We start from the raw sequence: 57,671 nt of genomic DNA, 5'->3' as shown, positions 1-57,671 counted from the left end.
CAGTATTAATAATAGATCTAGGAGATTAGTATCAGTAGTTACACCTACCCCTAAGCTTTATAAAGCAAAGACTATAAAAACAAACAAGCCCTAAAAATGGGGCTTGTTTTTTCTTTAGGGTGATATGTTTAAATTGCAATTTTAATAGATAAAAAGTTTATAAGAAACTTAAAAAAATGTAACGTATATGTTATAATTGAATTAAAAATTTTAATTTATTAAAGAATAATAAAAAAATGTAAGGTAATAATTTTAACAATACATAAGATTAAACATTTTGTAAAAATATAAAATTCCCAGACATATTATATTAAAAATATGTCTAGTTGTCTTACAGGTAAAAATAAATCTATAAAGTATAAAAGAGAAAAAAACTCACAGTAAGGACATAAAAAAGTCGCCAAAAAAATGGTTAATATTAAATCATATATACAAAAAGAACCAATACGAAACTAAAAAGAATTGAGGATCCATAAATGGACAAACTAGACATGCACACAAAAAACCTAGCGGATAAGAAATATCAAGCCCTAAAAGACCTATTTCCAAACGCTATCACAGAAACAAAAGATGAAAATGGCGAACTAGTAAGGGCCATAGATAAAGATATCCTCATGCAAGAAGTCTCTACTCACGTAGTAGAGGGTAAGGATGAAAGATACCAATTTACCTGGCCAGATAAGAAAAAGGCCATCCTAAATGCCAATGCCCCTATCAACAAAACTCTCAGACCAGCTAGGGAAGAAAGTGTTAACTTTGATGAGACTGAAAACCTATATATAGAAGGTGATAACCTAGAGGTACTTAAGCTTTTACAAGAGACTTATCTTGGAAAGATTAGGATGATTTATATAGATCCACCTTATAACACTGGGAAGGATTTTGTTTATAATGATGACTTTAAAGAAAGTGTAGATGAGTACTTGGAAAATGGTGATCAATATGATGAGGAAGGAAATAGATTAGAAGCTAATAGAGAAACTGATGGTAGATATCACACTAACTGGCTAAATATGATGTACCCTAGGTTAAAGTTAGCTAGAGACCTACTATCTGATGATGGAGTGATATTTATATCCATTGATGATAATGAAAAGGATAATTTAAAAAAGATATGTGATGATATTTTTGGAGAATCAAACTTTCTTGCCGAATTTATTTGGAATAATAAATATACTGTTTCTAATGACACATATATATCCAACCAACATGAAACAATTTTTTTATATAGCAAATCGGGAGACTTTAACATAAACTTATTACCAAGAAGTGAGAAGCAAAATAAAGATTATAGAAACAGGGATAATGATCCCAAAGGACCTTGGAAACCTACACCTATTCATGCCAGAAGTGGTAGTTTAAGTGGTAAATATGAGATTACATTTGGTAATGGTGTCACTTGGACTGCTCCTGATGGTAGATACCCTAGATATTCTAGAAAAAAGTTAAAGCAGTTGTATGAGAATAATGAACTGTATTTTAATAAGAACGGTGGAGTTGACAAAAAAACATATTTATCAGAAGTAAGGCAAGGTATGACTATAGGAACGTTATGGAGATATGAAGATGTGGGGCATTCACACGGTAATAATGAGGAACTATCATCGTTATTAGGGAAAGGTATTTTTAATGATCCTAAAGGTACTAAACTAATAAAAAGAATATTACAAATTGCATCAGAAAAAGACTCAATCATCCTCGATTTCTTTTCCGGATCTGCAACTACAGCACATGCTACTATGCAACTAAATGCCAAAGATGGAGGCAATCGTAAGTTTATTATGGTCCAACTACCAGAAGCTACTAATAAAAAGTCTGTGGCTTATAAAGCAGGATATAAGACCATAGCAGAAATAGGAAAAGAAAGAATAAGAAGAGCTGGTAAAAAGATACTTGATGAAAATAAAGACAAAGAAGGAATAGAAAATCTTGATATAGGGTTTAGGGTGCTTAAGACTGACTCATCAAATATGAAAGATGTATACTATTCTCCTGCAGATACTGAACAAAGTTTCCTAGATGATTTGGCAGATAATATCAAAGAAGATAGGACTAGTGAAGATTTACTCTTCCAAGCTATGCTAGACCTTGGTATATCTTTATCATCAAAGATAGAAAGTCAAATAATAGATGGTAAGGAAGTATTTGCAGTCGAAGATGGATTTTTAATAGCTTGCTTTGATAAGGATGTCACAGAAGATACTGTAAAAGAAATAGCAAAAAAAGAGCCTTACTATGCAGTATTTAGAGATAAGTCTATGGCAAGTGATAGTGTTGCAGCAAACTTTGACCAAATATTTGCTAGCATCAGTCCAGAAACCATAAGAAGGGTAATCTAATATGAAGTTTAATTTTAAAATTCAAGACTACCAGACTGATGCTGTGGAGGCAGTAGTAGATGCTTTTGAAGGTCAGGTATATTCTAATGGTGTTTCTTATAGTAGAGACCTTGGAAATCTATTAACTACTAGAGGTATCCAAGCCACAGTAACTATGGATGAAAAAGGAAAATCTTACTTGGATGAAGACTTGTATGATACTGGATTTAAGAATGAGAAAATCACCGTATCACCAGACAATCTCTTATCAAATATCAAGAAAGTCCAACAATATAATAACCTTAAGCTATCCAATAATCTTTTAGGTAATAATGGAGCTTGTACTTTGGATATAGAGATGGAAACAGGTACTGGTAAGACCTATGTCTATACCAAGACCATGTATGAGCTTAACCAAAAGTATGGTTGGTCAAAGTTTATCATAGTGGTCCCATCTATTGCTATCCGTGAGGGGGTCAAGAAGTCTCTAGAGATGACCGAAGACCACTTCATGGAACAATATAACAAGAAGATAAGATACTTTATCTATGATTCAAAAAACCTCCACCAGCTAGATGCCTTCTCTAGTAACTCTGGAATCAATGTAATGATTATAAATATGCAAGCCTTTAATACTTCCCTAAAAGAAGGTGGAAGAAGCAAGGATGCTAGAATTATTTATTCAAAACGTGATGAGTTTGGATCAAGGTGCCCTATAGATGTAATAGCTGCCAACAATCCAATCCTAATCCTCGATGAACCACAAAAGATGGAAGGTAAGGCGACACAAGAGGCTCTACAGAACTTCAACCCTCTCTTTGCCCTAAACTATTCAGCAACCCACAAGACTAAACATAACCTAGTATATGCCCTAGATGCTGTGGATGCTTATAACCAAAAATTGGTTAAAAAGATTGAAGTCAAGGGAATAAAGGTCAAAAATCTAAGAGGGACCGACAGTTATTTATACTTAGATGATATAATTTTATCACCAAAAGAGCCACCAAAAGCTAGGATAGAAATAGAAATAGGACATAAGGGATTTATAAAAAGAGAAAGCAGAATACTATCAGTAGATGACAATTTATACGAAATATCCAAAAATATGGATCAATACCAAGGATATAGGATATCGGAAATCAATCCAAGAGAATCTACAGTAAGCTTTACAAACGGAGTTACTATAGAAAAAGGTGAAGTTCTAGGGGATATATCCGAAAAAGACATAAGAAGAATTCAAATTAGAGAAACTATAAAGTCTCATTTTGAAAAGGAAGAAGAATTATTCAACCAAGGTATCAAGACACTATCCTTATTTTTCATAGATGAGGTTGCAAAATATAGACAATATGATGAAGATGGCAACCCTAGCCTAGGTGAGTATGGAAAGATGTTTAACGAGGAGTACCAACTTGTATTAAATGAATATAAAACATTTTTGGATATACCTTACCAAAAATATCTAGAATCTATAGATGTGGAGGATACTCATAAAGGATATTTCTCTATTGATAAAAATGGAAATTTAGTAGATGGTAAGATTAAAAAATCTACTGGTATGTCTGATGATATATCTGCCTATGACCTTATACTTAAAAACAAGGAAAGACTCCTAAGTTTTGATGAACCTACTAGATTTATATTCTCTCACTCTGCTCTTAGAGAAGGATGGGATAATCCGAATGTATTTCAAATTTGTACCTTAAAGCAAGGTCAATCTACAACTATGAAACGCCAGGAAGTAGGTCGTGGGCTTCGCCTAGCTGTAGATAGAGAAGGTACTCGTATGGATGCTAAAACTCTTGGTGAGTCCCAAGTACACAAGTTAAACAAACTAACAGTTGTAGCTAGCGAAAGCTACAAGGATTTCGTTAAAGATTTACAAAAGGAAATCAAAGAAAACTTAACTGAAAGGCCAAGAAGTGCATCAGCAGAATACTTTGAAGGTAAGACTATAAAAGTTAATGACCAGAACCATGAGATAACAAAAGAAGAATCCAAAATCATCTATATATATCTAGCTAGCAATGGTTATATAACTAATGATGGTAAGGATAAGATTACAGATAAGTACCATCAAGATGGGCAAAATAATCAGTTAGCTCCGCTTCCTGAAAATCTAAAGGATGGAAGTGAGGGAATACAAAAACTAATCCAAAGTGTCTTCGATGATAAAGTTTTAGAAGATATGCTCGATAATGCTAACAAAGCTAAAATTTTAAAGAATAAGCTTAATGATAATTTTTATAAAAAAGAATTCCAAAGCTTATGGTCAAAGATTAATCACAAATATACCTACACAGTATCATTTGACAGTGATGAATTGGTAGAAAAAGCAGTAGAAGCAATAGATGATAATCTTTTTGTATCGAAACTCCAATATTCTCTAAGCGTATCCGAACAAAAAGAAGATATTACAAGAGAAGAAATAGCAGGTAGAAATTCATTTAGTCCAGTAACTACAAGTGTAAAGAATGTAGAATACAGCCATAGAAGCCAGATTAAATATGACATGGTAGGAAAGATTGCTGAAAATACTAACTTAACTCGTAGGACGGTAGTTAAAATTTTAAAGGGAATCAGAGCCGAAAAATTCTCTATGTATAAGAATAATCCAGAAGAATTCTTTAGAGAAATATCTAGAATTATTAGAGAGCAAAAGGCTACTATGATAGTAGAGCATATTTATTATGACAAGCTAGAAGGCGAGTACGATACGTCCATATTTACAGCGGAAAAGTATACCCCAATAGATAGGGCCTACAAAGCTCAAAAACATATCCAACCATATGTGTTTACAGATGGTAGTGCAGAAAATTCTATAGAAAGAACATTCGCAAAAGACCTAGACTCCCATGGAGAAGTATGTGTATACGCCAAACTCCCAAGAGGATTTGCTATCCCAACCCCAGTAGGAAACTACAGCCCAGACTGGGCCATAGCCTTTAACGAAGGAAGCGTAAAGCATATATACTTCATAGCAGAAACAAAGGGAAGCATGAGCAGTATGGATCTTAGAGCAGTAGAAAAGGCAAAGATAGACTGTGCGAAGAAGCTATTTAACGAGATATCTACTGAGGATGTCGTTTATCATGAAGTGGATAGTTATGAGAGTTTGATGGATTTAATGCCTACATTATAGAAAGGAATAAATGTCAGTTAATCAGAATATTAGAGATATTAAAAATATAAAAAGAAGAATATCAAGATTGGAAAAATCTAAAGTAGATGCAGAAACAAGAGCCGCTAAGTGTGATGTAGAAGCTGCTAAAATAGAATTTAAGAGCAGTGATTCTAGTTCGAGGATTAGAAGTAAGCAAAGACAAATGGATAGGCTAAAGAGTGATGCATCAGACTATAGGAAAAAGTCTGCAAAGTACTCTAAAGATATAGCAAAAGAAAATAAAAAGTTATTTGAGACGACTAACAAACTAGAAGACGAACGTCAGAAAGAGTCAAAAAAGCAAGAAAAAGCATTAAAAGATTTCCAAAACTTATATAAATCCAGAGTAAAAGATATGGAAGAAAATATGATTACAGAAGATAATTTAAACAATGATGTATCAAATGATGAGTTTGACTTTTTCATATCTCATGCATATGAAGATAAGAAGAGCTTTGTAGATGAGTTTGTGAGAGAATTAAAAGAACTAGATTTAAAAGTATGGTATGACGACAATATTATACCTTGGGGTGGATCTTTAAGAGAAGAAATAGATAAAGGACTGAAAAATTCTAAGTATGGAATAGTAATATTATCACCTAGCTATATTGAAGAAGGAAAGTATTGGACGAAAAAAGAACTAAATGGTTTATTCCAAAAAGAAAGTATAGAAAAAGGAAAAATTGTACCTATATGGTACGACTTAAACAAAGCAGATGTATTAAATTACAGTCCAATGATAGCGGATATGAAAGCAATGACCTCAGCTAGTCTTACACCAAAAGAGATGGCTTTAGAATTTAGAGAAATAATGAATTCAACTGATTAACAATTGTCTAATTTTAAAATCAGATTTTTTATTGGTAACTTGGGATAATTGAATACATGAATATTAGTTAAAAAATACTCGCGGCCCTCAGGGAATGCGAGTATTTTTTATATCATAAGTCACTTTACAAATTACTATCTATGGTGGCAAATTTATTATCCAAACCAACCCCAAAGAAAATCAATCAAAAATCTCTTTCAAAAGTTTATAAGATTCTATCCTATTATCCACATCAAAGATTGGTGAGAATGATAGTATTTCGTCTATTTGGTAGGTTTCTATTTCTTTTTCTAGTATGTCGGCTACTTCTTGCTTATTTCCCTTTATTAGATATCTCATATCATAAGCTTTTTCAAGGATGGCTTGGTCGTTTAGGTTAAAGTGGTGGTCTTTTAAGTCTTCTGGGTCTACTATACCACTGTAATCATTTTTGATTTGTTGGATGTGGTAGTAGTCAAAGGACTTACCTATGTAGTCTAATTTTTCCTTATCTTCACATACTAATATCTTATATGATATTGAAATGTAAGGATCTGATGAAAATGTAGATGGTTTAAAATTTTTCTTATAATCTTCAAATACCTTTGCTGGTGTATCTACTAGGAAAAATTTGGCAAATGAATAAGGAAGTCCCCACTCTGCTGCCCATGGAGCAGTTTTACCTGTAGATCCTAAGATCCATGGGTGTACCATGCTATCAGTATTGGTTGGCACGGCCTTAACATTTGAATAAACTGGGTCTTCTGGTTTGCTATCTTCTAGAAAGGCTAAGATTGTTTCAATTTCTCCATAAAGTTCTGAAGGCTCATTTCTAAACTTATTATTTAAAGCTCTCATTTCGGATACACCACATCCTGGAGCACGGCCCATGCCTAGGTCTATTCTGCCGGGTGCAAGCTGGTTTAAGGTTTTAAATATTTCTGCTATTTTAAGTGGAGAATAGTGCATAATCATAGTTCCTCCAGCTCCGATAGCCATATTTTCTGTCAGTGATAGAAAAAAGCTTGCTAGCACTTCTGGAGCTACTGAAAGTAGGCTCTCGTAGCCGTGGTGTTCTGCAAACCAATATCTATCATATCCAACTTTATCTATTTCTTGTACAAGTTTTTTAGTATCGTTAAAAAATTCGGTGTTCGATTTTCCTTTATCTTTTAACATCAAATCATGGACCCCAAGTCTCATATTTTCCTCCCCAATTGTTTGTTAATTATATAAATTATACCATAAATTTTACTATTTATTTTGAAACATTAGCTAGATGCTCTCTTTTAGTAATATATTGACAATGTCTTAAAACTTAGTGACTTAAAGTATTAAATTTTAATAATTCTTTATTAATACCATAAATTCTACTTTAAGCAAATAAATGCCTCTAATTACTAGTAAAGTCTAGTAAAATTGTTGTATAATAGTTATTATAAAAAGCTAATTGTATGTATATATTTTAGTTTGGATAAATAAATTTAAAATATTGTCCTAAGGATTATTATAGACTAATATTTTTACCTGAATTTTTTTGAAAATATTAGTAAAGGTTTAATTTGAGGTGTTGCTGATGGAAAATAATATATTAGCTGGAGAAACTGTTTTAACAGAAAACATGGAGTTTACATGGATAAAGGATGTTACTAAACACGAGTCAACTCCTATAGAAGAAATAGATTTTGGCAAAGACTATACCCTATCTTTAAAAAAGAGGATATCTTTTTATAAGTATTTTATCAATTATTTGCTTACTGAAAATTATGAAGCATTTGGTATTGATAAGAAAAAGGTCAGTGAGAAATCTTATGCTATATTTGATGCTATAGAAAAAAATGAAGAAAGCCAAGAACTTAATAAACTAGTTGACTTTATAGCAGATGAATTTGAAAAAAGAACTTACAGGAGCAATCAGTTGCCATCTGTTGCTAGTGGGTCTGCTTTAAGTGAAGATTGTGAAATATTATCTATAAGTAAAGAAGAAATCCTTGCTGATTTAAAGGCTGATTTTATAAGCAGAGATAGGATGATAGCCTATGCTTTTGGCCTAGGTATGGATATAGAAGAGCTAGAAACTTTTTTGATGAAGGTCCTTGAAGGAACTGGACTTAATATTTGGGATAAAAAAGAAGGGCTTGCTTACATAGCCTTTAAGTTTTTTCCTAAGGATTCTCTAAATTTTTATATCAGAGCCAATGAATTGTATGATTATACAGGTGATTTTAATAAATTAAAAGATGTAGACCAACTTGCAAGCCTTAATACCGTAGTCTTACAAAATTATATAAATGTCTACCTAAGTACCTTTGTAGATGTAGAAAGGGCTAGCGATGATTTAATTTTGGATATAATTGGCTATTACAAGGAATTAGTTAGCCAAAATACTAGTAGGACTATAAAGACTGAGTTTATTAGTAGCTTTGAAGGTATAGAAAAAAGATTGGCTGATAGGCTAGAGGAAGATATAGCGGATGTTAAATTTTTTGTTAGGGGAAAAGTTGAAATAAGCTATAGCTCTGATAAAGATATAACTTTAGGTCCAGACGATAAATTTATCTGGAGGTCAGACTTAACTCAGGAAACTTTAATCTATCATCCATATAGGGAATATAGGCTTGCTAAAAGCCCAGAAGAAAGAAAGATAAAGCTTAGTCTAGTTAGTAATCTTTATGATAAAAAGGAAGATGCCCTTCTTTTAATTCATAAAGAATCTTACAAAAACTTTGCCTTTGTAAATGACTATGAATTTATAAAAAGTGTAGCCTCTGATGCTTTTTATATAACTGATAGCTACAAGGATGCTATCTTAGCCTACCTATATAAAAAAAGTACACCTACAAAAAAGTCCTATCCTGAAATAAGTGAAGAAAAACTAGCCTTACTGGATGATCTTTTAAAGGATACAAAAATAAGGCTAGAAGATTTAAGTGCTATTATAGAAAATAATGAGCTTGATAAGTTAAGTAGGGACTTATTAATTACTGTATTTTTCCTAGACTTTGTTTTAAATAACGAAGATAAGTGGGATGATTACTTAGAAAATCCTACAAAAAGAAAAAGAAATTATTTAATTTTCATGGACCATCAGCTAAGAAATTGCAAGCTTTATGAATACAACACTTCAAACCCTTATGAGTGTGTATTATTAAAGCTAGTGGTTGATGATGACCCTATTGAGGCATTTAAAGATTTATGGGCCCTATATGTAGCTAACATAGACAAAAAGAGAGATTAAAGATGAAAAATTTTAATTCGCAGGAAGAGTTTATTAACAGGATTAAAAATAAGGTTAATACAAATAGGATCCCCCTAGCAGGAGAAAAATTTAATATCATCAGTATGCTAGGTGAGGTTAAGTATGAGGTTAGAGTAGATAAGCTCATTGGGGCAGGCGGGTCTTCCCTAGTTTATGATGTATGCGTAGATGATAATTATCCACCTGTGAAAAGAATGATTATGAAGGAATTCTACCCTAATTATAATGAAAGCATGATTAAAGCAAGTAGAAATCCAATAAGCCAGCTAGAATTAAATTTTGAATTTTTAGAGCCAGAAGCAGAAGACAGATTTCGTAAGGACCGAGATAAATTCATGGATGCTTATAATAAGCATATCAGAATTTTGGATATGGATACCAACCTTCACGGCAAAATCGTAAGACCCTATAGGCTAGAGATTGACAATTCGTATTTGTATGCCCTCTATGAGGTAGATACTGCTAACAGTGTAGATAAGTATTACAATTTAGATTTGGCAAGGATAATAGAAATAATTAAGCAAACTGCTGATATTTTAATCCACCTGCATAAAAATGATATTATCTACATGGACTTAAAACCGGCCAATATTTTATACAATTATAGCAGCAACAAGGTAAAGTTGTTTGACTTTGATGCGGCCATAGACCTTAGAGAACTTGATTATGTAAACGAATTTTACATGCCTAGCGAAAAAGCCTTTGTCCCACCAGAGCTAAGGTATATAACTGATATTTCCCACAGGAAAGAATTGTTTATATCAGAAGAAGTTGACCTATACATGCTGGGGGTTACTTTTTTCTATCTGCTAATGGGCAGGTATCCAATAGAACGTGAAAATGAGGATATGGATTTTTTAGCTAGGAATGTAAGAGAAGTTTTAAACAAAAAATCTATGAAAATCCTCTTAAATTCTAAGGCTACTGAGAAAATAATAGAGCTAATCCAAGAAAGTATCACAATCCATAGGTTTATAAGTGTAAGTGATTTTAAAAATAAACTAATCGAGATAGAAAACAACCTTAAATTTATTGATGATGTAGAGTTTTATAATATTTTATCCACAGCTCAATTTTTAAATTACCATCCCCTATATAATTATATAAGGCAAGAAGAGGACTCTAAGCATATTGATGTAGCCATTGTAGGTAATAATAATATTTCTAGAACATTTTTTAGCTTTATATTTTCCCTAGTAAATCTTGAAGGTGTAGACCTTAGAATAACTCTTTATGATAAGAACCCCTCCAAGTACTACCAGGATATGCTTATCGAAAATCCCCTCCTAGCTCAAACTACTAATATTTCAGTAAAAGGTAGGGTGAAGAATAAAAAAATAAATAAAAATATCACGGATGGGCCCTACGCCTATATAAACTTTGATTTAGCTACTGATGCCATAGACCAATCATATATACTCATCCTAGATAAGACAGGCTATGAGTACCCTGATCTAGCTAATAACTTATACGAAAAATATAAGGATGATAAGCAAGCTAGGGTAATATTAAACTATTCTATCAACAACCAAGAAGTAGACATTAGAAAAGAAGAAAATATATTATTTTATAATCTAAGTCTTTTAAGTGCAGCATCCTTATCCGATAGAAATTATAGTGAGATGCTCCTAGACCAAGCCTTTGAATATTATAGGATAAATATCATGAATTATCTGGGCGAGAGGGTAGACTTTGATAGTGTTTGGGAGGGATTTTTAAGAGAAGATTTCTACAACTTAAAGGCCTGCTTAAGGGCGGTCCTATCTATAAATTATAAAATTTATATGGCAGGGATTGATGAACATTCTGATGTAGCAGCTATATATTATAATAAGGTTTTAACTAAGGGAAAAGACCTACCTTTTGTAAGCTTAAGAGATATTTTGGCAGACTATGAGCATCACACTTGGAATAGGTTCATGATAGCCCAAGGATACAGGGTGCCAACCACAGAAGAGCTATATTCCTACGCTTACATTGATGAAAAAAATTATGCTGATTACCAAAATAAATTGCATCCTTTTATATGTAATACAGATCTGAATTTGGTAAAAAATGGGCAGATGGATAAATTAGCAGCAGTATCCTATGAAATTGATCAACTAATCAGGGAAAAAACTATCCATAAGGGCCAGCAAATCCAGTATAGGATGCTAAATATCTTGCATAATACCCTGTGGGAAGATAATAAGTATTTAAAGAAGCTAAAACCCTTATGGGAGCAGCTAGTAAGCCTAGCCTATAAAATTATAGAAAATGAATTTTACGCCAATAACTCCCTAAATGTTTTAACTTATGAAATAGAGCAAGTCCTCAATGAAGCAAAGCCTGATTTGAGAGTCTTATCTACTGATTACTATCAGATAAAAAATGACCTAAACTTACTTGTGCAAAGAAATAGGGACATAGCCTTTAGAGATTCAGAATATTTGCTTATTGACTTTATTCCCTTAATAATATCTAAAAAAATAAGAACTATTTATAAGCCTTTTATAGCTGATGATAAGAACCTATGGGCCAATATCATAGCAACTATAAAGTTTTATCCAGATAACCTAATATTTTTAACAGATGAGCCTATAGATCACAATAAGATGTTTAGGATAAAGAGCTTTCTAGAGAATAAAAGACTACAAAAATCAATAAATATCGAAGTAATCAGCTATGACCAGCTTAAGTATTATTCTAGGGAAAATGCCATAGTAGATTTTACCCTAAACAGCCATGCTGATGCCATGAGGCCTGAGTTTAACGACTTGGAATATGTAGAATATAGGGGCTTTAATGATTGGGTAGGCAACTATGAGGCCCTAGACTATTATATATCCAAAAGGTCTCTTACAGTTGAAGAAACTTTCTTTTTAAACAACGCCAAGGTTGTAGATAATAAGTCTTTAACTAATATAAGCAGTCTTATAGACTATTATCCAAGAATATGGGAACTGTATTTAAAGTTAGATTCAAAAGACTGGGAAGATTTTGTAAAAGCCATAGCCTATAACGAGCACTACTATAAGCTAGATCTTGATGATTATAAAAGGTGTGATAAGCACAGCCTAATAGAGGTTGGAAACTTTAAGTTTAGAAAAGATGATTATCAAAAGTATAGAAATTTAAATAAATTATTAGATGATTTGGTCAAAGAAGACTTGATAATTGATTACAAGTTCCCCCTTAATCCAGGTAGGCTTAAAATCCATTCTTATAATGATGAGCTTTCTAGGGATATTGGCACCTATATTTCTGAAAATATGTGGCAGTACAATGAGGATTTTAAATTATTAAAAACAGAAATAGAGGAAAATAACTATGATTATAGTTATGCGATTGTAACTGATAAGTTCTCTTTTTCTTATGATTATGAAGCTCAAAATCCTAATGAGTTTGCAAAAAAGGCCGATCAAATAATGATAGATATTGATAAGGGCTATGCTGATGACTATAGCAGAGTATTTAACCATATAGATGACCTTTCCTATATAAAGGCTATTGATAATAAAAAAATAGTCCTTAACTATGAACTGGGTGGGATTGTCTTTAGAGATTTTTTCGCTAGCCAAGGCAATATCTTAAAGCTTTATACTTATTTTGAGCTTATTAAATATGCAGACTTCTTTGATGAGATAAAAATAAACGTAAATCTAAGGTGGAAGGCCTATGATGATTATAGCGAGGATAGCCTAGCCATAGAAACCCTATTAGATATAGTATGTACCAAAGGATTTTCAACCTTCATTATCTCAACCATAAAGGATAATATAAAGGATGAAGACCTTTATGAGATTAATAACCATATTAAACAATTTGGTATAGATGCAAAACCTATACTAATATCATCAAACTCCAATGATGATACATCAAAAATCAAAAAAATAGCCGCAGCAGCTGGTGTTTATTTTATAGATAGGCAAATGCTTGAAAATAACAAGTTGGTAGACTATATAAAAAATATATCCAGTGGTAAAAAAGACTGGCAAGTTATTTAAAATAAATATTAAAATAACCGGGATTAGACTATTAATTCCGGTTATTTTTTATAAACTTACTTAAGTAGCTTTTTTAGGATTTAACCTAAATTTTTACAAAAAATGTTAATATTTTATCCATTTACCTTAACAAAATCTGAAATAGATACTGACATAGTAAGTGTCGGTGGTGGTAGTGCAGGTCTCACCGCTGCAGTTGAAGCTACTCAAGCTGGTTCATCTTGTTGTAGTTGTTGAGAAAAACGGCTTTGTCGGTGGTAATACTATTCTTTGTGGTGGTATCTACAACGCTCCAGACCCAGAACTTCAAGAACATGCAGGTATAGAAGATAGTGAAGAACTTTTCTATGAGCAAACTTATTAAGCAGGAGATGAAGTTGCTAATCCAGAACTAGTAAAAGTTCTGAAAAGCCAAGTTGATGATGGTCTAGAATGGCTAAAATCTCTTGGTATAGCATTTGATGATGAAATTGGATAAGGAGCAGGATCACTTCATCCAAGAACCCACTTGATGAATTTGGTAGAGAATTATTTACAAATAAAATTCAAGAATGTCCTTGTGTAGCCGTTCCTAGAACACCTGCCCTTCACCACACTATGGGTGGTTTAAAAATAGATGAAGGTGCTCACGTACTAGATAAAGATGGCAACCCAATACCAGGATTATTTGCAGCTGGAGAAGTTACGGGTGGTATCCACGGAGCTAACAGAGTTGGTGGAAACGCAATAGTAGATACAGTTGTATTTGGTAGAATAACTGGTCAAAACGCAGCAGCAGAAGATAAGTAAATATAGGAATATATTAATATACTCAGATATATATTTGCTATATCCTACATGTATCTTGTAAGATTAGTATTTAATAGAGCAAAAACCAGTCACGATATAAAAGTGACTGGTTTTTTATTAGTAAATATTTTAAGATTAGTAATTTTATTTAATTATACAGATAAAATTTCCATTAATTTAAAAAAATAATTGACGTCAACTAAACCACCGGTATCATGACATATAGAGATATTTCTATATGAGGTGGATTATGAGTGTTGATTATGAAAATATATCTAAAAAGCTAAAGGTGATTTCTGATTCTAAGAGGCTTAAGATTATAGATATGTTATCTTGCGATGAGCTTTGTGCTTGTGAGATACTTGAAAAATTTGATATTAGCCAGCCTACCTTATCTCATGATATGAGAAAACTTGAAGAAGTTGGTCTTGTTTCTAGTAGGAGAGAGGGTAAGAATATCTACTACTCTTTAGATAAGGCTAGTTTGGATGAGATTGAGGATAGCCTCGGGCTTATATTCCATATCCAAGATGATTGTATTTGCAAGGAATAAATCCAAAGCAAATATTTTTTTTAACACATAGAAGTATTTAAATATATCTATATGTGTGTTTACATATATTATAATTTTAACTCAATGGAGGATTTTATGAGAAATTTATATATATATGAGAAGGTTGATTGTTGTATGTCAGGAGCTTGTGGTTGTGATTCTTATGAGGAATTAGCTAGAGTTAGTGATATTGTTGATCATCTTAATAATATTGGTGCTAGCATTACTCGCTATAGCCTGGATGATGATAGGGCTAAGTTTGATGAGAATAAGATTGTAGGTAGGTTATTGGCGGAAAATGGCGAAAACGTGCTTCCTATTGTTGTAGTAAACAATGAGCTTGTTATCAGCCGTAGGTATCCTACCAACGAAGAGTTCTATGAGATATTCTTCCCTGCTTCTGATTTAGATGATATGGATGATTTTGCTGATGATGGTTGTGGCTGCGGTGGCAGTTGCAGCTGCTAATATAAGGTTTAAACCAGCTATGAGTAAGATTCATGGCTGGTTTTTTGTATCTGATATTGATACTATTTTTGTCTTGGTCGATTTTCCACTTGACACCCCCAAATCCACCAGTATTATAACATATAGAGATATTTCTATATGAGGTGGATTATGAGTGTTGATTATGAAAATATATCTAAAAAGCTAAAGGTGATTTCTGATCCTAAGAGGCTTAAGATTATAGATATGTTATCTTGCGATGAGCTTTGTGCTTGTGAGATACTTGAGAAATTTGATATTAGCCAACCCACCCTATCTCATGATATGAGAAAGCTTGAAGAGGTCGGGCTTGTTTCTAGCAGAAGAGAGGGTAAGAATACCTACTACTCTTTAAATAAGGATTGTTTAGATGAGATTGAGGATAGTTTAAAGCTTATATTTCATATCCAAGATGATTGTATTTGCAAGGTGTAAAATCCTAGGCAAATATTTTTTCTAAAACATATAGAAATATTTGAATGTGTCTATATGTATTTTTTACATATAGGATGATTTTAAATTAAGGGAGGATTTTATGAAAAAGATGTATATATATGAAGGTGCTATGTGTTGCTCTACAGGTGTATGTGGACCAAGCCCAGATGAAGATTTGATGAGAGTGTCTAGCCTAGTTGATAAGCTTAGAAAAAGTGGGGCTAGCATTGATAGATATAACTTAACTAACAATACTAAAGAGTTTGTGGATAACAAAACTATTAATAAGCTATTGGATGAAAAGGGTGAAGGTGTTCTACCAGTTGTAATTGTAGATGATGAAGTTGTTATGACAGGTAAGTATCCTAGCAATGAAGAGTTTTATGAAATGTTATTTTTAGATAATGATGCCATAGAAGAAACAAACATTGATGGCGGATCTTGCTGCTCTGGCAGTGGATGCTGCTGCTAATAGCAACAAGAGAAAGGAAGTGACTTTAAGTGAAAGAATTTGATATTAAGGAAATTGACTTAACTAAATACTTATTTTTCACAGGAAAGGGAGGAGTTGGTAAGACTTCTACTGCCTGTGCTAGTGCAATAAGCCTAGCTGATATGGGCAATGAAGTCCTATTAATAAGTACTGACCCAGCTTCTAATCTTCAGGATGTCTTTGAAACGGAGCTTAATAATAAAGGTGTGAGGATAGAAGGTGTGGATGGTCTTACTGTTGCAAACCTAGATCCTATAGAAGCTGCTAATGAGTATAAGGAAAGTGTGGTTGGTCCTTACAGAGGACAGTTACCTGCTAGTGTAATAGAAAATATGGAAGAGCAATTATCCGGATCTTGTACTGTTGAGATAGCTGCCTTTAATGAATTTTCTAAGTTTATAACTGATTCAGACCTTAAAGATAAATATGATTATATAATATTTGATACTGCACCAACGGGCCATACCCTAAGGATGCTCCAACTTCCTTCTGCTTGGACGAGCTTTATCAGTGAAAGCACCCACGGAGCTTCATGCCTAGGTCAATTATCAGGTCTAGAAGATGAAAAAGAAACATACAAGTTTGCTGTAGATACCCTAGCTGATGGCAAGCTTACAAGCCTAGTATTAGTTGCAAGACCTGAGGAAACTCCTCTTCTTGAAGCAAATAGAGCCTCCGCTGAACTATCAGAATTAGGTATTAACAATCAAATCCTTATCATAAATGGTCTTTTAAGTGACTATGATGATGAAGTTTCAAAAGCTTTTTATAATAAACAAAAAGAATCCCTCGATGCGATGCCAGAAGGTATTAAGAATCTTGAAACTTACTTTATCCCACTTAGGGGATACAACTTAAATAGTATCGAAAATTTAAAGTCCTTGTTAGTTGAGGATAAGGACTATACTAGTGATGTAGATATTAATATAAATGAAAACGCAAGGCTAAAAGATATAGTAGATGACTTATATAAAAATGAGAAAAAAGTTATCTTTACCATGGGAAAGGGTGGTGTAGGAAAGACCACACTAGCATCTGCCATTGCCAAGGGACTTCGAGATAAGGGGCAAAAGGTCCACCTAACTACAACCGACCCAGCTAACCATTTGACTGGCATGATTGAAGAAGATGACTTATTAACTATAAGCCATATAGATGAAGAACAAGAGCTTAAAAAATACCAAGAAGAAGTTTTAGATAATGCTAAAAAAACAATGTCTGATGATGACTTGGAGTATGTAAAAGAAGACTTAAGATCTCCATGTACTCAAGAGATTGCTGTATTTAGAGCCTTTGCAGATGTGGTGGATAAGGCTGATAGTGAAGTTGTTGTTATAGATACAGCTCCAACAGGTCATACACTTCTTCTACTAGACTCTACAGAATCCTACAACCAAGAGATAGAAAAAAATCAGGGTAATGTTCCAGAGTCAGCAAAAAAACTTCTACCTAGACTAAAAAATAGTGAGGAAACAGAAGTACTTATTGTAACACTTGCTGAACCTACTCCTTTCTATGAGTCCGTAAGACTTGAAGAAGATCTAAAAAGAGCGGGAATTTATAGCAATTGGTGGATTATAAATTCATCTATATATAAGACTGGCTCTACTAATAAGACCCTACAAGCTAAGGCTAATAGTGAGCTAGAATGGATAAATAAAGTTGATAAACGCACAGACGGTAACTATACAATAATCCCATGGTCTAGTGACCAAATTAAGGGATCTAATTTAGATAAATTAATTAAGTAGGTATTATGACAGAGAAAACAAAAGTTGCATTTATATGCGTTCACAATTCTTGCAGGTCTCAGATAGCTGAGGCCCTTGGCAAGAAATTTGCAGGAGAAAGAATAGATTTTTACTCTGCAGGAACTGAGCTAGTAGCTCAGATAAACCAAGATGCAGTAAGGCTTATGAAAGAAATACATGGGATAGATATGGAAAAAGACCAATATTCCAAACTCATAGATGATCTACCTGAAGTAGACTATGTCATCTCTATGGGTTGCAATGTGGTATGCCCAATACTTCCCTTTAAGCACAAAAAGTATGACTGGGGCATAGAAGACCCTACTGGTAAGTCTGATGAGGAATTTATCAAGGTAATAGATGAAATCGAAGGAAAATTAAAGGACTTAATCAGTGAAATAGATGAGGAGTTTGCTAGATGAAAAAACAACAAGATATAAGTTTTTTTGAAAGAAATCTTACATTTTGGGTTTTAATATGCATGGCTATAGGTGTTTTAATCGGACGTTTCCTACCTGCTATTCCGGAGGCTTTGGGAGAGTTTGAGTTTTACAATGTATCTATCCCAACAACCATACTTTTATGGATTATGATTTATCCTATGATGCTAAAGATTGATTTTAAGAGTATAAAAAATATCAAAAACAATCCTAAGGGACTGTTTATAACCTGGATTGCCAACTGGATTATCAAGCCCTTTACTATGTATCTTATAGCTAGGCTATTTTTCTTTGGAGTTTACAAGAATATCATTAGAGAAAATCTAGCATCAGAATACCTAGCAGGAGCAGTTTTATTAGGAGCAGCTCCATGCACAGCCATGGTATTTGTTTGGAGTAAGCTAACAAGAGGAGATAGTGCCTATACCCTAGTTCAAGTAGCTAGTAATGACTTGATTTTGCTATTTGCCTATATACCTATAGTAAGCTTTTTACTAAAGAGGGGAAATATCAATATACCTTGGGGAACCCTACTTTTATCTATCCTACTATTTATAGTAGTGCCACTAATACTTAGTATCATAACTAGGAGATATGTGATAAATAATAAGGGTGAAGATTATTTAAACAATGTATTTATCCCATCATTTGATAAATATACTATGGTAGGACTCTTACTAACTTTAATAATTATATTTTCTTTCCAAGGGATGAATATTATCGACCAACCTCTAGATATTGCTCTTATAGCAGTACCACTTATACTTCAAACCTTTCTTATATTTGCTCTAACTTTTGGCATGGCATATCTTGCAAAATTGCCTTATTCTATAGCTGCTCCATGCGGCATGATAGGAGCATCTAACTTCTTTGAACTAGCTGTAGCTGTTGCTATTTCACTATTTGGCCTATCATCTGGTGCAACCCTTGCGACTGTAGTAGGAGTTTTGGTAGAGGTACCAGTAATGCTACTCTTAGTAAGAATTGCAAACTCAATGGAATATAAATTTAACCGATAATTGTAAAAATATTTTTAAAGATTATCATAAAAAATCAGCCTTAGTTATACTAGGGCTGATTTTTATAATTGCTTATTATCTAGGATTTTTAAAAGTCATATGGTATTATAAATATATAATGATAATCAATTTCAATGGAGGAATTAATGAGAAATTTATATATATATGAACCAAGTGTAAGTAGCATTGATAGCAAGGAACTTGATAGAGTTAATACGATTGTTACGGAACTTACAAATGTAGGTGCTGGTATTACTAGATATAACTTAGATGATGAAAAAGAAAAATTTGATGAGAACAAAATTGTAAGTAGATTTTTAGATAAAAATGGAGAAGACGTACTGCCTATCGTTTTATTAAATGATGAGGTAGTTATAACTCGCAGATATCCAGAAAATTCAGAGTTCTACGAGTACCTATTCCCAGATTCAGACCTTGATGATATGGATGATGAAGGTGGATGTGGTTGTGGTTCTGGTGCAACTTGTGGATGTTAGGATAATTTATAAATAAATATATTAGTATAACCAGTTGCTGATGAGCGACTGGTTTTTTGTTTATATTGGTCTATAGTCTTTTATATAGGCTAAATATAAAGCTATGACAGGATAATAATCTATGGAGGAGGAAGAGCGTGGAAGTATTAATAGTTCGAGCTAGATTGCTACTAGCTGCTTTTTTGAGAGATTTGATAGGATGGGAAAGAGAATCTAGAAATAGAGCAGCAGGTTTTATTGTAAGTGTGTGAGCATTCCTTATCATGCTAATTGTCGTAGATGGTTTTGAAGAGTTTTATGGAAATGAGAAGTGGGATGCTACAAGATTTGCTGGAGAAGTTGTAAGCGAGATAGGATTCCTTAGTGCTGGTACTATACTCCAAAAAAATTATGAAGTATCTGGACTTACCACAGCGGCTACTTTGTGGCTATCTGGAGCTATAGATCTCGCAGTAGGAATTGGATAATTATGAAGGAGCTATAATCGCTATTATTATGTGTCTTATAACCTTGATATCCCTAAAGCCTCTTAGTGATATTATAATAAGAGATTTACCAAATCTTATGTTATGGTTTTTAATACATACAACGTTAACCAGATTAGATTTTTAAACTTTACTGCAAATTAAGGTGCTGAGGTAAGAAAGATAAAGATTATAGATGAAAATAAGGATGATATATCAATGGTTGAGATGACTATATCTTTTAGAAAAAATTATAAGATCAATATGTTTTTAAGAAGCTAGAAGAATATTTCAACTTAAAGTCTGTAGAATATAGTAAGTATGATGAAAAATTGTTCCGATTACCTATATAGTAAATTAATTATAATACATAATAATTATTATTTCCAGTTGTCCGGAAATTCCGAACAACTGAATTTAGACAATAAGTTTTATATAAACAAGAAAGGATAATAAATGGAAAGTTATGACAAAGGTGAAATAATAATCTATCAAACTGAAGATGGAAATACGAAAATAAGTGTGAGGTTAGAAGGTGATACCATTTGGTTAAATCAAAATCAGCTAGTAGAACTTTATAAATCTAGTAAATCTAATGTTAACGATCATATACGCAATATACTAAATGAAGGTGAGCTTAATAAAGATGATGTTACAAGGAAAATTCCAACTGTAGCTTCAGATGGGAAAACTTACGATACAAATTATTATAATCTAGATATGATAATATCCTTAGGGTATAGAATTAAATCAAATATAGCTACTAATTTTAGGATATGGGCCACTGAAAGATTGAAAGAATATATGATTAAAGGATTCACTCTAGATGATGACAGGCTAAAAAACATGGGTGGGGGCACCTACTGGGATGAACTTTTAGATAGAATAAGAGACATAAGATCTTCAGAAAAAATGATGTATAGGCAAGTTCTAGACTTATATGCTACTAGCGTTGATTACAATCCCAAAAGTGATGAATCAATTAAATTTTTCAAAATAGTTCAGAATAAATTACATTATGCAGCTCATGGTCATACAGCGGCTGAAATTATATACGAACGCTCTAATGCGAATGAACCTTTTATGGGTCTTACCACTTTTTCAGGAGAAGTACCTATGAAGAAAGATATCAGAGTAGCAAAAAATTATTTAACTGAAGAAGAACTTAAAATATTAAATAATTTAGTTTCAGGGTATTTTGATTTTGCTGAGATTCAAGCTATAAAAAGAAAACCTATGTATATGCAGGATTACATAGATCACCTTGATGTTATACTCAGTAGCACAGGTGAAGAAGTACTAGATAATGCTGGTAAAATAAGTCAGAAAAAAGCTATAGCCAAAGCAGAGCAAGAGTACAAGAAATATCAAACCGCTGAGGTTTCTAGCGTAGAGAGAGAATATTTAAAATCATTAAAAGCTTTAGAAAAAAAGGCGAAAAAAAATAAGGAATAAAAAAACCGGGAAAATTAAAATCCCGGTTTAGTTTATATTAGTTTCTCATTAGATAGTTAAAGGCACCAAGGGCTGCTGTTGCACCAGATCCTGCTGCTATTACTATTTGTTTAAATAGGCTGTTTGTTGCATCACCTGCCGCATATACTGATTCTAGGCTTGTTGATCCATCTGGGTTTACTATTATTTCTCCCCTATCAGTAAGTTCTACTTCACTTTCTTTTAGCCAGTCTGTGTTTGGTACTAGACCTACTTGGATGAAGCAACCTTCTACATCTATAGCGTGTTCTTCATTTGTTTCACGGTCTAGGTACTCTAGTCTTTGTAGTTTATTTTCACCATATAGGCCTGTTGTTTGAGCATTTTTGATTACTTCTACATTGTCTAGGCTAAATAGTTTGTCTTTTAAAACTTGGTCTGCTTTTAATTCTGGTAAGAATTCTATAACTGTAACGTGCTCTACCATAGCGGCTAGGTCTATGGCAGCTTCGATTCCTGAGTTTCCTCCACCGATTACTGCTACTTTTTTGCCTTTAAATAATGGGCCATCACAGTGGGTACAATAGGCTACACCCTTGTTTTTAAATTCGATTTCGCCAGGGATACCTAAAAGTCTCCATCTTGCACCAGTTGCGATTACTACTGATCTTGCCTCTAGTTTTGCACCGTTATCTAGTTCTACTTCGATTAGGCGGAGGTCTTGGGAAGAGTTTTCACTTTCTTTGATATTTTCCGCAAGGGTTCCTGTCATGATATCTACACCTAAGGCCCTTACTTGATCTTCCATTTGCCCCATAAATGATGGACCTTCTGTATATTTAAATCCTGGTATATTTTCTATACCGAGGGTTTCTATTACTTGTCCACCAAATTCACTTGCAACTAGTCCTGTTGATACACCTTTTCTAGCTGCATAAACTGCTGCAGTTGCTGCTGCTGGGCCTCCACCGATTATTAGAACATCAAAGGCTGCCTTGTCAGCAAAGTCATCTTTTGATTTGCCACCTGCAATTTTATCCAAAAGGCTATCCATGGTTTGCTTACCGCCTTCTAAAAATTCTCCGTCTTTAAAGATAGCTGGTACTGCAAGGACATCACGGCTTTCTGCTATATCTTGGAACATGGATCCTTCTATCATGGTGTGGTTAACATTTGGATTTAAAATTGCCATAATATTTAGGGCTTGAACTACATCTGGGCAGTTGTGGCAAGAAAGTGAAACAATTGTTTCAAAATCGCTAGCCTTTATAGATTCTATTCTTTTTTTAGTAGTCTCATCTACCTTTGGTGCAACCCCACCTGCTTGAAGCATAGCTAGGGCAAAAGAAGCAAATTCATGGCCTAGGGGTACACCTGCAAAGACAATCTTACCGTGGTCAAAGTCACCTTTTACTTCAAATGAAGGTGTGTAGGTTAATTCTTTTTCTTCGACTTTTATTTTATCTGAAAGTTCTGCTACTTCTTTAACAAATTCTCTTACTTTTTTAGAATTTTCATCATTAGTAGCAGAAAGCCCAATAGTGACTTCTGTTTTTAACATGTCAAGATATTGGGCTAACTGTTGCTTTAAATTATTTTCTAGCATCTATTTAGTTTTCCTTTTTATCTTATAGTTTACCTACAAGGTCAAGGCCTGGAGTTAGTACTTCATCTCCTTCTTCTTGCCATTTTGCAGGGCAAGCTTCACCTGGGTGTTCTGCAACGTATTTTGCAGCTTTGATTTTATCAATGTTTACAGCTGCTTTACGACCTATACCATCAGCATTGATTTCTACTGTTTGGATAACATTTTCTGGGTCAATTACAAATGTTGCTCTTAAAGCTTTACCTGAATCATCAAGGATATCTAGTTCTCTTGCTAATTCTTTGTTGCTATCAGCAATCATTGTATATTGAAGTTTACTAATTCTTTCTGAATTATCATGCCAAGCTTTGTGAACAAAGTGTGTATCAACTGACACTGAGTAAACTTCTGCACCTAGGTCTTTTATAGCTTCGTAGTTATCTTGCATATCTTCTAGTTCTGTTGGGCAAACAAATGTAAAGTCTGCAGGATAGAAGATAAGAACTTTCCAGTCTCCTTTAAGATCTTCACTAGAAACTGTTGTAAATTCGTCTTTTGTTGGGTTATAAGCGTCAAGTTCAAATTCTGGTAGGGTTTTACCGATAAATGCCATTATTATATCTCCTTTTATATACTCTTTAGTATTTTTTACTAATGGTTACATGAATATTATAATCATTCTAAACTAAAAGTCAACTTAAAGTATTTAGAGATTATAAGATTAACTTCATTAGTTATAGTACCCAAATACTAGGAAATTATTTTAAACTTTAAAGTATGTCTTAAATGGGATTTTAAAAGGTTGAGAGAGAGTTTTACCCCACTTTACCTCATAAGTTATTAAGGTGTTGTCTTCGTGTGGGGCTTATCATTTTATAAATATTGTGATTTTTACAATATTACTATAAAGCGATATAAATATTTAAAATTTTATGGTAAAATATTACCTAGTGAAACCCTAGGATATACCTAGGGATACTTATATTTAAAAATTATATAAATTAAAATTTGAATGAGGAACTATGAAAAAAGTTAAAAAAACTAATGTCTACGTAAAGGCTTTTGAGCTGGGGACTGGAACAGACCTTGAAAAAGACTTTATTACTAGTGGACAAATTATTAAGCATAAGGATTATTATGAGGTCTACTCGACAGAGACTACTACATCAGGAGAGGTGGCTAAGGTTGGGGACTTTGTAAAAATTGATAATGCTAACAATCCCTACCCTAATGCGCGCGAAAGATTTTTAAAACACCACCGCCACCTAGATGGATATAAGTACGAACAGTTTCCAGTGATTCTTTGTAGCTGGCAGTATGGCGATGAGGATGATGAAGTCATAAGGTATTTGCTAGAAACTGGCAAGCTTTTGATAAATCCTAACTCGGAAAAATATTTTTACCAGGCAGACTTGTGGGGCACTACCCTTAAGGCTAAAAAAAATGATATTATATTAATATATGATGTCAAAAGAGATGGAGACCTTATTGAAAATGTTGATTTTAACTTAATAGACAGGGAAGAGTTTGATCAAACATATGAATATATTAATTAAGGAGCTTGTATGGAAAATGCAATAGTTTCTGGAGAAACTACCGTAATTGAAACTAATGAGTTTGAATGGCAAAAAAATATCAGTTCTGGGGAGTATCTAGATATAGAATCTATAGAAATTGGTGCTAATAACACCATAGCTCTTAGAAAAAAGATACCTTTTTATAAATACATAATTAATTTTTTGCTCCTTAGCCATTATAGGGATCTTGGTTTTGCCCAAGAGGATATAGGTGATAAGGCAGCAGACATATTTAGCTCTATAGAAAAAAGAGAAAAAAATCAAGATTTTGAAAAAATCATAGACCTAGTAGTGGATTTGTTTAGAGAAAAAAATCTCTACCCTCACGGTTCAAAAAGTGAGGTCTATGGATCTTTGGACTATGACAAAGATGACAGGAAAATTTGGAAAAAAACACAAATCAGAAAAGACTTTAAGGCAAGTGTAATAGGCCGTGATAAGATGTTTATATATGGCTTTGGCCTAGGTATGGATCTTGCTGAGCTAGAAGTATTTTTGATGAAAGCATTAGAAGAAACAGGGCTTAACATTTGGGATAAAAAGGAAGCCTTGGTTTATATTGCCCTAAAACACTTTCCAGATAATCCTGTCAATTTTTTTGTAAGGGCAAACTATCTTTATGACCACCAAGATGAACTTTTAGATGTTAGGGTAGAAAAAAAAGATACCAACCTAAATACAACTATCTTACAAAACTCCCTAGATGATTATCTAAATGAGTACCGCAATATGAAGCAGGTGGATGATGCTGTTATTCAAAATATTATAGCCTACCATAAGGATTTAGTTAGTGAAAATACTAATAGGACTATAAAAAGTGAATTTATATCCACCTTCTATGAAGTAGAAGAAAAGCTTGACTATGAAATAGCTGGTTTTTCAAATGTAAAATATGGCAATGATGATGGTTCTACTCAAAATGCCGATTTTTTTTCAAGAGGAAATGTAAAAATATTCTACAAAAATGATGATGATATAATAATTACTCAAGATATGCCCTTTGTTTTTAAATCAGATAAAAGAAGGGATACTAAAACCTATTATCCAGAAAAAAAATATGTACTCGAAAAAAATCCAACAGGAGGTCAAAAAGAAATCAGCCTAAAAAGTGATAACTTTACCTATAAGGATGAAGTACCTATCCTAGGTTCTGGAGAAGAATATAGCGATTATATTTACCAAAATGAGATAGCGGGTATCGAAAGGGTAGAGCAAGACTCAATCTATATATCTGAGAAAAAAATTTCTTCACTATTATCCTATCTTTATAATGAAGATGCCATAATATCAAATGAAGATGTAACTTTGCCAGAAGATCAAATACTAGCCCTAGATGACTTGCTTAAAGATACAAAAATAAAACACGAAAACCTAAATGCTATTATAGAAAAAAATAAGATATCACAAATTACTAGATCAAGGCTAATTACCCTGTATTTTCTATCTTTTGTCCTAGAAAATGAGGATATATGGTTTGATAAACTATCAACCCCAGCCAAAAGAAAGAGAAACTACCTTATATTTATGGATTATAAGCTGAGAAACTCAAGACTTTATGAGTACAATATATCAAACCCATATGAGGAAACTCTATTAAAACTAGTAGTTTATGATGAGCCAATAGATGCCTTTCGCGATCTGTGGGCTAAGTATCTAATAAATATAGGAGAATAAAGACTAGATGAAAAATTTCAAGACACAGGAAGAATTTATCAGCCAAATAAAAGAAATAGACCAAACTAGGTCTTCTTTATCCGGCCAAGAAGTAGAAATCTTGGATGATAGGGGAGAATTAAAATATAAAATAGAAGTGGGAAAGCTTGTTGGTGCTGGTGCTTCTTGCCTAGTCTATGAAGTTAAAGTAGATGACCTTTATCCACCAAAGAAAAATATGATTTTAAAGGAGTTTTTCCCAAATTATAACGAAGAAGATATAGTGGGTATAAGGGATGAAGCTGATCCTATAAAATTACACTTTGATGCCAAAGACCAAGAAAGCTTGCTAACTCTAGTTAAGGACCGCAAAAAATTTATTGATTCCTATGATAAGCACATAAAAGTTGTGGAAATCGATCCAATTCTAGAAGATATGATAGTAAGGCCCTATAAACTAGAAAAATCAGATGACTATCTTTTTGCCTTATATGATACAGATAAAGCCCAAAGTGTAGATAAATACAATAATCTAGACCTAGGTAGTATTATAGATGTTTTAAGGCAAACTTCTAAGATATTACACTTTCTCCACCAAAAAGAAATTATCTACATGGACCTGAAACCTGCTAATATCCTCTATGACTACAAACGCGATAGGGTAAAATTATTTGACTTTGACGCGGCAGTATTTTTGGATGATTTAGATAGTATTACAGAATTTTTCATGCCAAATGAACGTGCCTTTATCCCACCAGAATTGCGTTATGTATCAAATATCAACAAACGCAAGGAAATATTTATCAGTGAAGAGATAGATTTATATATGCTTGGTGTTACATTTTTCTATCTTTTAATGGATAGGTATCCAGAAGATTTAGAAAATGAAGATATGGACTACCTAGACCGCAATCTTAGGGAAGTTTTACTTAAAAAATCAAACAGAATATTTTTAAATAAAGTAACTACTGATAAAATTATTGATTTATTAAAAGAAAGTTTATCTGTCCACAGATACCTTACAGTAAGTGACTTTAGCCAAAGGCTGGATGAGATCCAAGCGGGTCTTAATATAGAGAAAAATGAACAAATAGCAAATATTCTTTCAGCAGCCTTTATCATAGAAAATAGACCCCTTTATAACTATATCCAAAAGGATGAGGAAAAATCTTATATAGACATTGCCATAGTGGGTGATTTAAATAGGGGCCTTGATTTCTTTAGCTTGTTATTTGCATCAGTTGACTTGGATGGAGTAGAAAGTCGCTTTACTTTTTATACCAAAAATCCTAAGCAAACCCATAAAACTCTTATAACTGCTATGCCCCTTTTAAAAGAAACTACAAAAATTAGTATAGAAGGTAAATTAGTAAGTGATACTATAAATCCAGCTATTACAGAAAGTTCCTATGCAAGCATTAATTTTTCAAGGAAAATTTCTGATATAAACGAGCATTATATAATAATTCACCATGAAGATGGGCAAAATTATACAGAATTTGCCAATCAGCTTTATGAAAAATTTAAGGATATAGAGGAAAACCGCCTAATTATCAACTACACCAGATTTGCCAGCGGTATAGAAACACTCGAAAATGATTTTGTTAGTCTTTATAATGTAGATTTACGTAGTGCAGCAACTTTTCGTAACAAAGAATTTAGCGAAAGCATCTTAGAAGAGGCCTACGAAGTTCACAAATATTACACAAGAGAATACGGTGGTGAGAGAGTGGATGATGCTAAAATTTGGCAAGATTTTATAAAAAATGACCTCTATAGCCTAAAATCTTCTGTAAGGACTGCCCTTTCTATGAAATATAGGATTTATATGGCTGGCTCATCCAACCATGAAGATGTTTCAAAACATTTTTATGAAACAGTTGTAAAACCAGGGCGAGAGACTGATGTTTTGTCACTACGTGATATTTTTGCTGATAGGGAACACCACGCTTGGAATAAATTTATGATAACCCAAGGTTACCGCAGGCCAAGTGAAGAAGAATTTAAAAACTATGCCTACACAGGATCTAAAAAACACGTAGATAAGGTAAATAAGCTCCACCCTCTTATAGCTAACACCAATATAAAGAAGTTTAAAGCAGGAGAGGACGATGAGCTAGAGATAGTAAGTCGTAAAATCCAAGAGTTTTTATTTAAGAAAACTGAAAATATAGATATAAAAGTTATGGAACGTATTAGCCATAATTTAAATAATACCAATTGGCATGGCAATGATAGTTTGCGTGAACTTTTCCCTCTTTGGGAGGAGCTTTACAATATTACCGATAGGCTAATTGACAAAGAAGCCTTTGCTATAAATACTGTAAATCAACTACTAAGTATGATTGATGAAAGATTTGAAGAAGATTTTCTAGGTAAGGAAGAGCTAATGGCTGACTATATCCTTATCAAACAAGATATTTCCTTGATGATAGAAAGAGAAAAACCAAAGTCTTTTAGATATTCAGACTACATGGTAATAGATGCTAAGCCCCTTATAAAACATGGGCCTATCAAAACTATATTTGCTCCTTTTGTAGCAGATGATGAGCTGCTTTGGGCAAATGTTCTAGCAGCTATCAAGTTTGATCCTAAAAATTTAATCTTGCTTTCTGAAAATCCAGCAGACCATAAGGAAAAATTTAACAAAATAGTAGAGTTTTTAAAAATTAAAAGACAGCAAAAATCTTTAAATGTTTATATGATTAGCTATGATCAGATGCATTTATATAGCAAGGTTGATGCTGTAGTAGATCTTACCTTAAATACCCACACCGATGCCAAAAGACCTGAAATTATAATTTTACCTTATGTAGAATATTTAGGATCAAATAAGTGGGGTGGGGACTATGATGCCATAGACTATTATATAAACCGCAGAACTTTAACAGTAGAAGAAGCTTTCTTCCTAAATAATGCTAAATTTTATAATGCAGCTAGCGAAAACAACCTAGCAAGGCTAAATAATTATTATGAAAAGCTCTGGCAGGCTTATATAGAATCTGATTCTGATGATTGGGCAGAGTCTACCCAAATATTTAGAGAATCTATGCCAGAATATATTTTAAGCGCATCCTATCAAAAAGAAGTAAATACAAGTATGATAGAAGTGGGAGACTTTATTTTCAAACGAGATGATAAATTAAAATATCAAAAACTTACTTCTTTTTTAAATGATATGAAGGATGAAGGTCTATTAATCGATTATAAATATCCAGTAAATCCCGGCAAATTAAAAATCCAAAGCCACAATGACGAATTTTCCAAAATCTTAGGTACGTTTATAAGTGAAAATCTTTATAAATACTTCGAAGTTTTTGACTTAAGAAAACTTTACTTCCCTCTTTATGATAATGAAGAAGAAAAGAATATCTACTACTATGCTATGAGCAATAATCTAAGCTTTAGCTATAAAATCCAAAGAGAAGATGCCAAAGATTTAGCTAAAAGTTTAAATAAGATGATGAAAAATCTAGATAAAGATATAGATGATGAGCAAGATATAAGAATCTTTAATCCTATAAACGGGCAAGATTTTGTAAAGGCTAATGGCGATACCCTAGTATTTAATTATGAGCTAGGAGATATAGCCTTTAGGGAATTTTTGGAAAAAGGTATAGCCTTACAGATCTATACCTACTTTGAACTTATTAGAAAAAGCTCAGTCTTTGATGAGATAAAAATCGATGTTAGATTAAAGTGGAAGGCCTACGATGATTATGGTCCTATAAGTGAAGGAGTAGAAAATCACATTGATATAGTATGTACCAAAGAATTTTCTACATTTATTATAACAACCATCCAAGATCAACTAAGAAAAGAAGATGTTTATGAAATAAAAACTCAGGCTAAGCAGTTTGGTATAGATACCAAGCCGATTTTAGTAAATACAAATAGTAATGGTATTGATACTTCTATTAGAAAAATAGCAAGGGCCACAGGTGTCTATCTAATAGATCGTGATATGGTTAAAAATAACGGTATCGTAGGATACTTAGAAAATATAGCAAAGGCAGAAAAAAACTGGCAGCTAAAAAAAGATTAGGTGATATTTAGATGAAACAAATATTTGTATCAAGCACATTTAAAGATATGCATATCGAAAGGGATTTGATACAGACAAAACTATCCCCAGACTTAAATGAAAAGGCATATCAAAAAAGAATAGAAGGAATCAAATTTCAAGATTTGCGTTGGGGTATTGATACAGACATCGAAAATGAGGAAGATAAGGATAAAAAAATACTAGAAGTATGCCTAGATGAGATAGAAAATAATAGGCCATACTTTATGGTGCTTGTAGGAGATAGATATGGATGGATACCAGATAATGATTTGGTAAAAGAAACTGGTGTCCGCTATGGTATATATTCTCCAGATGAAAAAATAGAAAAGTCTATAACAAACTTGGAAGTAGACTATGGATTTTTAAAAAATCCCAAATACGCCAAGCATTCCTTTGCCTATATTAGAAATATAGTAGGGGATTTAGAAGGCACCATTTACGAACAGAACCCAGAAGAAAAAGAAAAAATAGAAAAACTAAAAGAAGAAATCAGACAAGTCCTTCCAGCAGAAAATATCCATGAATATGATGTAACTTATAAAAATGGATATTTGGTGGGGGTAGATAAGTTTATTGATGTAGCCAAGGAGGATATGACTAGGGTTCTTTTTGAAAATCAAAGCATTAAAGAAGATTTAACAGAAAACCAAAAAGAAATCCTCTACCACAAGACCCAGGCTGATGAGAAATCTGTAACATCCAATGCTAGAAAATCTATAGAAAATCAAATATTAAAAGAGATTGAAGATAATAATATCATAACCGTAAAGGGAAAAAGTGGAAATGGTAAGTCCACCCTTATGGCCAAAATTTCTGAAAAAATTAATAAAAAATATAATTCTATAATCCTTTTCTCATCTCTAACCCCAAAGACTACAAGTCCTCAAGGGATAATGAGAGTCATCACAGAATATATAAATGAAACTCTTAAAAAAGAGGATGAAGCTATAGACTTTAGCAAAGTTTTAAATGATTTTGAAGAAGAAGATGCGGCTAAGGGTAACAAAAAGGAAGAAAAATCTAAGGATGAGAGATTATACGAAACAGCCCTTAGGGAATATTTTCAAAAAGGTAAAAGAGAGATAGTTATCTTAATAGATGCCATAGACCAGTTAGACAACCCAGCTCGGGTGGCAGAGCTAATTAAACCTTTAAACTTTACCAACGACAGTAAGATTAAATTTATAATTTCCTACCTAGAAGATGAAGATGAAAGGGCAAGTGATACCTATATTTTCCTAAATGATTACCTAAACTTTAAATTAGGTAAGCTAGATGATAATGATAAACTAGAAGTTATAAATTCTTCCCTGTCTGAAAACAACAAAGAATTGCCTTTTGAAATTAAGCAAGAAATTATAGATAAGGAAGGAAGTTCATCCCCTTTATATATATCACTTCTAGTCCAAAGGCTATTAATGATGAATAGTGAAGATTATCTAAGGATATTAAGGGCAGGCGATGGTTATGAGAAAATAACTACCTACCAAAAAGATCTTATCCAAGAAATGCCAAATGACTTAAAGGAGTTAATCCTAGATATAATCTCCCATGCATCCAAAAATCTAAAGACAAATACAGACAATGTTGAAAAAACTATTGCATATATTGCCCTTTCAAGGCGAGGCCTTCGTGAAAGTGATTTAAAAAAGATTTATGAACTTCTAGGAGATAATTACAACTCTCTAGATTTTGCTACTTTAAAGAAATATCTAAGGGCCTTTTTCCTAGAGGATAAGTACTTAAGGATAGACTTTACCCACAAGATTATCCGTCAAGCAATCCTTGAAGCCCTATCAGATGAAAATCAAGCAAGGCTTCACAATGATATTGCCAATGCCTTTATGACTTTACCTATAGAAGATCCAATAAAGCTTCAAGAGCAATATTACTCAGCCTATAAGGCTCATAATATAGAAGCAGTGGTAGATCTTTTAAGAGAAATTGGCAAACACTATAAAAGGTTAAGTTATCATGATATAGACTCTGCCATAGATTCCATTACCAAAATTCACAATATAAGTCTTGATTATAATGATGATGATTGGATAAGAGAAGTATTTATGGAGCTTAGCAAATTTGACTTAGAATCTCAAAAAATTCTATTAACCTATTTTGTTTATAGCTCCTTTGAGGAAAAAACAAGGGAATCACTTATGGCTACCAAGCATAATGGTAAGTCGCTTTTAGAATACTTAGAAATTGTTCTTGATACCCATCCAGATGATAAGGAACTGATGAGCCTATATGCAGACCAATCGGCCTACCTTGGCATGAAATATGATGTGGGATCTAGAAAGGATATGAAGCAAAGCGAAGGCTACTTGATAAATTCCCTTAAAATAAATGAAAAACTTTATAAATTAGATAAAAATTCTTCAAGTAAGGAAAATCTTGCCAATGCCTATAGTAATATAGCAAGATTTTATTTAGATATACGTCCTAGCAGAAAAGATGAATCCAAAAAATATTATCAAAAATCCCTAGATATGTTCGAAGAAATTGCCAATGACGAACCTAGTATGGTCAATAAAGAAAATCTAGCCATGGCCTATAACGATATCGCAAATCTATATTCAACTGGGAATAATGAGGATTTAAAAAATGCTAAGGACTATTACAAAGAGGCTATTATAATTATAAAAAGACTTTTAGATGACCATGAAGATGTTAACCTTAAAAAGACCCTTGCCCTAGCCGATATTAATATAGCCAGCCTATATTTTACAGAAAATAACTTTACCAAGGCTGAAAAGTGGTACTATAGGTCCATTGATGTTATTAGAGAAATCGAACAAGAAGAACCTAGCCTAGAAAATAAAGAAACTCTAGGCAAGGCCTACAATAATATTGCCGACCTTTTTGCAAGCGAGCTAATAGATGATAGGAAAAAAGCGGAAAATTTCTACTTTAGGGCTATGAGAATATTTGAGGGAATATTAAAGCATAAGGCTATAGTATCAGTAAAAAAATCCCTATCAATTACCTATGACAATATAGGAAATTTATATGCCGATTGGAAAATCGAAGATGCCTATCAATACTACAAAAAGGCCATAGCTTTAAAAGAAGATTTATTAACTAATAGCTCAACGAAAGAAAGCATTACAGACCTTGCAACTTCCTACAATAACTTAGGATTCTTGTATGTGGATAACAGGGCAGATGACGATTATGCAATATTTTGCTACCAAAGATCAATAGATCTGATGCATACTATTGAAGAAATTGAAATAGATAAAAGCTATGGGGAAAACCTAGCAACTTGCTATACTAACATTGCTGTCCTATATTTTATGTTAGGTGATACTGACAATAGTGAAAAATATTATAAAAAAGCTATTGCCATCCATAAGAGATTGATAAAAGAATTTGCAGATGATGATAATATAGAAAAACTTTTAATAATCTATAACAACCTAGCTTGTAATCAAACAGACTTAAATTACCCTCTAAGTGCAACAGAAAACTTGTACTTAGAAGTAATAGAGCTGATTAAAATTTTAAAAGACCCATATAAAAAGCGTAAGAAGACAGCCATTACCTACAACAATTTAGGCAATCTCTACTTGATAAAGGATAGAAACTATGCTCTTAGTGAAGAGTGTTATCTAAAATCAATTGACCTTACCAAGTGGGTTATAGATTATCATAAGTCAGTAGAAAACGAAGAAAGATTGATGGTAAATTATAGCAACCTAGCAGAACTTTATACCCTTTGGGGCAAAGAAGAAAAGGCCAAGGCCTACCTAGACCTAGCCATAGCAACTGCCAATGCTATAGATTACAAAAATAACCAAGAAAATATAAATAAATTCATTTATCAACACGAAAATTTTGAATAAAAAATACCGGATAGCCTATCCGGTATTTTTTACTGGGGTATGTATATACAAAAGGAGAAAATATGGATAAGAATAAATTTAAATTAACCGGCCAGCAAATAAAAATTGCCGATTTGGATAGTTATCTGGTAAGTGATGAAAAAGATGAAGATATAGAAAAAGAACTTTATGATAAGCTAGTACCAAAACTTAGAAAGCTTCACGAAAAGTTAAATGCAGAAGGTAAATACGGGATTCTTGTAGTCCTTCAAGCCCTAGATGCAGCGGGAAAAGATGAGATTATAAAATACATTTTCTCAAATTTAATGCCTCAAGGCTTAAAAGAGACATCTTTTGGTAAACCATCTGAAGAAGAAAATGCCCATGATTATTTATGGAGAATGCATAAGGGCTTGCCAGAGAGAGGAGAAATTGGCATATTAAATAGGTCATATTATGAAGATATCATTTCTCCAAAAATATATGACACCCTAGATCACCTACCAGATGAGATAAAAAATGACCCTGACCTATGGAAAAAAAGATATAAGCACATTAATAATTTTGAAGAATATATGAAAGAAAATGGCTTTCCAGTAATGAAATTTTACTTTCATGTATCAAAAGATGAGCAAAAGAAGAGACTTTTAGAAAGACTAGAAAACAAAGATAAGAACCATGAATTTTCTTTTTCAGATATAGAAGATAGAAAAAATTGGGATAGCTACCAAAAGGCTTTTGAAGATATGCTAAATAATACAGCAACTGAGAAAGCGCCTTGGTATGTTTTACCAGCAGATAATCCATGGTTATCTAGAAAAATAGCAACCCTTGCCTTAATAGAAGCCATAGAAAATATAAATCCAAGCTATCCAAGCTTTGATAGTGAAGAAAAAGAAAAAGTAGAAAAAATAATTAAGGACTTAAAAGAAGATAAAATTTAATATAAAATTGTTTATACCAGATTTAGGAAGTTCCTAGGTCTGGTATTTTTTTGTTCAAATTTAACCATTTGACCCTAGCAAAATAGATAAAAATAAAAAGTGGATTTCAAGAAAAACTGAGCTGATAGACCCCCTCTATAATGTAATCAGAATAAAGGTGAGGGCAAAACAAAGCCAAAAGAAAAAAGTGAATTTCAAAAAAAATTGAGCTAAAAACCCCCACCTATAATAAAGACATACTAAAGAACAAGAAAACAAAAAACAAAAACAAAAACAAAAAAACTATTTTAAAGGGGTCTACCATGAAAAAACAACTTAAAGCACTAACATTAGCACTAGCACTATTAACAACAACAGGATGCGGATCAAACCAAGCGCAAGTATCAAACGATACAAAAATAGCTCAAGCACAAACAACAGAAGCTAGAGAAGTAAAAGTAGCAAATATATCTACACCAAAAGCTGATGCTGTAGAAATAGAAAAAGAAGATAACAGAAACTATCTAATCCCACAAACAGTTGAACTAAAAGAAGAAAACAAAAAAGAAGAAGTTAAAGAAGAAGCTATAGTAGCAGAAGAAACAACAACTACTAAAGAAGCTGAAGTAGCTAATGAAGAAGTAAAAGAAGTTGCTTCAAATGAAGTTGAACTAGAAAATATTGATGCAGTATCAGAAACATCTGAATCTCTTTCATTACCAAAAACTTTAGAAGAAAACGTAGCAGCTCCTCAAGAAGCAGTAGTAGAAGAGAACACACTAGTAGAAACAAATGAAGTAACAAATGGACTTACAATTGCTAGCCCATCAGTTGAAGAAGTTAAAGCATACTGGTTAAACTACGAATCAAAAGCAGCTGATCAAAAAGACTTCTACGGACTTAACCTAATCAATCCAGAAAGTGAAGAAGCTTTTGTAAGCACACCAAATGCTGACTTAAATTCTCTAAATCTTGGAGAAGTTTCAAACGCAGCTCAAGAAGATGCACTACACATTGCAAACACAGCAAGATTTGCATCAGGTGTCAAAAACGAACTAGCACTAGGAAATGAACAAACTCAATTTGCATAAGCAGCAACAATGGTAAACAGATTAAACCTACAAGTTAGCCACTACCCAGGACTTCCAACAGGACTTGCTTCTGACTCAGTAGAATATGTAAACGGAGCATACGGTGCAGAAAACTCAAACCTTGCAGCAAGCTTTAACATCCTTGACTCAGTAGTAGAATACCTAAAAGATGACCTAGGAAATGAAAACCAATTAGAAGTAGGACACAGAAGATGGGTACTAAACCCACAAGCAAGCCAAGTTGGATTTGGACAAACAGAAGAATTTAACGCTATGTTTGTAAATAACAACGACTATGCTGGAGAAAATGCTAACACAGTTTACGCTTACCCAGGTGAAACAGCAATCAGCGAATTTCACTCAGAAGGTTCAAGCCTATCACTAATGTTTGGTGAAAACTTTGACCTAACAAATGCAACAGTAGAAGTAACAGACCTAACAACAGGAGAAGTTAACACAGCAGCAAACGTTGATGAAAGCTTTAAAGGAAATGTAAAAGCGATCACATTTGGATACGGAATGAACTATGAAGCTGGTACAAAACTACAAGTAAAAGTAGCAGGCGTTACAAAAAACGGCCAAGACTACCCAGTAGAATATACAGTAAACTACATGTCACTCAGATAAGTATAAAATAAGATTAATAAAAAAGAACCTTTAAGAATAATAAAATGTTTTTGTTTGCCCCATCTTGGGGCTTTTTGTTTGCTTAAAATTCAGTAGGTAGATTAAAATATATCTATATAAACTCAATCTTAAATAATAAAATATGGCTGATTTATATAAGTAAGTTTTGCTTAGTTAGGATAATATTTATACAAACCAGCCTTTAATCTATATTTTTACTTGTCTAAGTCTTTTTTAGAGAAGTAGAAAACAATAGCCATTACAACCAATTGTACTAGGACAGATTTTAAATAATCGTAATTTACTTGCTTATCTCTAATAAAGAAATAAATTAGAATTAATATAGTTACTATTATATAAGCTAAAAAAAACTTTTTTACTTTATTCATAACTATCTCCTTATAGTTTAAATACTAACCATCTATATAGTTAGTTTCGTTAATTAATTGTGTCCTATTTTATCTGAATAGTACTTGGTGTGGTACTTATACTTACCCGCAGGTATACAGTGAGGATATATGGGGCTACAAGTAGATCTTTCAAGATATGCCTATATTGTCATTTGCGTATAAACTAGGGGAATTTTATCTTGAATTATGGCACCAGTTGTATATCTTAGAATTTTTGTAGAACCATAGCTAGTGTATGGGTTTGTACTTATAATTTGTTTTGATTAAATATGTAACATTTTTAATAAATTGAATATAGATATTGATAGCTTTTGTATAATAGTGAGGATGTAATAGCTATCTTTAATTAATAATTACCTCCTTTCTTTTATTTAATGTAATTATATTAAAATCTTTGGGCGATTAAAATACACATTTTTGTGGATACTTATTGATTATGTTTAATACTAAGAAGATATAATGGGTGGTTTTAAGTTTTAAATTAGTATAAAAAAAAGCAGGGGCTTAGCTTAGCCTCTGCATGAATAAATTAATTTCTAATATATAAAGATAATTTTTATTGTAAATCTAATATATCTACAATTTTTTCTTTTAACTTCTTGCTATCTTCAAAGGGATCTTCACTATCCATAATGGCTCTTACAACTGATACTCCTGATGCACCAGAATTTTTTAGGATATCTATATTTTCGTAATTAAGACCACCTATAGCTACTGTTGGGATAGATATATTGTCATTTATTTCTTTTAGGGTTTCTACACTTGTCCTAGTTGTCTTGACATGGGTTTTGGTTTCAAAGATAGCTCCTAAGATCCTTCTTGCATCAGCTACATCCATATCTTCATTTCCTAGGTTGACCCCATCTAGGTCAGCTGCGAGAGCTATATCTACCCTATCATCTACTAGTAGTGGGATATTGTAAGAGTGACAAAGGTCTTTAGGCTTTTCAAGAATTATTATTTCACAAGCGAGATGTTTTATATTAATTTAGATTAAATGTGTTCTACCCGTAATGATATTTCAATCACATCAAAATACTTTAAAAATCATTTATATGAAGCTTGTAGTCTTTCAATAACATTATAACCTATTTATATAAAGCTATGTTAGAATCTAATTTTAACTTAAAAAAGATCATATATGACCGTTAAATATTTATAAATAGTTTACAAAAAAAGAATGTGTGTATAATAAAATTAAAAGATATATAAATCTATTAAAGAAAGGATATTTAATATGTTACAAAAAAAGAATTATAAGATGTACTTTTTTGCTTTAGCTTCTATTTTGATAATAAATATATTTCCAACAAAAAAAGTATATGCAGATTCAGTAGATTTTGATGGTAATTACTTATATGAAGATCTGCCTAATGAAGACATTGAAACTTTTTACGATAAAGATGGTTATTTTATAGTAAGAATTAAATACAATTCTATTAATAAACAAAGTTCATCAGCTGGAATTAATTCAGTGTCTAATAGATCAAAATATTTTAGTGTACCAAAATGGAAGTCTTGGAAAACTAGAATGACAGTAAATAACAATATAGCTGCTAATGCATTGAATCTTGCTATGACCAGTGGATTAACGAGTGGTTTAGGCAATGTATTTAATCTATTCAAATATGTTCCAAAAAAAGTAATAGAAGGGAGATAGCTGTTCTTTCTCCTGACATTGGTGGTGATAGCATGGTTAAAATTTGGGATAAAAATAAGAATGGTAAATTAGAATGGCAGGTCAGAGAAAAGTCTGATATCTATGGCAACATTGCTCAAACAGAATGGAGAGTTATATAGTTTGAGTAATAAAAAAATATTTCAAAGTTTAAAATTCAGATATACTATTGCAGGGTTGCTAGTTTCATTGGTTTACTATGTATTAAGCAAACAAATGCTTCCTATTTTTATAATTTTGCTGCCATTGACAATATTACTCTATATAAAAGAAATTTTAAGTATGAAATACTTAAATAATGATAAGGGTAACAATATAATAATATTTAATTTACTGGCTTACATTTTAATTGGTTTAATTATATTTATATTATTCCAGTTATTTTTACCTAATTTAGATTTTAATTTTATATATTTTGTGGGAGTTATGTTACTGGGAGATATATTCTCTTAATAGTGAAATAATCTAAAGATTGTTATTAGATAAAACATGATCATCAAATAAATAGAGCTGTTGCAAAGTACACAAATCGTTTCAAAATATTTGAATACCATTTCAGAAAGTATCTCTGACTCCATCTCCTACTACGAGCTAGATTTCAAAGCTTCTGAGAATGCGTTCCAATGATATAACGCTGTATATATTAGATTGCAACAGCTACTATTTTAGTTATAAGACATTCATAACTTTTTCTTTTAATTTCTTAGCATCTTCATATGGATCTTTGCTATCCATAATAGCCCTAACTACAGAAATCCCCTTAGCTTTTGAGCCCTTTAGTATGTCTATATTATCATAATTTAGACCTCCTATAGCTACTGTTGGGATAGATATGTTATCATTTATTTCCCTTAATGTTTCTACACTTGTCCTAGTTGTCTTGACGTGGGTTTTGGTTTCAAAAATTGCTCCTACTCCTAGGTAGTCTGCTCCCTTTTTTTCCTCTGCTATTGCCCAATCTAGATTTTTTGCGGTTGATCCTATAATTTTTTCATTACCTAGGATTTTCCTAGCATCCGCCACATCCATATCATCATTTCCTAAATGAACACCATCTAAATCTGCTGCTAGGGCAATATCTACCCTGTCATCTACTAGTAGTGGTACATTATAGGAATGGCAAAGTTCTTTTAATTTTTTAGCAAGTTCTATGACTTCTCGGGCTGGGGCAGTTTTTTCTCTAAGTTGGACTAGGCTTACTCCACCCTTTAAGGACTCTTCTACTGTCTTAAAAAATTCTTCATCGGTTAATTTATCTCTATTTGTAACTAGGTATAGACTTAGGTCAAAGTTTTTCATATATGATTCTCTCCTCAATTGTTTTGCTATCTATAAGGGAAATCTGATCTAGTAGTGATATTTTAAAAGTCGCCATTCCCTTATCTTTTATGGCAAGTTCTGCTCCTATATTTAATATACTTATGGCAAGGGCTATGGCATTTAAATTTTTTTCAAAGGAATAAGCAGCTGCTATGATGCCACCTAGGATGCAACCTGTGCCGGTGACTTTTGGTAAAAGTGGGCTGCCGTTTTTTAAAAGTAAAGTTTCTTTGCCATCTGAAATTATATCTTCCTTACCACTTGCCACTACTATTGTGTTATACATAGTAGCAAGGTCTTGGCAGATTTTTATTATTTCTTCTTTGGCAATATTTTTAGCATCTACTCCGCTAGTTGTTAATTTTTTGTGGTAGATAGAATAGATTTCACTATAATTACCCTTTAAAACCTTGATGGGATAATTTTTAAGATAGTAAAGACTAGTTTCAAGCCTCACTTTTGTAGCAGATGCTCCTACTGGGTCTAGGATGATGGGAATATTATTTTCTTTTGCTGATTTTAACCCCTCCTTGATACCCATAAGCTTGCTTTGATTTAAAGTTCCTAGATTTATAAGTAGGGCGTGGGAGTTTTTAGTTACTTCATAAACTTCCTTATAGTATTCTGCCAAAATAGGGGCTTGGTTTAAGCTTAAAAGCACATTTGCCAAATCATTTGAAGCAAGTGGGCTTACTATGGCATGGATAGTGTGGGTAGATTCTTTTATTTGCTTAAAAATATCATCAAAATTAATCATTTAAAGACTCCTGCATTTTAGCTAGGCTGCCATTTTTTTCTAAAGCCTTTAGGAAAATATAGGCGACAGATGAACCGATTATGGTTGCAATTACAAAGCTTGGTGTAAAGGTAAATAAAGCAACCTTGCTATCTCCAGCTATAAATTTCATAACTGGAAAAGAAACCATGGATCCAATTATCCCTGTACCGATAACTTCTCCTATACAAGCTGCTAAAAAAGTTTTATATCTTTTATATAAAAGTCCTGATAAAAAGGCGCCAAAAACTGCACCAGTTAAAGCTAGGGGAGATATACCCATAAGGCTCATACGAATAAGGCCAATCATAGTAGCACAGGCTAGAGAGTAATATGGACCTAGAAAAACTGAGCAAACCACATTTATAAAATGCTGGGTTGGGGCAAAGCCATGAACCCTTAAGATTGGAGATATAACTACACCAATGGCTACAAGCATAGCTAGTAAAACAAATTTGCGTAAATTTTTAGAATTTTGCATTAGATACTCCTTTTGTATGGAGATAAATAGTGAGAAGAGTCCCTTCGCTAGCATTACCTAGATCAGGTTTTGGGTATAATCTCAGCTACTTAGCACCCCATTATTTATATTAATAAATATACTATAACATAACGGAAAAAAATTGCTAAATAAAAAACCACCACGCCTCGTGATGGTCTTTGATGGGTGAAATCCGTTAAGATTCCATGAGTTAAACAGCGAAAGTATAAACTTTCTTGTTTATTATAACATATGACTATCTTTTGTAAAGCTTTAATTTATGCTATTTTAACCGATTTTAGGGTAATATTTTATAAGGAGTGAGTATATGATAAAAACATTAATAGCAATAGATTCAATAAAAAATTATGAAAACTCAATAGAGATAGGAAACATTTTTAAAGAAGAATTAGGGGATAATGCCGACCTTATTCCATTTTTAGATGGAGGAGAGGGGACAGTAGAAGCTATGAAGGGACTTTTAGATGGCGACTACCATTATGTAAATGTCCACAATCCTAAAAATGAAGTAATAACTGCTAGATATGTTATGAAAGATAATTACGCAGTCATGGAGATGGCCCAATCTTCCGGCCTACGTTTATTATACGAAGAAGACCTTGATGTTATGAATTCTTCATCCCTTGGTTTTGGAGAAATGTTAGTAGATGGACTAGATGCAGGAGCCAATTCATTTTTTATAGGCATAGGAGATACAGCAACTAATGACCTTGGAATGGGTATGCTCTATGCCCTTGGGGCTAGATTTTATGATAATAAAGGAAACGAACTAAATCCTATTGCAAAAAATATGGTAGAAGTAGAAAGAGTAGACCTTTCAAATATGGACCATAGGATTTTTGATAAGTACATAGTCATTGCCACAAGCTCTGATATGACCATTTTTGGTAAAAATTCTTTCTTAGAAAGCAGGGTTTATAGAAAAGGAGCTTCAGAACTAGATATAGCATTTTTATATAAGGGTTCCAAGCACTTTAAAGAAAAAATTGAACAAGCCCTTGGCATTGACCCAGTAGATTTACCATCTTTAGGATCGGGTGGGGGAGTTGCCTGGGCCTTATATACATTTTTCAAAACAAAAATTACCAAGTCTATGGACCTAGTTTTAGAAAGATTAGACTTTGATAAGATGATAAAGAATTATGACACTTTAATCCTTGGAGAAAATGTCGATCAATTTGACGGGCTAAGTTCCATATCTGTAGCAAAATACGCCAAGGCCTACAACAAAGATATAAATATTATATTCCTAGAAGATAAGGATAAAAAACCTATAGGACAAAGGGATAACTTTGATATAATCCATGACTACCAAATATCGGATAAGTTTGATAGAAATGAACTTAAAAATGCAATGAGAGCCTTGGCATCAGAAATAAATGACGTTTTAATCAATAGGTAAATTCTGATGGTTAAGCTTATAGATATATTAAAAAATTATAAAGCTACAGGCCTTATTCTATTAATCAACACCATAATGTTTGCACTAATCATTATAAACGGTGGACCCAACACCCAAACTTTAATTCGCTTTGGGGCAGCCAATTCTGATTTAATTGCTAAGGGAGAATATTATAGGCTTTTTACCCATGCCTTTGTCCATTTAAGCTATATACATTTTATATTTAATATGATAGTCATATATATGATGGCTCCTAGCATAGAGGATAAGTTCGGCCCCTGGGTTGTGATTAGCACTTATTTATTAGTTGCTTTATTTGAGGAGCTCTTTAGTCCTCTTGTATTTAAAAGAGTATCTGCAGGGGGCGGATCCTCGGTGGGATATTTTGGACTTTATGGTTTAGCTATAGGTACCCTATTTTTTTATAAGGATGAGAAAATAAATGGCTGGGCTAGGCAATATATCATACCTATGGTTCTTATTATCCTTGGTTCGGAAGCTTATTTTAGGATTATCCATGGATCTGATTCCTTTTTACTTGAGTATAATATAGGTCATATTTTATCACTACTAGGGGGAATGATTTTATCAGGAGTTTTTAGCCCTAGGGGATATAAACTAAAGCTTAGTAGTAAAATAGCCTTTGCTACTGTATTTGTAAGCTTTTTATCTTTGTTTTTTTACCTAGGATATTACAGGTACTAGTGGCTACTTTAGCAAATAAAAGAAAGAAGTATAATTAGATTATGAATAATTTTAGAAATTTAGGATCAAGCAGAGTAACAAGTGTTTTACTTATAGTAAATGTCATAGTTTTTGCAGTTATGACCTTAGCTGGAGGCAGCCAAAATATTGGAAATCTAGTTAAATTTGGGGCTGTGGTTAAGCAAAGAATTGCTTATGGCGAGTGGTGGAGACTTTTTACTGCTAGCTTTATCCATATAGGATTTATGCATATTTTATTTAATATGTACTTTTTGTATCAAATAGGACCGATTTTTGAAAGGCTATATGGTAGCCGCAACTTCCTTATTATCTACCTTTTAGCAGGAATTATGGGAAATTTATTAAGTTTTGCCTTTGGAAATCCATCCACTGTTAGTGCAGGAGCTTCTACTTCCCTTTACGGACTTTTTGGTCTGGCTTTAGGTATTATGCTAAATTATAGGGGAGACAGTATGCTATCTAGCTTTGGGGCAAGTTTTTTATCTGTAATTGCAATAAATATTATTTATTCATTACTAAGCCCTAGCGTAGGTATGCTTGGCCACCTGGGTGGTTTGCTGGCTGGTGTGATTTTAGCGGGAGTTTTCCCAGTTATCAATCGCAGCCTTGCAACAGGCACTCAAATAATAAGTGTGACTGCCTTTGTAGTTTTGGCTATTCTTTTTGTAAGAATAGGCCTAAAAACTGTGGTATAGGCTATGAAAAAAAAGTTTTTTTTAAGCATGGGTCTTGTTTTGGCCCTCACATCTTGCGAGTTTCAATCTCGTGCTGATTTTGAAAAAGAATTGGCAGCAGAGGAGAAAACGAGTGAAAATGACTTCGTTATGCCAGATATTCGCTATGAAAAAGCAGGTGAAGACTCAGTAGCTACTAATGATGAAAAGTCTGAAGATAAGTTAGATTTAAATAATTTATATGGATCTGGCAAGGCTGGCAAAACTTTAAATCCAGCTGATGCTGTGGGAAATATCATTGACACTAAAATAGGAGATAGTCAAATAGGAGTTTCCCTGCGCCCTTCAACTCAAATTGGTGGAGCATATTCTACAATTCTTTCTTATAAGAGGAATAATGAACTTACAGAACGTGAATTTGGTCCAGTTGCAGGTATTAGTGGACTAAATACAATAGTTACTTTTGATAAAATAAAATCAGAATCTGGTCCTATGCTTTTAGTTAGCCAAGTTACTGTAAATAATGGTGAATCTTATAGTGCTTATTATATTTTTAATAAATTTATGAGTCTCATGGATTACTTGGTTTTTAGAACTTCTACTGATAATACTATGCCAACAGTAGAGCGCTTGGGAGATGTTATTGAATATACTGATCAAGCTGTACCAGGTGATATAAATAAGGCTATAAAAAATCGTATGGAAACAGAAGAAAGGTATCTACCATCCATGCTAGATATCTACGGCATAAAACATAGACCAGTTACAAGCTTATATGAAAATCGCGAGATGGATATAGGATATTTGCCTGATGTGACAGGGGAAGATAGGCTATTGCTTACAAAAACTACAACCAGTGCACAAAATATGGGCATGAATATAGATATAGAAAAGTAAGGAGCAATAATGAAAAGACACGAAATAGATGAAAATTTAAAGTGGGACACCTCTTTAATCTATAAAGAAGATGACGAATATTATAAGGAAATAGAAGAAGTAAAAGATCTTGCTACTAAACTTACAAACTATAAGAGAAAGATTACATCTGATAGTCAAACCCTTTTAGATTTCCTAAAAGATTATGAAAAACTTATGAGAAAATTCTCAAAGGCTGCAGTATATGGCCATTTAAAATCAGATGAAGATACATCTGACAGCACCTACCAGCAAATGAGCCAAACCTCTACAATTGCAGGAGCAGAAATTTCTGAAAAATTATCATTTATTACTCCAGAAACTTTATCTGCAGACTATGAAGATATCAAAAAAATGCTTGCAGAAAAAGAAGAACTGAAAGAATACGAACATTACTTTGATGATTTATTTAGGAGTAAAGATCACGTTTTAAGTGAAGATCAGGAAAAAATTGTAGCAAGTTTTGCAAAACTAACTCAGAATCCAGTTTCTACTTACATGGTTTTCTCAAATGCAGATATGAAATTCCCAACTGTAGAAAAAGACGGCAAAGAAGTAGAGCTAACAGATGCAAACTTTACAACTCTTGAAGAAGATAAGGATCGTGACTTTAGACGTAGAGTTTATGAAACTTACTATGGAATTTACAAACAATTTGAAAATACAGCTGCATCCTTATTAGACGGTGAACTTACTAGTCATAATATAGTAGCAAAACTTAGAAAATATGATTCAGCTCGTCAAATGAGTCTTTCTGCAAACAACTTAGATGAAGAAATCTATGACAATTTGCTAGAAGTAGTTCATGATAATATGGATATCCATAGAGACTACACCAGACTTCGTAAAGAATTTTTAGGGGTAGATGACCTAGGTTTCCATGATATCTATGTACCACTTGTAAAAGATTATGAAAGAGAAATCGACTTTGAGGAAGCTCGTGATATAGTTTTAGAAGCAATAAAGCCACTTGGTACAGAATATGTAGAAGTAGCTCGCAAGGGATTTGAACAAAGATGGTTTGATGTAATGCCAAATGAAGGCAAAAGATCAGGTGCTTATTCATCAGGATCTTACGATACTCAACCATATATTTTACTAAACCATACAAATACCATTGGTGATGTATTTACTATTGCCCACGAGCTTGGCCACTCTATGCACTCATATTATACAAGAAGTAATCAGCCATATATTTACGGTTCATACTCAATATTTCTTGCAGAAATAGCATCAACAACCAATGAGCTTTTACTGCTTGACTACATGCTAAAAAATAGCCAAAGTGAAGAAGAAACTGCTTACTTACTAAATTATTTTGTAAACCAATTTAAATCAACAGTATTTAGACAAACTATGTTTGCAGAATTTGAACATGAAGTAAATAAATTAGTTGCTAAAGGAGAACCCATCCCAGCTGCAAAACTTGATCAAATTTACGGTGACCTAAACCGCGATTACTTTGGTAAAGATATAGAAGTAGACGAATACATTTCAACAGAATGGGCAAGAATCCCACACTTTTATATGTTCTACTATGTATTCCAATATGCAACAGGTTTTATGTCAGCAGTAGCTTTAAGTCAAAAAATCTTAAAAGGAACAGATGAAGATAGAAAAGCTTACCTAGACTATCTAAAAGCTGGTGAAAGTGAATATCCAATTGATGTTCTTAAAAAAGCTGGAGTTGATATGACAAATAAAGATGCCATGCAAAAGGCTATGGATGTAGCACGTGAAGCTTTAGAAGATTTAAGAAAAGCAATATTATAATAGAAAAAAGCAGTAGAATTTAACCTACTGCTTTTTATTTTATCTATTTTCCATTATTTGAGTTATTTCATCTGGGTTTATACCAACCATAGCCTCTCCTAAGTTTTTGCTTACTTCTAGTAAAACTTTAGGGTCGTCATAGTTTTCAACAGCCTTTACTATGGCCTTAGCTCTTTTTGCTGGATCTCCTGATTTAAAAATACCACTTCCTACAAAAACTCCCTCAGCTCCAAGCTGTCTCATAAGGGCAGCATCAGCAGGAGTAGCAACTCCACCAGCTGAGAAATTTAAAACTGGAAGTTTTTTATTTTCTTTTACATAAACTAATAGGTCATAGTCTACACCCAAGTCTTTTGCCTTGGTGTAAATTTGGTCATCTCTAAGTGACGCTACTTCTGCTATTTGTGTTTGAATTGTCCTAAGGTGTCTTACAGCTTGAACTACATCTCCTGTTCCAGCCTCACCTTTTGTTCTAATCATAGCAGCACCTTCTTTTATTCTCCTTAAAGCCTCTGATAAGTTACGAGCTCCACATACAAAAGGTATATCAAATTTAGTTTTATCTATATGGTTAAAGTCATCTGCAGGTGTTAATACCTCAGACTCATCTATATAATCAACTCCAAGTGCTTCTAGAATTTGGGCCTCTACAAAGTGACCTATACGTACCTTTGCCATAACTGGGATTGCTACAGCTTCTTGAATTTTGCTAATCATTTCTGGATCGCTCATTCTAGAAACTCCACCCGCAGCTCTAATATCTGCTGGTACTCTTTCAAGGGCCATTACAGCAACAGCTCCCGCATCTTGGGCTATTTTTGCTTGCTCAACATTTATAACATCCATGATTACACCGGACTTAAGTTGGTTATTTATTGATTCAAAAGTCATGATTGCCTCCTATATTAATTACATATAAGTATAGCATAATAATCTTAAATGCAAAGAATACTAGCTATTAAAGTTCTTATTTTTATTATTCTACCATATAAATCTTATACATTTTATAATTTTTCAAAAATATTTATATTAATTAAAAAATAAAATTTGCCCCTTACGGAAAATTTAGCAAAACATTTATTAACCAATGCCGCCAAATATTATTCCAAGGACTAGGGCAAGTAAACTTAGAGCGCAGTAAACATATTTGCCAAGGGGGAAAAACCATTTGCCCAAAGCTTTTTTGCGACCCTTATTTACTTCTCCGATAGCCATATTTTTATCTAAAACCCAGAAGAACATTATCCCAGCTAGTAGGGCTCCCAACGGAGCTATTAATATAGAAACAATATCCATCCATGGGCCAACTATCCCTTGGATAAAAATAGCGGCTAGTATTCCTAGCATATTTATAATAAAGGCTGCTTTTTTACGGCTTAGGCCAAACCTTTCTTGGGCATAGGCCACTGGAGCTTCATAAAGGTTAATTATAGATGAAAATCCAGCAAATAAAATAGCTAAGTAAAAAATAATCATTAAGATTTTACCAGCCTCTATTTGATTAAAGACATTTACTAGGTAGATAAACATAAGCCCAGGTCCACCCTCAGTAAGGTCAGCCTTACCAATGGCCATGGCAGGTATGATTACAAAACTTGCAAGGATTGCAGATAAGCTATCAAAAAAAGCAATATTTTTTGCAGAAGATGGGATATCCTCATTTTTTGGTAAATATGCCCCATAGATTACAGAGCCATTGCCCGCAATAGATAGGGAGAAAAAGGCCTGGCCAAAGGCAAAGACCCACAATTTTATATCAGCTAATTTTGCTGTATCAAGATTAAAAATATACCTATAGCCAGCTGTTGAATTTGGATTCGTGCCTAGGTATATGGCAAGACCAAGTAATAAAATAAATAAAATAGGCATCAAAACCTTATTGGCTCTTTCAATTCCCTTGGCTATACCAAAGGACATAATAACCATAGAAAAAAGCCCGGCTACTAATATCCAAAAATTATTGGAAAAGCTTGCAGCAGTATTTTCAAAAGTCATAGCTATGGCTGAAAAATCATTGCCTAAAATAGACAATTCTCCACTCATGGCTAGATAATTGTATTTAAAAATCCACCCCATAACAGCTGTATAGCCTATAGCTAGGGCAAGAGAGCCTAGAACAGGGATCAAACCCAATCTTTTTCCTATATTTTCATTTCCCTTTTGTTTTGTAGCAAAACCAAAGGCATGAACAGGTCCAGAGCCTGTTAGCCTGCCCAGGGCAAATTCTTCTATAACTCCCGTGGAAGCAATTAAGATTACAAAAAGAAAATATGGGATTAAAAAGCTCATCCCACCCCAAATAGAAACCATAACAGGAAAGCGCCAAATATTTCCCATACCTACAGCAGATCCTATAGAGGCTAGGGTAAAGCCCAATTTACTCGAAAATCCATCCTTATTTATTAAATCTTTATTTTCTATACTCATAATATTCCTATCTTTCTTAAATGGTATTATATCAGATTAAATATAAAATATTAATGGCTTATGTAAAAATTTATTTACATAAAGGGGGTTTTTGTTTAGCACAGTATCTACCGGGTAGATAATTAATGGCTAGCCAAGACAAAATTTTAAACTAATATTGAAGATAAAAAAGGAAAGGAAGCATCATGAAAAAAATTACAAAAACAATCGGAAAAGCAAACTTATTCTTAGCATCTTTAGCATTAGGAATTGGTTTGGTATTGCCAACTCAAACAGCCCATGCAGCTAGGTATGATAAAAAATGCATAGTTGGTGTATCAGGGGGGATTATTGAAGGAGGCACCACAGGTGGATTAGCTGGTACCGCAGTTGCAGGAGTTCCAGGAACAATTGTTGGAACACTAGGTGGAGGTATCGGTGGTGGAGCCAAAGCTTTTGGCGACTACTGTGATGATTAATTAACTATAAATATTAAAATACTAAATAAAATTAAAAGGATTGTTTAATATTGGGCAATCCTTTTTTATTTTGGTTTCATATAAATATATAGAATAAAAATATTTTCTTACTACTATGTATAAAAATTTAGGAGAATAATATGATAAATTTTGCCCATAGAGGTTTTAAAGGTAAATACCCAGAAAATACCATGCTAGCTTTTAAAAAAGCTGTAGAGGCTGGAGCTGATGGTATAGAATTTGATGTTCACTTATCAAAGGATAATGAAATAGTAATAATTCATGATGAAATATTAGATCGAACGACGGACGGGGTGGGCTTGGTTTGTGAGAAAACACTTAAAGAATTACAAAATCTAAATGCTTCAAAAATATATCCAGCTTGTGATATCCAAAAAATCCCAACCCTTAGAGAATATTTTGAATTTGCTAAGGATAAAGAAATTATTACAAACATAGAACTTAAAAATTCAATTATCGAATATAAGAATCTGGAAGAAAAAGTTTATGCATTAATAACAGAATATGATTTGGAAAATAAAATTATTATTTCATCCTTTAACCATAACTCCCTAGTAAGATTTAAAAAGCTAGCTCCTGAAATTAAATGCGGGGTTTTAGAATCATCAAGACTTTATAAGCCATGGGATTACGTAAAAGATTTAGGAATGGAATACTTTCATCCTATGAATTTTACTATAAATAAAGAGATAGCAAAAAAATTTTCCGAAAATAATATTGGCTTAAATATTTGGTTTGGCAAAGCGGACTATGACTATGAGGAATACTTACCTTGTAAGCCATCAGGTCTTATAACAGATTATCCTGATAAGGTAAAAGAATTTCTAAACTAAGATAGCTAGGGTGTGTTTTGTTAACCATTTGTAAAATTTATATAAATTTATAATATCGCTTAATTACAAATAAATTACAAAAATTTAAATGTATATGTAAAACATATTTAAAAAAATCCTTGCTAAAATTTACCAGAGTCTTACAAGTTTAATAAATACATTTGACAGAGACTTCTTAAAATATACTTACAGTAGACTTTAGGAGGATGTATGTTTAATACAAAAAAAATATTTGGCCTAGCTCTATCAATGTCAATGCTACTAGGCTTTACAGCTTGTGGGGCTAATAATAATGACACCATAACAGATAATCAACCAGCACAAACAGAATCTGCTAATACAGATGCTAATGATACAGCAGAAAATGCTGATACTCCAGCAGATGATACAAAAGAAGGTAAAAAAACTGCAAACACAGATGATGGCAAAATCCATATTACATACTGGTATGCATGGAAAGATAAAATTGGTGAGTCAAAAGAGGAATTGGTAAAACAATTTAATGAGTCTCAAGATGAAATTGTAGTTGAAGCAGCTTACCAAGGTTCTTATGCAGACCTTGCTAGTAAAACTCAAGCAGCCAAAGCTGCTAATAATGCTCCAGAAATATTTGAAGTAGAAATTGCAAATATGTACACTATGGCCAAAGGTGGCATGATTGAAAATCTAGACCCATTTGTAGATGACGAAGTAGATATAGAAGACTTTAATGAAGGACTAATGCATGAAGCTTATATAGATGATTCCTTATATGGCCTTCCTTTTTATAGATCAACACCAATTATGTATAAAAATGTAAGTATGCTTAAAGAAGCAGGTCTTGATCCAGAAGGACCAAGAGATTGGAAAGAATTTAAGGAGTATGCTGAAAAATTAAGAGATAAAGATAATAGCAAATATGCACTTACTTACCAACTTGATCCTTGGTTTTTAGAAGCTTGGGTATATTCATCTGATGGATTTTATGCAAAAGATGGAAAAATTGGTTTTGACCAAGAAGGAACAAAAGCTCCAGCAAGATTTTTACAAGAACTTGCAGATGAAGATTTAATAAAAGTTGCTCTAGGAGAACAAGCTGGAGAAACATGTAGACAAGACTTTGTAAACCAAAACTCAGCTTTCTACTTTACATCAACAGCTAACTTAACAGAACTTATGCCACTAGCTGAAGAAAATGGTTTTGATTTAGATGTTTCATTCGTACCGGGTAACAAACATTATGCTGTACCAACAGGTGGATGTAATATTGTAATGCTTAGTGGACTTGATAAAGAAAAACAAGAAGCTACTTGGAAATTCCTTAAATTTATGACTGCAACAGAACAAAACGTATTTGCTTCAGAATATACTGGTTACCTACCAACAAGATATTCTTCAATTGAAAGCGATAAAATCAAAAAACTTCACCAAGAAACTCCACAATATAAGGTTGCCTTTGACCAACTTGAATATGCACAGGCAAGACCAATTGCAAAAGGTTGGCCAGAAATGGAAAAAATGCTTTATGAAGGTGTAACAAATACTACAACCCAAGGTGCAGATGTAGATCAAGTTTATGACAACCTTCAAAATCAAGCTCAATCAATCTTATCATTTTAGTTAGGATAAAAAATGGCAAGTGTAAAATTAGAAAACGTATATAAAAAATATGATGGCAATGAAAAATATTCTGTCGAGGATGTATCTATATACATCCCTGACGGAGCTTTTGCTGTTTTTGTAGGTCCATCAGGTTGTGGTAAGTCTACAACTCTTCGCATGATAGCAGGACTTGAAGATATTACCGATGGAAATGTTTATATAGGAGATAGACTAGTAAATAATGTGGCTCCTGGAGATAGGAAAGTTGCTATGGTTTTTCAAAACTATGCTCTATATCCTACAATGACTGTTCGCGAAAATATAGAATTTGGTCTTATTAATAACAAAGTACCAAAAGCAGAAAGAGATAGACTCATCAGTGAGATTAGTCAAATAGTTTCTTTAGATGAATATATGGATAGACGTCCATCAAATCTTTCAGGCGGTCAAAGGCAAAGGGTGGCCCTAGCTCGTGCTATGGTAAAAAAACCAGATATATTTATCCTAGATGAACCATTAAGTAACCTAGATGCAAAGCTTAGAGTCCAAATGAGAACTGAGCTAAAGAAAATTCACGAAAGACTGGGTACAACCTTTATCTATGTAACCCACGATCAAGTAGAGGCTATGAGTATGGGAACTCAAATTATTGTAATGAGTGATGGTCATGTTATGCAAGATTCAAAACCTAGCGATATTTACAACAACCCAGCCAATGTATTTACAGCAAAATTTATTGGGTCCCCACCTATGAATATCATTAAACTAGATGAAAGTACTAAAAAATACTACGAACCAGAAGATAAAAATATAAAATATGTGGGCTTTAGACCTGAAGATGCAAAAATTGTAGAAAATCCTAGCAGCCAAGAATCGCTATATTTTCTTTCAAATGTAGTAAATGTAGAGCCTCTAGGGTCAGAAACCATTTATACTTTAGAAAATAACCTAGGTTCTTTTCAAGTAAAATCTTACGAAAAAGAAATTATCAATAAAGATGAAGTTATCATAGAAGTAAAAAAAGAAGACTTAAAACATTTTGATGGTAACCAAAAGCTTTTAAATTTAAGTAAAAACTTAACAGATAAGCAGCCAGAAGATCTTAACAAAGAAGGGGGAGTAGAGTTTGAACGTAGCAATCAAGAAAAAGCAACCGACACAAAAACCTATAGCCCAAACTAAAACTAAGGCAAGTCCTTATTTAATGATAACCCCTGCTATGCTTGTTTTTGTATTATTCTCCTTTATTCCTATTTTGTACATGATATACCTTTCTTTTCATGACTGGAATTTCATATCACCAGATATGAATTTTGTAGGAGCAAATAACTTCAAGCATCTTCTAGGCGATCCTAGATTTGCTCAGACTATGAGCAATACTTTCCTTTATACAATTCTAACTGTAGCAGGTTTTATAATTTTGGGCCTATTAATTGCCCTAGCTTTAAATAAAAATACTAAAATTCACTTTTTTATGCAAAGTGTAGTTTTTGCTCCTCATATCATCTCCCTAGTATCTATATCTATGCTTTGGTTATGGTTAATGGATTATGATTATGGTTTATTTAACTATCTATTAGGAAAAATTGGTGTAGAACCTGTAAGATTTCTTACCAATCCTGATATAGTTATGTATTCGCTAGCAGCGGTAAGTATCTGGAAGGGTGTAGGATATTATTCATTAATATTTTTATCAGGTCTTCAAGCTATACCTGATGATATTTATGAAGCAGCAGCATTAGATAATACACCTTGGCATAGAAAGCTTTTTAAAATTACTCTACCTATGCTTTCTCCAACAGTATTTTTTATAGGCATAACAAGTATTATAGCAAGCTTTAAAGTTTTTGAAACAATTAGCATAATGACTCAAGGTGGTCCGATGAATGCTTCAAATACTTTGGTTTACTATATATATGAAACTGGATTTAAGTTCTTTAATATGGGTCTTTCTTCAGCAGCAGGAGTAATCTTATTTGTTGTAATAGCCATCCTTACTTTCATTTACTTTAAACTAATGTCTAAAAAAGTGTATTACAACTAAGGAGAAGATATGAGAGAAGAAAGTATTTTAAGAAAAATATTAAGAATTATCGCTTTGATAATAGTTTCAGTTATTTTCCTAGGACCGTTTTTATGGATGGTTTTTACCTCCTTTAAGCCCCTTGCAGAAGCTTTAAGATTGCCCCCAACTTTCTTACCAGAAACTTGGGTGCCACAAAACTATGTAGATGCCTGGAACTCAGGACCATTTTTACACTATACTAAAAACTCAATTATTGTAACTTTATCAGTAGTAGCCCTACAATTATTAACCATCATCCCAGCAAGCTACGCCTTTGCTAAGATGGACTTTAAGGGCAAAAATATATTATTTTCACTGATACTTGTAACTATGATGATCCCTGCTCAGTTAATATTTTTGCCAGTATACCTTATGTTTTCTAAAGCAAACTTAATTAATACCTACTGGTCCCTTATATTGCCATGGGCAAGTTCAGCCTTTGGAATTTTCTTGCTACGTCAGAGATTTATGCAAGTTCCAGATGAGATTATAGAAGCAGCCGTCCTAGATAATACACCAACTTGGAAGATAATATTTAAAATTATGCTACCACAAGCTCGTGGTACGGTAATAACCATTGCCCTTTTAAACTTTATTGGTACATGGAATGATTACTTTTGGCCTTTAGTTATGACAAGCAATGATGATGTAAGAACCCTACCTTTAGGAGTTTCCATGCTTAAGTCAACATTAGATGGTATTCATTGGAATACTGTTATGGCAGGAAATGTTATTTTAATTTTGCCAATTGTCATTATTTATATCTTTGCCCAAAGAGAGATAATCAAAGCCTTTACCTATAGCGGAATTAAATAGGAGATATTATGAATAAAACACCACTTATAGTAGTATCCTTAGATGCTCTTGGTTACTGTGATGAAGAAATTTATACAAAGTTACCATTTTTATCAAAGATGATAGAAAAGGGTACATGGATAAGAAGGTTAGAATCAGTATATCCAACCCTAACCTATGCTATCCACTCATCTATAGTCACAGGTAGGTATCCAATAGAGCATGGAGTTGATAATAACTTACTTGTTCAGCCTGAGAAAAAAGCAATGGATTGGTATTGGGACCATGATTACATTTCTGGAGATACAATATTTAAAAATGCCCACAAAAAGGGATTAAAAATAGCTGCCTTTTCATGGCCAGTTTCTGCAAAAGCAGATATTGAGTTTAATGTTCCAGAAGTTTCTCCAAATCCAGTAGGAACCTATATAGACCACTTAAAGGAAAACGGTAGTGGAGAATATATAGAAGAGCTCCAATCTGTTTTTGGTCCATTTAATAGTTGCGATAGTCAAAAGAAAAAAGATGAGTGGATGGCAAATGCTACAGCTTACACATTTGAAAAACATCAACCAGACATTACCTTCCTTCATCTAATAGATGTAGACCATCAAAAGCATGTGTATGGTTCTACCCACTTTGCAATAACAGATGCTATAAAAGAATTAGATGATAGACTTAAACGTATGTTTGAAAAAATTTCAAAAGTTAAAAATCTTGATGAAATAAATATCATGCTTTTAAGCGACCATTCTCAAATAGATACAGCTTATCCTATTAGACTAAACAAAGTTTTGGCAGATATGGATTTAGTTAATGTAAATGAAGATGGTACTGTAAAAGAAAACTGGCAAGCATATTTCTTAACATGCGGAGGATCCACAGCTCTATATACAAAAGAGGATAATCCTAAACTTGTAAAAGAAATCAAAGAGAAGATTGAAAGTTTAAACATAGAAGGAATAGATCAAATATTTACCACCGAAGAGATTAGTGATTTAAAATCAAGTGACCGTGCTAAGTTATGGATTGAGGCTAAGGAAGGTTATGTATTTGACGCAGATGCAAGAGACTTTGTAGAAAGTAGAGATAAAGAACCAGGACCACGAGGTAACCACGGATTTTTACCAAACAAAGAAAAAAATCTAGCCATAGCAATATTTAAAGGTCCTGCCTTCAAAGAAAGCAAGACTATAGAAAATGAAAAAATCGTAGATATAGCTCCAACAATTAATAAAATTTACGATTTAGAAATAAAAAATATGAGCGGAAGTGTAATTAATGAGTGTTTAAGATAAAATATTAGTTTTCTTATATTAGGACTGACCTAGCTAGAAAATACTAGGTCAGTTTTTTGTGCCTATACATAGAAGGAACTTATAGAGGGGTATAAATTTAGAAAAAAACTTGACATAATTAAAAATTCCTAGTATTATTAGTATCACCACTTAAGAAGTGATTGGAAAATAAATTTGACAATCATTTTAAGATGGTGTAATATATAAAAATACCGCACTAGTTATAAAAGCAATTTATAACGAAAAATTAAAAATATTTGAAAAAACATTTGACAAACATTTTTAAACGTGGTATTATATATATTGTCGTTGAGAAATGACAATATGAACCAGATAAGTTAAAACTTATCTACAAATAAATAGAAATTAAACTTATTCAATTAATTTGAGTAACCTTAAAACAATGATTTTGTTCTTAATATAAAGAACAGGATAAAATAAATCACGCATTGATTTTAGATCAGTGTAAATGAAAAGAGCTTGAATCAAAAAGCTTTTATGAACTAAACTTAAAACTACTATTAATCAATATAGTAGTATAAATATTTTTCATGAGAGTTTGATCCTGGCTCAGGATTAACGCTGGCGGCGTGCATAACACATGCAAGTCGAACGATGAAACTTAAAAGATTTCTTCGGAATGACCTTAAGTGGATTAGTGGCGGACGGGTGAGTAACGCGTGAGTAACCTGCCTTACACAAGGGGATAGCCTCTGGAAACGGAGAATAATACCCTATAACACCATCATATCGCATGAAGTGATGGTCAAAGTGTTA

General features: G+C 32.9%; 47 protein-coding genes, 1 rRNA gene and 1 riboswitch. Of the genes, 38 read left to right on the top strand and 10 right to left on the bottom strand.

Annotated elements, in window-relative coordinates:
* Positions 1–476: 476 nt before the first annotated feature.
* From AB9Q04_RS04940 to AB9Q04_RS04930, 3 genes are read left to right on the top strand one after another with little or no spacing between them, the layout of a single operon-like run.
* A complete protein-coding gene (locus AB9Q04_RS04940; protein WP_410024259.1) occupies positions 477–2,339 on the top strand; it encodes a site-specific DNA-methyltransferase in 1,863 nt (620 codons plus the stop codon).
* Between the two features lies 1 nt (position 2,340).
* Positions 2,341–5,460, top strand: coding sequence for a type III restriction-modification system endonuclease (locus tag AB9Q04_RS04935; RefSeq protein ID WP_410024258.1), 3,120 nt, complete (start codon positions 2,341–2,343; stop codon positions 5,458–5,460).
* Positions 5,461–5,470: 10 nt separating this feature from the next.
* The gene (locus AB9Q04_RS04930; protein ID WP_410024257.1) at positions 5,471–6,310 is read left to right on the top strand and encodes a toll/interleukin-1 receptor domain-containing protein; all 840 of its coding nucleotides are present in this window, start codon (positions 5,471–5,473) and stop codon (positions 6,308–6,310) included.
* A 180-nt stretch (positions 6,311–6,490) separates the two neighbouring features.
* Here AB9Q04_RS04930 and AB9Q04_RS04925 read toward each other — a convergent pair whose 3' ends face one another.
* The gene (locus AB9Q04_RS04925; RefSeq protein WP_410024256.1) at positions 6,491–7,492 is read right to left on the bottom strand and encodes an MsnO8 family LLM class oxidoreductase; all 1,002 of its coding nucleotides are present in this window, start codon (positions 7,490–7,492) and stop codon (positions 6,491–6,493) included.
* Positions 7,493–7,865: 373 nt separating this feature from the next.
* Between AB9Q04_RS04925 and AB9Q04_RS04920 the strand changes: the two genes are divergently transcribed.
* The 14 genes from AB9Q04_RS04920 to AB9Q04_RS04855 all read left to right on the top strand — a co-directional run bounded on the left by AB9Q04_RS04920 (position 7,866) and on the right by AB9Q04_RS04855 (position 21,916).
* Entirely contained in the window at positions 7,866–9,527 is a 1,662-nt protein-coding gene (locus AB9Q04_RS04920) for a hypothetical protein (RefSeq protein WP_410024255.1), read from the top strand.
* 2 nt (positions 9,528–9,529) lie between these two features.
* The gene (locus AB9Q04_RS04915; RefSeq protein ID WP_410024254.1) at positions 9,530–13,534 is read left to right on the top strand and encodes a protein kinase domain-containing protein; all 4,005 of its coding nucleotides are present in this window, start codon (positions 9,530–9,532) and stop codon (positions 13,532–13,534) included.
* Between the two features lie 196 nt (positions 13,535–13,730).
* Positions 13,731–13,898, top strand: coding sequence for a hypothetical protein (locus AB9Q04_RS04910; protein WP_410024253.1), 168 nt, complete (start codon positions 13,731–13,733; stop codon positions 13,896–13,898).
* Positions 13,899–14,008: 110 nt separating this feature from the next.
* Positions 14,009–14,323, top strand: coding sequence for an FAD-binding protein (locus AB9Q04_RS04905; RefSeq protein ID WP_410024275.1), 315 nt, complete (start codon positions 14,009–14,011; stop codon positions 14,321–14,323).
* A 250-nt stretch (positions 14,324–14,573) separates the two neighbouring features.
* On the top strand, positions 14,574–14,876 hold the full coding sequence (locus AB9Q04_RS04900) for an ArsR/SmtB family transcription factor (protein ID WP_410024252.1): 303 nt from the start codon (positions 14,574–14,576) through the stop codon (positions 14,874–14,876).
* Between the two features lie 51 nt (positions 14,877–14,927).
* A complete protein-coding gene (locus AB9Q04_RS04895) occupies positions 14,928–15,344 on the top strand; it encodes an arsenic metallochaperone ArsD family protein (protein ID WP_410024251.1) in 417 nt (138 codons plus the stop codon).
* 150 nt (positions 15,345–15,494) lie between these two features.
* Positions 15,495–15,797, top strand: a complete 303-nt coding sequence (locus AB9Q04_RS04890) for an ArsR/SmtB family transcription factor (protein WP_410024250.1) — start codon at positions 15,495–15,497, stop codon at positions 15,795–15,797.
* Positions 15,798–15,897: 100 nt separating this feature from the next.
* Positions 15,898–16,269: an arsenite efflux transporter metallochaperone ArsD gene (arsD, locus tag AB9Q04_RS04885; protein ID WP_410024249.1), complete on the top strand. Its 372-nt coding sequence runs from the start codon at positions 15,898–15,900 to the stop codon at positions 16,267–16,269.
* 29 nt (positions 16,270–16,298) lie between these two features.
* The gene (arsA, locus tag AB9Q04_RS04880) at positions 16,299–18,041 is read left to right on the top strand and encodes an arsenical pump-driving ATPase (protein ID WP_410024248.1); all 1,743 of its coding nucleotides are present in this window, start codon (positions 16,299–16,301) and stop codon (positions 18,039–18,041) included.
* A 5-nt stretch (positions 18,042–18,046) separates the two neighbouring features.
* Positions 18,047–18,463, top strand: coding sequence for an arsenate reductase ArsC (locus tag AB9Q04_RS04875; RefSeq protein WP_410024246.1), 417 nt, complete (start codon positions 18,047–18,049; stop codon positions 18,461–18,463).
* Positions 18,460–19,500 (top strand): ACR3 family arsenite efflux transporter, encoded by a 1,041-nt coding sequence (gene arsB, locus AB9Q04_RS04870; protein ID WP_410024245.1) that lies wholly within the window; start codon positions 18,460–18,462, stop codon positions 19,498–19,500. Before AB9Q04_RS04875 ends, arsB begins: the two co-directional genes overlap by 4 nt.
* Positions 19,501–19,646: 146 nt before the next feature.
* On the top strand, positions 19,647–19,997 hold the full coding sequence (locus AB9Q04_RS04865) for an arsenic metallochaperone ArsD family protein (RefSeq protein ID WP_410024244.1): 351 nt from the start codon (positions 19,647–19,649) through the stop codon (positions 19,995–19,997).
* A gap of 263 nt (positions 19,998–20,260) precedes the next feature.
* Entirely contained in the window at positions 20,261–20,464 is a 204-nt protein-coding gene (locus AB9Q04_RS04860; RefSeq protein WP_410024243.1) for an MgtC/SapB family protein, read from the top strand.
* A 453-nt stretch (positions 20,465–20,917) separates the two neighbouring features.
* Positions 20,918–21,916 (top strand): virulence RhuM family protein, encoded by a 999-nt coding sequence (locus AB9Q04_RS04855; RefSeq protein ID WP_410024241.1) that lies wholly within the window; start codon positions 20,918–20,920, stop codon positions 21,914–21,916.
* Between the two features lie 37 nt (positions 21,917–21,953).
* Here the strand turns inward: AB9Q04_RS04855 and ahpF are convergent, their stop codons facing one another.
* Positions 21,954–23,501, bottom strand: a complete 1,548-nt coding sequence (gene ahpF / locus AB9Q04_RS04850; RefSeq protein WP_410024240.1) for an alkyl hydroperoxide reductase subunit F — start codon at positions 23,499–23,501, stop codon at positions 21,954–21,956.
* Between the two features lie 22 nt (positions 23,502–23,523).
* Positions 23,524–24,093, bottom strand: coding sequence for an alkyl hydroperoxide reductase subunit C (gene ahpC, locus AB9Q04_RS04845; protein ID WP_410024239.1), 570 nt, complete (start codon positions 24,091–24,093; stop codon positions 23,524–23,526).
* Between the two features lie 409 nt (positions 24,094–24,502).
* Here ahpC and AB9Q04_RS04840 point away from each other — a divergent pair, with 409 nt between their 5' ends.
* The 7 genes from AB9Q04_RS04840 (at position 24,503) to AB9Q04_RS04810 (ending at position 37,241) form a co-directional block, all read left to right on the top strand.
* A complete protein-coding gene (locus tag AB9Q04_RS04840; protein WP_410024238.1) occupies positions 24,503–25,036 on the top strand; it encodes a hypothetical protein in 534 nt (177 codons plus the stop codon).
* A gap of 9 nt (positions 25,037–25,045) precedes the next feature.
* The gene (locus tag AB9Q04_RS04835; protein ID WP_410024237.1) at positions 25,046–26,731 is read left to right on the top strand and encodes a hypothetical protein; all 1,686 of its coding nucleotides are present in this window, start codon (positions 25,046–25,048) and stop codon (positions 26,729–26,731) included.
* Positions 26,732–26,738: 7 nt separating this feature from the next.
* The gene (locus AB9Q04_RS04830; protein WP_410024236.1) at positions 26,739–30,755 is read left to right on the top strand and encodes a protein kinase domain-containing protein; all 4,017 of its coding nucleotides are present in this window, start codon (positions 26,739–26,741) and stop codon (positions 30,753–30,755) included.
* Between the two features lie 11 nt (positions 30,756–30,766).
* Complete coding sequence (locus tag AB9Q04_RS04825; RefSeq protein ID WP_410024235.1) at positions 30,767–34,621, top strand: tetratricopeptide repeat protein; 3,855 nt, start codon at positions 30,767–30,769, stop codon at positions 34,619–34,621.
* A gap of 62 nt (positions 34,622–34,683) precedes the next feature.
* Positions 34,684–35,544, top strand: a complete 861-nt coding sequence (locus AB9Q04_RS04820; RefSeq protein WP_410024234.1) for a PPK2 family polyphosphate kinase — start codon at positions 34,684–34,686, stop codon at positions 35,542–35,544.
* 302 nt (positions 35,545–35,846) lie between these two features.
* The gene (locus AB9Q04_RS04815) at positions 35,847–36,614 is read left to right on the top strand and encodes a hypothetical protein (RefSeq protein WP_410024233.1); all 768 of its coding nucleotides are present in this window, start codon (positions 35,847–35,849) and stop codon (positions 36,612–36,614) included.
* A gap of 9 nt (positions 36,615–36,623) precedes the next feature.
* Entirely contained in the window at positions 36,624–37,241 is a 618-nt protein-coding gene (locus AB9Q04_RS04810; protein ID WP_410024232.1) for a CAP domain-containing protein, read from the top strand.
* 215 nt (positions 37,242–37,456) lie between these two features.
* Here AB9Q04_RS04810 and AB9Q04_RS04805 read toward each other — a convergent pair whose 3' ends face one another.
* Positions 37,457–37,630: a hypothetical protein gene (locus AB9Q04_RS04805; protein WP_410024231.1), complete on the bottom strand. Its 174-nt coding sequence runs from the start codon at positions 37,628–37,630 to the stop codon at positions 37,457–37,459.
* 577 nt (positions 37,631–38,207) lie between these two features.
* Positions 38,208–38,606, bottom strand: a complete 399-nt coding sequence (locus AB9Q04_RS04800; RefSeq protein ID WP_410024274.1) for a thiamine phosphate synthase — start codon at positions 38,604–38,606, stop codon at positions 38,208–38,210.
* A 282-nt stretch (positions 38,607–38,888) separates the two neighbouring features.
* On the opposite strand from AB9Q04_RS04800, the gene AB9Q04_RS04795 reads away from it, so the two are divergent.
* Positions 38,889–39,311, top strand: a complete 423-nt coding sequence (locus AB9Q04_RS04795) for a hypothetical protein (RefSeq protein ID WP_410024230.1) — start codon at positions 38,889–38,891, stop codon at positions 39,309–39,311.
* 687 nt (positions 39,312–39,998) lie between these two features.
* Here the strand turns inward: AB9Q04_RS04795 and thiE are convergent.
* The 3 genes from thiE to thiW are packed head-to-tail and all read right to left on the bottom strand — an operon-like array spanning position 39,999 to position 41,905.
* Entirely contained in the window at positions 39,999–40,628 is a 630-nt protein-coding gene (gene thiE, locus AB9Q04_RS04790; RefSeq protein WP_410024229.1) for a thiamine phosphate synthase, read from the bottom strand.
* Entirely contained in the window at positions 40,615–41,406 is a 792-nt protein-coding gene (thiM, locus tag AB9Q04_RS04785) for a hydroxyethylthiazole kinase (protein ID WP_410024228.1), read from the bottom strand. Before thiM ends, thiE begins: the two co-directional genes overlap by 14 nt.
* Complete coding sequence (gene thiW / locus AB9Q04_RS04780; protein WP_410024227.1) at positions 41,399–41,905, bottom strand: energy coupling factor transporter S component ThiW; 507 nt, start codon at positions 41,903–41,905, stop codon at positions 41,399–41,401. Before thiW ends, thiM begins: the two co-directional genes overlap by 8 nt.
* A 22-nt stretch (positions 41,906–41,927) precedes the next feature.
* Positions 41,928–42,015: riboswitch (TPP riboswitch) on the bottom strand.
* A gap of 218 nt (positions 42,016–42,233) precedes the next feature.
* Between thiW and AB9Q04_RS04775 the strand changes: the two genes are divergently transcribed.
* From AB9Q04_RS04775 to pepF, 5 genes are read left to right on the top strand one after another with little or no spacing between them, the layout of a single operon-like run.
* Entirely contained in the window at positions 42,234–43,328 is a 1,095-nt protein-coding gene (locus AB9Q04_RS04775; RefSeq protein WP_410024226.1) for a glycerate kinase, read from the top strand.
* Between the two features lie 6 nt (positions 43,329–43,334).
* Positions 43,335–44,033 carry a rhomboid family intramembrane serine protease gene (locus AB9Q04_RS04770; RefSeq protein WP_410024225.1) on the top strand — a complete coding sequence of 233 codons (699 nt, stop codon included), beginning with the start codon at positions 43,335–43,337 and terminating at the stop codon, positions 44,031–44,033.
* A gap of 41 nt (positions 44,034–44,074) precedes the next feature.
* A complete protein-coding gene (locus AB9Q04_RS04765) occupies positions 44,075–44,749 on the top strand; it encodes a rhomboid family intramembrane serine protease (RefSeq protein WP_410024224.1) in 675 nt (224 codons plus the stop codon).
* Between the two features lie 3 nt (positions 44,750–44,752).
* Positions 44,753–45,625, top strand: coding sequence for a hypothetical protein (locus AB9Q04_RS04760; RefSeq protein ID WP_410024223.1), 873 nt, complete (start codon positions 44,753–44,755; stop codon positions 45,623–45,625).
* Between the two features lie 9 nt (positions 45,626–45,634).
* Positions 45,635–47,416, top strand: coding sequence for an oligoendopeptidase F (pepF, locus tag AB9Q04_RS04755; RefSeq protein WP_410024222.1), 1,782 nt, complete (start codon positions 45,635–45,637; stop codon positions 47,414–47,416).
* Between the two features lie 39 nt (positions 47,417–47,455).
* On the opposite strand, the gene pdxS is transcribed toward pepF, so the two are convergent.
* On the bottom strand, positions 47,456–48,307 hold the full coding sequence (gene pdxS / locus AB9Q04_RS04750) for a pyridoxal 5'-phosphate synthase lyase subunit PdxS (RefSeq protein WP_410024221.1): 852 nt from the start codon (positions 48,305–48,307) through the stop codon (positions 47,456–47,458).
* A gap of 189 nt (positions 48,308–48,496) precedes the next feature.
* Positions 48,497–49,843, bottom strand: coding sequence for a sodium-dependent transporter (locus tag AB9Q04_RS04745; protein ID WP_410024220.1), 1,347 nt, complete (start codon positions 49,841–49,843; stop codon positions 48,497–48,499).
* Positions 49,844–50,028: 185 nt separating this feature from the next.
* Here AB9Q04_RS04745 and AB9Q04_RS04740 point away from each other — a divergent pair, with 185 nt between their 5' ends.
* From AB9Q04_RS04740 to AB9Q04_RS04705, 8 genes are all read left to right on the top strand, one after another.
* A complete protein-coding gene (locus AB9Q04_RS04740) occupies positions 50,029–50,301 on the top strand; it encodes a hypothetical protein (RefSeq protein WP_410024219.1) in 273 nt (90 codons plus the stop codon).
* A gap of 140 nt (positions 50,302–50,441) precedes the next feature.
* Positions 50,442–51,155 (top strand): glycerophosphodiester phosphodiesterase, encoded by a 714-nt coding sequence (locus AB9Q04_RS04735; RefSeq protein WP_410024218.1) that lies wholly within the window; start codon positions 50,442–50,444, stop codon positions 51,153–51,155.
* A gap of 210 nt (positions 51,156–51,365) precedes the next feature.
* Positions 51,366–52,754, top strand: coding sequence for an ABC transporter substrate-binding protein (locus AB9Q04_RS04730; protein ID WP_410024217.1), 1,389 nt, complete (start codon positions 51,366–51,368; stop codon positions 52,752–52,754).
* Between the two features lie 12 nt (positions 52,755–52,766).
* On the top strand, positions 52,767–53,918 hold the full coding sequence (locus AB9Q04_RS04725) for an ABC transporter ATP-binding protein (RefSeq protein ID WP_410024216.1): 1,152 nt from the start codon (positions 52,767–52,769) through the stop codon (positions 53,916–53,918).
* On the top strand, positions 53,863–54,780 hold the full coding sequence (locus AB9Q04_RS04720) for a carbohydrate ABC transporter permease (protein WP_410024215.1): 918 nt from the start codon (positions 53,863–53,865) through the stop codon (positions 54,778–54,780). Before AB9Q04_RS04725 ends, AB9Q04_RS04720 begins: the two co-directional genes overlap by 56 nt.
* A gap of 9 nt (positions 54,781–54,789) precedes the next feature.
* Positions 54,790–55,617: a carbohydrate ABC transporter permease gene (locus tag AB9Q04_RS04715; RefSeq protein ID WP_410024214.1), complete on the top strand. Its 828-nt coding sequence runs from the start codon at positions 54,790–54,792 to the stop codon at positions 55,615–55,617.
* Between the two features lie 8 nt (positions 55,618–55,625).
* Complete coding sequence (locus AB9Q04_RS04710) at positions 55,626–56,894, top strand: alkaline phosphatase family protein (protein ID WP_410024213.1); 1,269 nt, start codon at positions 55,626–55,628, stop codon at positions 56,892–56,894.
* A 547-nt stretch (positions 56,895–57,441) separates the two neighbouring features.
* Positions 57,442–57,671: ribosomal RNA gene (locus tag AB9Q04_RS04705) — 16S ribosomal RNA — on the top strand; the annotation flags it as partial.

The organism is Anaerococcus groningensis, from assembly GCF_046365465.1.
In the GTDB taxonomy this organism is placed as follows: domain Bacteria; phylum Bacillota; class Clostridia; order Tissierellales; family Peptoniphilaceae; genus Anaerococcus; species Anaerococcus groningensis.
Note: the sequence above shows the minus strand (reverse complement) of the source record. Positions and strands in the feature narration are given on the sequence as shown.

Excerpts from the sequence above, each read along its gene's own strand:
- AB9Q04_RS04940 (WP_410024259.1), top strand. The coding sequence starts at position 477 with ATGGACAAACTAGACATGCACACAAAAAACCTAGCGGATAAGAAATAT.
- AB9Q04_RS04935 (WP_410024258.1), top strand. The coding sequence starts at position 2,341 with ATGAAGTTTAATTTTAAAATTCAAGACTACCAGACTGATGCTGTGGAG.
- AB9Q04_RS04930 (WP_410024257.1), top strand. The coding sequence starts at position 5,471 with ATGTCAGTTAATCAGAATATTAGAGATATTAAAAATATAAAAAGAAGA.
- AB9Q04_RS04925 (WP_410024256.1), bottom strand. The coding sequence starts at position 7,492 with ATGAGACTTGGGGTCCATGATTTGATGTTAAAAGATAAAGGAAAATCG.
- AB9Q04_RS04920 (WP_410024255.1), top strand. The coding sequence starts at position 7,866 with ATGGAAAATAATATATTAGCTGGAGAAACTGTTTTAACAGAAAACATG.
- AB9Q04_RS04915 (WP_410024254.1), top strand. The coding sequence starts at position 9,530 with ATGAAAAATTTTAATTCGCAGGAAGAGTTTATTAACAGGATTAAAAAT.
- AB9Q04_RS04900 (WP_410024252.1), top strand. The coding sequence starts at position 14,574 with ATGAGTGTTGATTATGAAAATATATCTAAAAAGCTAAAGGTGATTTCT.
- AB9Q04_RS04895 (WP_410024251.1), top strand. The coding sequence starts at position 14,928 with ATGTGTGTTTACATATATTATAATTTTAACTCAATGGAGGATTTTATG.
- AB9Q04_RS04890 (WP_410024250.1), top strand. The coding sequence starts at position 15,495 with ATGAGTGTTGATTATGAAAATATATCTAAAAAGCTAAAGGTGATTTCT.
- arsD (WP_410024249.1), top strand. The coding sequence starts at position 15,898 with ATGAAAAAGATGTATATATATGAAGGTGCTATGTGTTGCTCTACAGGT.
- AB9Q04_RS04875 (WP_410024246.1), top strand. The coding sequence starts at position 18,047 with ATGACAGAGAAAACAAAAGTTGCATTTATATGCGTTCACAATTCTTGC.
- arsB (WP_410024245.1), top strand. The coding sequence starts at position 18,460 with ATGAAAAAACAACAAGATATAAGTTTTTTTGAAAGAAATCTTACATTT.
- AB9Q04_RS04865 (WP_410024244.1), top strand. The coding sequence starts at position 19,647 with ATGAGAAATTTATATATATATGAACCAAGTGTAAGTAGCATTGATAGC.
- AB9Q04_RS04860 (WP_410024243.1), top strand. The coding sequence starts at position 20,261 with ATGCTAATTGTCGTAGATGGTTTTGAAGAGTTTTATGGAAATGAGAAG.
- AB9Q04_RS04855 (WP_410024241.1), top strand. The coding sequence starts at position 20,918 with ATGGAAAGTTATGACAAAGGTGAAATAATAATCTATCAAACTGAAGAT.
- ahpF (WP_410024240.1), bottom strand. The coding sequence starts at position 23,501 with ATGCTAGAAAATAATTTAAAGCAACAGTTAGCCCAATATCTTGACATG.
- ahpC (WP_410024239.1), bottom strand. The coding sequence starts at position 24,093 with ATGGCATTTATCGGTAAAACCCTACCAGAATTTGAACTTGACGCTTAT.
- AB9Q04_RS04840 (WP_410024238.1), top strand. The coding sequence starts at position 24,503 with ATGAAAAAAGTTAAAAAAACTAATGTCTACGTAAAGGCTTTTGAGCTG.
- AB9Q04_RS04835 (WP_410024237.1), top strand. The coding sequence starts at position 25,046 with ATGGAAAATGCAATAGTTTCTGGAGAAACTACCGTAATTGAAACTAAT.
- AB9Q04_RS04830 (WP_410024236.1), top strand. The coding sequence starts at position 26,739 with ATGAAAAATTTCAAGACACAGGAAGAATTTATCAGCCAAATAAAAGAA.
- AB9Q04_RS04825 (WP_410024235.1), top strand. The coding sequence starts at position 30,767 with ATGAAACAAATATTTGTATCAAGCACATTTAAAGATATGCATATCGAA.
- AB9Q04_RS04820 (WP_410024234.1), top strand. The coding sequence starts at position 34,684 with ATGGATAAGAATAAATTTAAATTAACCGGCCAGCAAATAAAAATTGCC.
- AB9Q04_RS04815 (WP_410024233.1), top strand. The coding sequence starts at position 35,847 with ATGAAAAAACAACTTAAAGCACTAACATTAGCACTAGCACTATTAACA.
- AB9Q04_RS04810 (WP_410024232.1), top strand. The coding sequence starts at position 36,624 with ATGGTAAACAGATTAAACCTACAAGTTAGCCACTACCCAGGACTTCCA.
- AB9Q04_RS04805 (WP_410024231.1), bottom strand. The coding sequence starts at position 37,630 with ATGAATAAAGTAAAAAAGTTTTTTTTAGCTTATATAATAGTAACTATA.
- AB9Q04_RS04795 (WP_410024230.1), top strand. The coding sequence starts at position 38,889 with ATGTTACAAAAAAAGAATTATAAGATGTACTTTTTTGCTTTAGCTTCT.
- thiE (WP_410024229.1), bottom strand. The coding sequence starts at position 40,628 with ATGAAAAACTTTGACCTAAGTCTATACCTAGTTACAAATAGAGATAAA.
- thiM (WP_410024228.1), bottom strand. The coding sequence starts at position 41,406 with ATGATTAATTTTGATGATATTTTTAAGCAAATAAAAGAATCTACCCAC.
- thiW (WP_410024227.1), bottom strand. The coding sequence starts at position 41,905 with ATGCAAAATTCTAAAAATTTACGCAAATTTGTTTTACTAGCTATGCTT.
- AB9Q04_RS04775 (WP_410024226.1), top strand. The coding sequence starts at position 42,234 with ATGATAAAAACATTAATAGCAATAGATTCAATAAAAAATTATGAAAAC.
- AB9Q04_RS04770 (WP_410024225.1), top strand. The coding sequence starts at position 43,335 with ATGGTTAAGCTTATAGATATATTAAAAAATTATAAAGCTACAGGCCTT.
- AB9Q04_RS04765 (WP_410024224.1), top strand. The coding sequence starts at position 44,075 with ATGAATAATTTTAGAAATTTAGGATCAAGCAGAGTAACAAGTGTTTTA.
- AB9Q04_RS04760 (WP_410024223.1), top strand. The coding sequence starts at position 44,753 with ATGAAAAAAAAGTTTTTTTTAAGCATGGGTCTTGTTTTGGCCCTCACA.
- pepF (WP_410024222.1), top strand. The coding sequence starts at position 45,635 with ATGAAAAGACACGAAATAGATGAAAATTTAAAGTGGGACACCTCTTTA.
- pdxS (WP_410024221.1), bottom strand. The coding sequence starts at position 48,307 with ATGACTTTTGAATCAATAAATAACCAACTTAAGTCCGGTGTAATCATG.
- AB9Q04_RS04745 (WP_410024220.1), bottom strand. The coding sequence starts at position 49,843 with ATGAGTATAGAAAATAAAGATTTAATAAATAAGGATGGATTTTCGAGT.
- AB9Q04_RS04740 (WP_410024219.1), top strand. The coding sequence starts at position 50,029 with ATGAAAAAAATTACAAAAACAATCGGAAAAGCAAACTTATTCTTAGCA.
- AB9Q04_RS04735 (WP_410024218.1), top strand. The coding sequence starts at position 50,442 with ATGATAAATTTTGCCCATAGAGGTTTTAAAGGTAAATACCCAGAAAAT.
- AB9Q04_RS04730 (WP_410024217.1), top strand. The coding sequence starts at position 51,366 with ATGTTTAATACAAAAAAAATATTTGGCCTAGCTCTATCAATGTCAATG.
- AB9Q04_RS04725 (WP_410024216.1), top strand. The coding sequence starts at position 52,767 with ATGGCAAGTGTAAAATTAGAAAACGTATATAAAAAATATGATGGCAAT.
- AB9Q04_RS04715 (WP_410024214.1), top strand. The coding sequence starts at position 54,790 with ATGAGAGAAGAAAGTATTTTAAGAAAAATATTAAGAATTATCGCTTTG.
- AB9Q04_RS04710 (WP_410024213.1), top strand. The coding sequence starts at position 55,626 with ATGAATAAAACACCACTTATAGTAGTATCCTTAGATGCTCTTGGTTAC.